This is a genomic window from Streptomyces sp. NPDC031274, from assembly GCF_055570235.1.
In genome coordinates, this window is sequence record NZ_JBVIHP010000028.1 from 1 (window position 1) to 42468 (window position 42468).

The 42468-nt window shown below is 69.2% G+C and carries 36 protein-coding genes and 2 pseudogenes; 18 read left to right on the plus strand and 20 right to left on the minus strand.

Translation table 11 applies throughout. The features are described from left to right. Nucleotides 1-92: 92 nt before the first annotated feature. The 5 genes from ACZ5CR_RS34690 to ACZ5CR_RS34710 are packed head-to-tail and all read right to left on the minus strand — an operon-like array spanning nt 93 to nt 6388. Nucleotides 93-1133: a right-handed parallel beta-helix repeat-containing protein gene (locus tag ACZ5CR_RS34690; protein WP_468864987.1), complete on the minus strand. Its 1041-nt coding sequence runs from the start codon at nt 1131-1133 to the stop codon at nt 93-95. A gap of 5 nt (nt 1134-1138) precedes the next feature. Next, nucleotides 1139-2101, minus strand: a complete 963-nt coding sequence (locus ACZ5CR_RS34695; protein ID WP_468864989.1) for a UDP-glucuronic acid decarboxylase family protein — start codon at nt 2099-2101, stop codon at nt 1139-1141. Next, nucleotides 2098-3462 carry a UDP-glucose dehydrogenase family protein gene (locus ACZ5CR_RS34700; RefSeq protein WP_468864992.1) on the minus strand — a complete coding sequence of 455 codons (1365 nt, stop codon included), beginning with the start codon at nt 3460-3462 and terminating at the stop codon, nt 2098-2100. Before ACZ5CR_RS34700 ends, ACZ5CR_RS34695 begins: the two co-directional genes overlap by 4 nt. A gap of 25 nt (nt 3463-3487) precedes the next feature. After that, on the minus strand, nt 3488-4552 hold the full coding sequence (gene galE, locus ACZ5CR_RS34705) for a UDP-glucose 4-epimerase GalE (protein WP_468864995.1): 1065 nt from the start codon (nt 4550-4552) through the stop codon (nt 3488-3490). A gap of 6 nt (nt 4553-4558) precedes the next feature. Then, nucleotides 4559-6388 (minus strand): glycosyltransferase family 2 protein, encoded by a 1830-nt coding sequence (locus ACZ5CR_RS34710; protein ID WP_468864997.1) that lies wholly within the window; start codon nt 6386-6388, stop codon nt 4559-4561. Between the two features lie 123 nt (nt 6389-6511). Between ACZ5CR_RS34710 and ACZ5CR_RS34715 the strand changes: the two genes are divergently transcribed. Both ACZ5CR_RS34715 and ACZ5CR_RS34720 read left to right on the plus strand, forming a co-directional pair. Continuing rightward, a complete protein-coding gene (locus ACZ5CR_RS34715) occupies nt 6512-7231 on the plus strand; it encodes a TetR/AcrR family transcriptional regulator (protein ID WP_468865230.1) in 720 nt (239 codons plus the stop codon). Between the two features lie 276 nt (nt 7232-7507). Next, nucleotides 7508-8164 (plus strand): hypothetical protein, encoded by a 657-nt coding sequence (locus ACZ5CR_RS34720; protein ID WP_468865001.1) that lies wholly within the window; start codon nt 7508-7510, stop codon nt 8162-8164. Here the strand turns inward: ACZ5CR_RS34720 and ACZ5CR_RS34725 are convergent. From ACZ5CR_RS34725 to ACZ5CR_RS34760, 8 genes and pseudogenes are all read right to left on the minus strand, one after another. Next, nucleotides 8161-8349, minus strand: a pseudogene (locus ACZ5CR_RS34725) (ATP-binding protein); the annotation flags it as partial. The gene ACZ5CR_RS34720 and the pseudogene ACZ5CR_RS34725 sit on opposite strands and share 4 nt — an antisense overlap. Before the next feature lie 105 nt (nt 8350-8454). Next, nucleotides 8455-9111: an acetoacetate decarboxylase family protein gene (locus ACZ5CR_RS34730; RefSeq protein WP_468865003.1), complete on the minus strand. Its 657-nt coding sequence runs from the start codon at nt 9109-9111 to the stop codon at nt 8455-8457. A gap of 1 nt (nt 9112) precedes the next feature. Next, the gene (locus tag ACZ5CR_RS34735) at nt 9113-9949 is read right to left on the minus strand and encodes an SDR family NAD(P)-dependent oxidoreductase (RefSeq protein WP_468865005.1); all 837 of its coding nucleotides are present in this window, start codon (nt 9947-9949) and stop codon (nt 9113-9115) included. Further along, a complete protein-coding gene (locus ACZ5CR_RS34740; RefSeq protein WP_468865008.1) occupies nt 9916-11541 on the minus strand; it encodes a prenyltransferase/squalene oxidase repeat-containing protein in 1626 nt (541 codons plus the stop codon). The genes ACZ5CR_RS34735 and ACZ5CR_RS34740 overlap by 34 nt, the downstream gene beginning before the upstream one ends. After that, entirely contained in the window at nt 11538-12920 is a 1383-nt protein-coding gene (locus tag ACZ5CR_RS34745; RefSeq protein ID WP_468865011.1) for a protoporphyrinogen/coproporphyrinogen oxidase, read from the minus strand. Before ACZ5CR_RS34745 ends, ACZ5CR_RS34740 begins: the two co-directional genes overlap by 4 nt. Beyond that, on the minus strand, nt 12917-13894 hold the full coding sequence (locus tag ACZ5CR_RS34750; protein ID WP_468865013.1) for a terpene synthase family protein: 978 nt from the start codon (nt 13892-13894) through the stop codon (nt 12917-12919). The genes ACZ5CR_RS34745 and ACZ5CR_RS34750 overlap by 4 nt, the downstream gene beginning before the upstream one ends. An 8-nt stretch (nt 13895-13902) precedes the next feature. Further along, nucleotides 13903-14087: pseudogene (locus ACZ5CR_RS34755) on the minus strand (flavodoxin-dependent (E)-4-hydroxy-3-methylbut-2-enyl-diphosphate synthase); the annotation flags it as partial. 224 nt (nt 14088-14311) lie between these two features. Beyond that, a complete protein-coding gene (locus ACZ5CR_RS34760) occupies nt 14312-15367 on the minus strand; it encodes a polyprenyl synthetase family protein (protein WP_468865016.1) in 1056 nt (351 codons plus the stop codon). A gap of 355 nt (nt 15368-15722) precedes the next feature. Between ACZ5CR_RS34760 and ACZ5CR_RS34765 the strand changes: the two genes are divergently transcribed. After that, complete coding sequence (locus tag ACZ5CR_RS34765) at nt 15723-15899, plus strand: hypothetical protein (protein WP_468865018.1); 177 nt, start codon at nt 15723-15725, stop codon at nt 15897-15899. A gap of 32 nt (nt 15900-15931) precedes the next feature. On the opposite strand, the gene ACZ5CR_RS34770 is transcribed toward ACZ5CR_RS34765, so the two are convergent. Then, on the minus strand, nt 15932-17167 hold the full coding sequence (locus ACZ5CR_RS34770; protein WP_468865021.1) for a hypothetical protein: 1236 nt from the start codon (nt 17165-17167) through the stop codon (nt 15932-15934). A gap of 812 nt (nt 17168-17979) precedes the next feature. Here ACZ5CR_RS34770 and ACZ5CR_RS34775 point away from each other — a divergent pair. From ACZ5CR_RS34775 to ACZ5CR_RS34815, 9 genes are all read left to right on the plus strand, one after another. Then, a complete protein-coding gene (locus ACZ5CR_RS34775) occupies nt 17980-18975 on the plus strand; it encodes a beta-ketoacyl-ACP synthase 3 (RefSeq protein WP_468865025.1) in 996 nt (331 codons plus the stop codon). Between the two features lie 49 nt (nt 18976-19024). Further along, complete coding sequence (locus ACZ5CR_RS34780) at nt 19025-19267, plus strand: acyl carrier protein (RefSeq protein WP_468865027.1); 243 nt, start codon at nt 19025-19027, stop codon at nt 19265-19267. A gap of 217 nt (nt 19268-19484) precedes the next feature. Continuing rightward, a complete protein-coding gene (mvk, locus tag ACZ5CR_RS34785) occupies nt 19485-20579 on the plus strand; it encodes a mevalonate kinase (protein ID WP_468865030.1) in 1095 nt (364 codons plus the stop codon). Next, complete coding sequence (gene mvaD / locus ACZ5CR_RS34790; protein ID WP_468865032.1) at nt 20566-21567, plus strand: diphosphomevalonate decarboxylase; 1002 nt, start codon at nt 20566-20568, stop codon at nt 21565-21567. Before mvk ends, mvaD begins: the two co-directional genes overlap by 14 nt. Next, a complete protein-coding gene (locus tag ACZ5CR_RS34795; RefSeq protein WP_468865035.1) occupies nt 21567-22742 on the plus strand; it encodes a phosphomevalonate kinase in 1176 nt (391 codons plus the stop codon). Before mvaD ends, ACZ5CR_RS34795 begins: the two co-directional genes overlap by 1 nt. Before the next feature lie 11 nt (nt 22743-22753). After that, nucleotides 22754-23833, plus strand: coding sequence for a type 2 isopentenyl-diphosphate Delta-isomerase (gene fni / locus ACZ5CR_RS34800; RefSeq protein WP_468865038.1), 1080 nt, complete (start codon nt 22754-22756; stop codon nt 23831-23833). Then, nucleotides 23830-24903 (plus strand): hydroxymethylglutaryl-CoA reductase, encoded by a 1074-nt coding sequence (locus ACZ5CR_RS34805; protein ID WP_468865041.1) that lies wholly within the window; start codon nt 23830-23832, stop codon nt 24901-24903. Before fni ends, ACZ5CR_RS34805 begins: the two co-directional genes overlap by 4 nt. Further along, nucleotides 24893-26089 (plus strand): hydroxymethylglutaryl-CoA synthase, encoded by a 1197-nt coding sequence (locus ACZ5CR_RS34810; protein ID WP_468865044.1) that lies wholly within the window; start codon nt 24893-24895, stop codon nt 26087-26089. The genes ACZ5CR_RS34805 and ACZ5CR_RS34810 overlap by 11 nt, the downstream gene beginning before the upstream one ends. A 208-nt stretch (nt 26090-26297) precedes the next feature. After that, nucleotides 26298-26759, plus strand: a complete 462-nt coding sequence (locus tag ACZ5CR_RS34815) for a nuclear transport factor 2 family protein (RefSeq protein ID WP_468865046.1) — start codon at nt 26298-26300, stop codon at nt 26757-26759. Between the two features lie 116 nt (nt 26760-26875). Here ACZ5CR_RS34815 and ACZ5CR_RS34820 read toward each other — a convergent pair whose 3' ends face one another. Then, the gene (locus tag ACZ5CR_RS34820) at nt 26876-28327 is read right to left on the minus strand and encodes an MFS transporter (protein WP_468865049.1); all 1452 of its coding nucleotides are present in this window, start codon (nt 28325-28327) and stop codon (nt 26876-26878) included. Nucleotides 28328-28539: 212 nt separating this feature from the next. On the opposite strand from ACZ5CR_RS34820, the gene ACZ5CR_RS34825 reads away from it, so the two are divergent. Then, the gene (locus ACZ5CR_RS34825) at nt 28540-28986 is read left to right on the plus strand and encodes a MarR family winged helix-turn-helix transcriptional regulator (protein WP_468865232.1); all 447 of its coding nucleotides are present in this window, start codon (nt 28540-28542) and stop codon (nt 28984-28986) included. Between the two features lie 32 nt (nt 28987-29018). Here the strand turns inward: ACZ5CR_RS34825 and ACZ5CR_RS34830 are convergent, their stop codons facing one another. The 5 genes from ACZ5CR_RS34830 to ACZ5CR_RS34850 form a co-directional block, all read right to left on the minus strand. Continuing rightward, nucleotides 29019-31055 (minus strand): RICIN domain-containing protein, encoded by a 2037-nt coding sequence (locus tag ACZ5CR_RS34830; RefSeq protein WP_468865051.1) that lies wholly within the window; start codon nt 31053-31055, stop codon nt 29019-29021. 115 nt (nt 31056-31170) lie between these two features. After that, nucleotides 31171-33228, minus strand: a complete 2058-nt coding sequence (locus ACZ5CR_RS34835; protein WP_468865054.1) for a beta-galactosidase — start codon at nt 33226-33228, stop codon at nt 31171-31173. A gap of 86 nt (nt 33229-33314) precedes the next feature. Further along, nucleotides 33315-34652 carry an ABC transporter substrate-binding protein gene (locus ACZ5CR_RS34840; RefSeq protein ID WP_468865056.1) on the minus strand — a complete coding sequence of 446 codons (1338 nt, stop codon included), beginning with the start codon at nt 34650-34652 and terminating at the stop codon, nt 33315-33317. Nucleotides 34653-34759: 107 nt separating this feature from the next. Next, nucleotides 34760-35728, minus strand: a complete 969-nt coding sequence (locus tag ACZ5CR_RS34845; protein WP_468865059.1) for a carbohydrate ABC transporter permease — start codon at nt 35726-35728, stop codon at nt 34760-34762. 4 nt (nt 35729-35732) lie between these two features. After that, the gene (locus tag ACZ5CR_RS34850) at nt 35733-36659 is read right to left on the minus strand and encodes a carbohydrate ABC transporter permease (protein ID WP_468865061.1); all 927 of its coding nucleotides are present in this window, start codon (nt 36657-36659) and stop codon (nt 35733-35735) included. Between the two features lie 296 nt (nt 36660-36955). Here ACZ5CR_RS34850 and ACZ5CR_RS34855 point away from each other — a divergent pair, with 296 nt between their 5' ends. The 5 genes from ACZ5CR_RS34855 (at nt 36956) to ACZ5CR_RS34875 (ending at nt 42443) form a co-directional block, all read left to right on the plus strand. Next, the gene (locus ACZ5CR_RS34855) at nt 36956-37945 is read left to right on the plus strand and encodes a LacI family DNA-binding transcriptional regulator (RefSeq protein ID WP_468865234.1); all 990 of its coding nucleotides are present in this window, start codon (nt 36956-36958) and stop codon (nt 37943-37945) included. A 90-nt stretch (nt 37946-38035) separates the two neighbouring features. After that, complete coding sequence (locus tag ACZ5CR_RS34860; protein WP_468865063.1) at nt 38036-39553, plus strand: SDR family oxidoreductase; 1518 nt, start codon at nt 38036-38038, stop codon at nt 39551-39553. Nucleotides 39554-39626: 73 nt separating this feature from the next. Continuing rightward, entirely contained in the window at nt 39627-40211 is a 585-nt protein-coding gene (locus tag ACZ5CR_RS34865) for a sigma-70 family RNA polymerase sigma factor (RefSeq protein ID WP_468865066.1), read from the plus strand. Beyond that, complete coding sequence (locus tag ACZ5CR_RS34870) at nt 40208-40963, plus strand: anti-sigma factor (RefSeq protein ID WP_468865068.1); 756 nt, start codon at nt 40208-40210, stop codon at nt 40961-40963. The genes ACZ5CR_RS34865 and ACZ5CR_RS34870 overlap by 4 nt, the downstream gene beginning before the upstream one ends. 67 nt (nt 40964-41030) lie before the next feature. Beyond that, on the plus strand, nt 41031-42443 hold the full coding sequence (locus ACZ5CR_RS34875; RefSeq protein WP_468865071.1) for a cryptochrome/photolyase family protein: 1413 nt from the start codon (nt 41031-41033) through the stop codon (nt 42441-42443). Nucleotides 42444-42468: the final 25 nt, after the last annotated feature.

The following is a 42468-nucleotide window of genomic DNA, read 5'->3' on the forward strand; positions in this document are numbered from 1 at the left end:
TGTGGGAGTGGGGACGAACTTCCGGCTACAAGTTCGGCATTGGAAACTCTCCTTTCCGTAATGCACTAAGAGAGAGCGACTTTCAGGTCGCACTAGGCGTAGAAGCCGGGGCCGTCGTTGTGGAACGCCAGGTTGTACTGGATCGTCGATCGCGAGACGTTCTCGTCGAAGCCGAACCCGGCACCGTCGACGTCGGAGCCTGTGTGGTTGCGGTAGGCGGTGTTGTGCTCCAGGAGGACGTCCGTGGCGTCGTAGGCCCAGATGCCCACCGGGCCCGACGGAGCCTCGGTGGCCGAAGCGGTTCCGTTGTCGTGGGCGCTGGAGTCGCGCACCGTGGCGTGGCGTACGGCGCCGAGGATGATGCCGTCACCGGTGTGGCGCTCGACCGCCTTGGGATCGCCGGTGTTCCGGTACGCGTCGACGTCCGAGATGTCGACGTCCTCGTGCGCGTAGGTGGGTTGGCCTGCGTCGTACTTGGGGCCGTACGTCAGGAGGCCGGCGTCCTTGTTGCCGTGCAGCTTTGTCTGACGGATCGTCACGTTCTTGAATCCGTTGCCCTTCTCGACGCCGCCGATCGCGATGCCCACCTGGAATCCGGAGACGGTGACGTCGGAGACGGAGACATGGTCCAGCCTCCCGCCGCCCGGACGGTCGGCGTAGAGATTGATGCCGCCGTCGCGGGTGTAGGCGGCGCGGTCCCCGGTGAAGGTGAGGTCGCGGATCTGCACGCCCGCCGTGTTGTGCACGGAGATGCCGGGGGAGTCCTTGGCCTCAACCGTTGCCCGCCCCTCGCCGTACGAGCCGACCACCACGGGCCGGTGCGCACTGCCCGCCTCGGTGTCGTTCAGGGTGATGGTGCCGGTGAACCGGGCGCCGCCCTCCAGGAGCAGCCGGTCGCCGGGTTCGAGCGCCACGCGCTCGGCACGGTGCAGGGTCCGCCAGGCCTGACCGGGCGAGGAACCGTCGTTCTGGTCGTCGCCCTCAGAGCTGACGTAGTACGTACCGGCCTTGGTCTCGGGCGCGTAGTGGGGCGTGGCCGCACAGCCGCTCGCACCGATCAGCACGATGGCGGCGGTGAGGACGCCAGGGGCGGTGCAGCGCCTGACGGCGGCTCCGGCGGCTTTCCTGCGCATGGGGATCAGGCCTCCACCGGTACCCGCGTGAGCGGCGGCCCGGAGCGCGTGGCGAACCATGCCACCGTGCGGTGCAGGCCTTCGTCGAGGGGGACATGCGGCATCCAGCCGAGCTGTTCCACGGCCCGGTTGATCACCGGGCGGCGGCGGGTCGGATCGTCGACGGGCAGCGGGCGGTACGCGATCCGCGAGGGCGATCCGGTGATGCGCAGGACGAGTTCCGCGAGTTCGCGGACGGTGCGCTCGCTGGGGTTGCCCAGGTTCACCGGTCCGCTGCGGTCGCTGTCGAGCATCGCGAGCAGGCCCCGGACGAGGTCGTCGACATAGCAGAAACTGCGGGTCTGGCTGCCGTCGCCGTAGAGAGTCAGCGGCCTGCCCGCCAGGGCCTGGCGGACGAAGGTGGAGACCACGCGTCCGTCGTGCGGCCGCATCCGCGGACCGTACGTATTGAAGATCCGTACGATGCCGACGTCGGCGCCGAGGCTGCGCCGGTAGGCCATGGCGAGCGCCTCCGCGAACCGCTTGGCCTCGTCGTAGACGCTGCGCGGGCCGACCGGATTGACGTGGCCCCAGTACTCCTCGGGCTGCGGGTGGACCTCTGGGTCGCCGTAGACCTCGCTGGTGGAGGTGAGCAGAAAGCGTGCGCTGTGCCGCTGGGCCAGGCGCAGGGCGTTCTCGGTGCCGCGGCTGCCGACGGCCAGGGTCTCCACCGCGAGGCGGTGGTAGTCCGGCGGGGACGCGGGGCTCGCGAGGTGGGCGACGGCGTCCACGGGGCCCGGTACGTCGAACGGCTCCGTCACATCGGCGCGGATCAGCCGGAAGCGGGGCGAGCCGCGCAGGTGCGAGACGTTCTCCGGCTCGCCGGTGCAGAAGTTGTCCAGGCAGCAGACCGTGTCTCCTCTGCGGAGCAGGGCCTCGCACAGATGGGAGCCGACGAATCCGCCGCCGCCCGTCACCACGACCCTCATGACGCACCTCCGGTGAGCGCGGCCACCTTGACCTTGGAAGGGATGTCCGGGGAGAGCCGCGGCCGGCCCGGGGCGTGCACGGCCCAGCCGGCCGCCGACCAGGACCGCGGGTCGAGGCTGTTGCGGGCGTCCAGGAGGACGGGGGAGCGCACCAGCGTGGCGAGCGCGGCGGGGTCGATGTCCTGGTACTCCGGCCAGTTGGTCAGATGCAGGACCAGGTCGGTGCCCTCGCACGCCGTGTCGACGTCCAGGGCGTAGGTCAGCTCGGGGTGGACGGCGCGCGCGTTGTCGACGGCCTCCGGGTCGTGTACGTGGACCTCCGCACCTTGCTGGTGCAGGGCCGCGGCCACGACGAGGGCGGGCGAGTCGCGGACGTCGTCGCTGCCGGGCTTGAACGCTGCTCCGAGTACGGCGATCCGGCGCCCGGTGAACGAGCCGCCGAGCAGACGGCGTGCCCGCTCGACGGTGCGCGAGCGCTGACGGGTGTTGATCCGGTCGACCTCGTGCAGGAACACCACGGCCTCACCGGCGCCGATCTCCTCGGCGCGGGCGGCGAAGGCCCGGATGTCCTTGGGGAAGCAGCTGCCGCCGAAGCCGAGCCCGGGTTCGAGGAAGCGGGGGCCGATCCGCGAGTCCGCGCCGATGGCCCCGGCCAGGACCGACGCGTCAGCGCCCGCGGCGTCGCACACCTCGGCCATGGCGTTGATGAAGGAGATCTTGGTGGCGAGGAAGGAGTTCGCCGCCACCTTGACCAGCTCCGCCGTCGCCGGGTCGGTGCAGAAGAACGGCACCCCGGCGACGATCATCGGCGCGTAGACGGCCCGCAGCACGGCCTCGGCGTGCCGCGACGTCACGCCCACGACGAGCCGCTCGGGCCGCATGGTGTCCTGCACGGCGGATCCCTCGCGCAGGAACTCGGGGTTCCAGGCGACTTCCGTGCCGGGCGTCAGGTCGGCGAGGCGCTCGGCGAGCCGTGCGGCCGTGCCCACCGGCACGGTCGACTTGCCCACGATCAGACTGCCGCACCGCAGATGCGGGGCCAGGCCGTCCACGACGGAGTCCACGTACCGCAGGTCGGCCGCCTTGCTGTCGGGGCGCTGCGGGGTGCCCACGCACATGAAGTGCGTCCTGGCGAACTCGGCGCCCTCGGCGAGCGAGGTGGAGAAGCGCAGCCTGCCCGACGTGACGGTCCTGGCGAGCAGTTCGTCGAGGCCGCTCTCGTGGATGGGCGCGCGGCCCGCCGACAGGGAGGCGATCCGTTCGGCGTCGATGTCGATGCCGAGGACCTGGTGGCCGATGTCGGCCATGCACGCGGCGTGCACCGTTCCCACGTAACCGGTGCCGATCACTGTCATCCGCATGACGTCGCTCCTTACGGGTCGTGCCTCACGGGCTGTGGGGCTTGCTGTTGATGTGCCGGCAGGGCCCGGCGTATCCATGGGGGTTGAGCTGCTGGAACCGCCATGCGTCCCGGCACATGTCGTGCAGGTTCCGGGTGGGGCGCCAGCCCCAGGCGCGGGCCACCGCGCTCGCGTCGGCGACGAGTTCGGTCACGTCGCCGGGGCGGCGCGGCATGATCTGGTACGGGACGGCCCTGCCGCAGGCCGTGCTGAACGCGGAGATCACGTCGAGCACCGAAAGGCCCGTGCCCACGCCGAGGTTGAACACCCGAAGGCCCGGTCCGTCGGCGAGGTGGTCCAGGGCGATGCGGTGGGCCTCGGCGGTGTCCATGACGTGGAGGTAGTCGCGGATCGCGGTGCCGTCGGGCGTGGGGTAGTCGTCGCCGAACACAGGGAGCCGCTCACGCCGTCCGACGGCGACCTGCGCCACGTACGGCATCAGATTGTCGGGGATGCCGCCCGGGTCCTCGCCGAGGAGCCCGCTGGGGTGGGCGCCGACCGGGTTGAAGTAGCGCAGGGCGAGCACGGTGAACTCCGGGCAGCGTGCGCACACATCGGCGAGCACCTGCTCGCACATCCACTTGGAGGCGGCGTACGGATTGGTGGGCCGGGCGGGGGTCGACTCGTCGAGCGGCCCGCGCCCGGCGTCGCCGTAGATGGAACAGGAGGAGGAGAACACCAGCTGGTGCACACCGTGTTCGCGCATGACCTCCAGCAGCGCGGTCGTGCCGCCGACGTTGGTGTCGTAGTACTCGATGGGCATCCGTGTCGACTCGCCCACGGCCTTGTGCGCGGCAAAGTGCACGACGGCGTCCACGGAGTGGCGGTCGAATACGGCCGACAGGGCGCGCCGATCACGGATGTCCAGCTCATAGACGGCGCCGACGAAGCGGTCGGCGATCCGTTCCACCCGCGTGAAGACCTGCGGGGTGCTGTGGGAGTAGTCGTCGATCACGATCAATTCGTAGCCGTGGTCGAGGAGTTCGACGCAGGTGTGGCTTCCGATGAAGCCGGCACCGCCGGTGACGAGGATCGTGGAGGGTGCGCTCATGGCCGTTCACCAGCTCAGGACGGCGGCGGCGTACGCCGGGTAGAAGACGAGGGCGGTGGCGACCGGCAGCGCGGCCAGGAGGCCGAGGGCCAGCGGCATCCGTGCGGTCGCCAGCGCGCGGCTGAAGCGGACGTCCGCGGCCCGTGCCGCCTCCCGCACATGGAGCAGCGGGACGGCGAGGGCGACGGCCGCGTAGGACGTGGCGGCGAGCAGGCAGAGGAAGACATAGCCGGCCGTGGGGCTCGTCAGTTCGCCCAGCACGGCGATCGAGGACAGGGAGACGGCCAGTACGACGAAGGGCAGCGTGAGCCGGGCGGACAGCGGCCGGGGTCCGCCGGTGTCCTTGGGCGTGACCTTGAAGGTCACGGGCCGCGGGCGCAGCTTCTGCCCGACGGCGCCGAACATGCCCAGGATGACGAACGGCCAGCGCGCGAGCGCGAACAGCCACGTCTCCCAGCTGATCAGCGGGGCGGTGCGCGGACGCAGCATCCCGCAGCGGCGCATCAGGTACAGGGTCAGGAGCAGCCACACGGGCATGGACCAGAAGTGGATCAGGAAGTCGAAGTAGTTGACGTTCATCCACGGCAGGCCGGTGAGAACGGCGATCGGCGGCAACGTGAGACCCGCGGTGATCATCAGGCCGAGGAGCGGGTAGTAGGCAAGGGCGTACGAGAAGCGAAGGCGCAGCACGAGGGGCAGCCGGCGCAGATGGCACGGCAGCAGACCCAGGAGCATCGTGGTCAGGCTCCGTGACCACTGGTACTCCTGCGTGATCATGTCGGCGAAGGTGAGCGGCCCGTCCCCGTGGGCCTCGGCGTCGATGGCGAACGCACCGTGCCAGCCCGCTGAGTTGAGCAGGTACGTGGTGGAGAAGTCCTCGGCGAGCTCGGGGCCGAGGCCGCCGATGTCGCGCAGCGCGCGGGTGCGCACGGCGTAGTGGGAGCCGATGCACATGGGCGCGAGCCCGTCGCTGTGGCCCAGCTGCACCGCGCCGTGCCAGACGGCCTCGCGGTGCAGCCGCCCCCGGGCCGCCCACGACACCGCGCCGTTGGCGTCGCACATGCTGGGCGCGGCCACGTAGCCGATGGCGGGGTCGTCGAAGGGGCGGACCATCTCGGAGAGGTAGGTCGGCGCGGGCACGTGGTCGCAATCGAGCTGTGCGACCACGTCGTAGCGGTGATAGCCCCAGTTGTCGTAGAAGTAGGCGAGATTGCCTTCCTTGCAGCGCGTGCGGCGCGGCCAGTCGCTGCGGTGGTACGGGTCCACGCCGCGGCGGCAGGACATCCGTACCCGGTGCGTGCGGCACCAGCCGGTGATCTCCTCGGTCGGGTCCTCGTCGCACAGCCACACGTCGTAGGGATGCGGAAAGTCCTGGGCCAGCATCGCCTCGAGCGTCTGCCGGGCGATGGGCCACGGCTCCGAGGGGGCGCGGGTCACGGCGAAGGCGACCGGAAGCGCCGGCACCGGAATATCCGGGTCGACGCGGCGCAGGCGCAGGGCGGTGACGAAGAAATAGCAGGGCAGGCCGGTGAGGTAGAGCAGCAGGACGCTGTTGACGATCAGGCCCGCCCAGCCGACGCGGTGCTCCGGCTGCAGCCACCAGGACCAGAACCACAGAAAGCTCAGCGCCCAGCCCGCGGCGATCACCATGAGGGCGGCCCGGTCGCGCAGGGGGAGCGCGGGCACGAAGGTTGTCGGCCGGACGGTGCGCACCGGGTACGGATGTCCGAAGACGGGGCCGCCGGCGGTGACGCGGACGACGTTGCCGTCCGACATCCGCGCGAGTTCGCGCTCCACCTGGACCAGATCCGCCGACATCGGCTCGCTGTGCGTCATGGCGCGACGCTCCTGAGAGGTCTAACGCTGTACGCTGACTGCGTACGTTTACGTCGTATATGTACGACTTTGCACCCGATGCTCCCTGAGGTCAAGGGGGCCAGAGAGGCGGAGGCGGCGGATATGCCGAAAGAGGCGGCGGGTAAGTCGAGAGGGAAAGAGGCGGCCGCGACCGAGGGGCGGCGCGCCAGCGACCGGGGGCGTTACGGCCGCCTCAGTCGGGAGCGCGTTCTGGCCACGGCCCTGGACGTCGTCGACCGCGACGGGCTCTCGGGCCTGAGCATGCGCAAGCTCGGCGCGGAGCTGGGCGTGGAGGCGATGGCCCTCTACCGGTACGCGGCCGGCAAGGGAGCCCTGCTCGACGGCCTGGTCGAGGCGTTCTGTCAGGAGCTGGAGGGTGATCTGGTCGCCAGTCCTCAAGCCGACGACTGGAAGGGCGAGCTGCGCCGCATCGCACTCGCCACCTACGGCGTCGCCCTGCGGCATCCGAACATGGTCCCGCTGCTCGCCACCCGCCTGCTGTCCACCCCGCTGGCCCGTCGCCCTGCGGCCGTGCTGCGCAGCGACGAACGCGTCCTTGCCCTGCTCCATGACGCCGGTCTGGGCGACCGCCGCACAGTTCAGGTCCACCGGGCTTTCACGGCGTGGCTGCTCGGATATCTCCTCGTCGAACTGCGAGCCATGGACGACGACCCCGGCGAGCCGGACCCGGCCTTCCGGCTGGGCCTGCACCGCATGCCCGCCCAGGAGTTCCCGCGACTGCGGGCCACCGCCATCTCCCTGGACGGGCAGGGCGGGCCCGACCAACTGGCCGCGGGGATCGACGCGCTGCTCGGGTCATGAGGGACGGATGGGTGACACAAGCTTGCAGCGAGAAGTGCCTTGCCGGATACATGCGGACACCCGTGACCGACAGTTCGTTATCGATACCCTTCTCATGTTCGCTGGGGGTGTGAGTCGAGGCGACAAGCTGGTTTTTTCGGAACTGGTACATGGCTGGCGCCAGGAAGGGTGAAAGTGATCGCTGAAGTGATCGTCGGTGTTGTAACGGCCGGCGCAGTGGGGGCAGCGACTTTCGGAATCCGGAGGCTGGCGATTCGCTGGGCCAGGAGGCGCCCTTTGGCGATCACTGCAGAGCTGGTCGTTCCCAAAGCATGGGAGCTGGCGCTCCCCGAGTCGCAGCCATTGACGGAACCTGTACTGGAAAGGGACGGATCCTATCGCCCTCTCTACTGGAGGCTCGTGGCCGGCGGAGGTGCCGACTATCGGGTGTCCGCCCTCAGTCTCGTCATTGTCAATCAGTCCAAAGAGCCGTTGACGATTACAGGTCTGGAAGTCGTCAAGGAAGAGACCGGTGCTCCGTACCGCGGAGCGTGGGTGCAGTACCCGCCTGCGGGATCTGTCGAGATTCTTTCGATCTGTCTGAACCTTGATGAACAGGAGCCGGAGGCGTGGGAAGCGCAGTTCGACAACGGCTCGATTGAGCGCAAAGGAGACAGGCCGTACTTCGATACGCACATGATTCGGCTGGAACCTGGAGAAGAGTTCAGTGCCCGAGTCATCGGGTTGGCGGAACATACACGGTGTCGTTGGGTCCTCCGCGCGCTAACGTTGCAGCAAGGTAAACGTGGGGTGGTGGAAGTTGCGCCGCCCACCGGGCCTGTCCATACGTCAGGAACTCCGGCGGGCGGGTTCCGGGGGCGTTGGCATTGGGAGTGGTGGGCGCCAGAAAGGGGGGAACTTCCCGCTTTTCGACCCGCGCCCATGGACGACTAGCTGGACATCCGAGCATCGGTGTCGAAAAGCTCGCGTTCGCGCGGATGGAGGAGGCGCTGTGTGATGAGACTCCGGCCTGCGACCTTCCAGAGCCCGCGTCCCCTGGTGAGGGCGGAGATTGCCTGCGTCTCGACTCCGGTCAGGCCCAACAGGGAGGCGGCAGCGCCCAGTTGGTGCGGACTCCTGGCTCCGGTGACGGCCCGGCTCGGCCAGGCTGAACTCAGGTCCGTGCCCGGGAGGACGGCCCCCTTTGGGATCGTAGAGGGGAGGCCGCCCCGCCATCGTGACGCCTACCTCGGCCTGTCGGCCTCGGCGGGCGTTGCCGGTGCGAGGACGAGCGGTGCGGGGATCGTCATGTGGAAGTGCTCCCCGGTGAATCCGAAACGGCTTGTGGTCTTGCGTAGCTGCGGCAGCCTGACCGGCCATTGGGCGGCGTGCAGTGTCGCGGAGGCCAGGCGTGCCGTGCAGGGTGCTGTGAAGACAGTGCGTGCTCCGTCGAGCGATCCGAAACCGGTCAAGGGCAGCGGCAGCCGAGGTGTATGTGGGGTGCGCGACCGGATGGCCAGAGTGGCGATGAGCCCTTCGCGGTCGGTGACGCGTGCCTGTGAGTCGCTCCAGTGGAACTCGGCGAGTTGCTTGGGAGCGCCCCAGATACGGCGTCCACCCCTAAGGGAGCGTTCGTCGTCGACCCAGATCCGGTGGACGTACAGACCGGCCTTGAGGCCTCGGCGTACGAGCGAGCCGATGATGAACTCGTCGTAGCTGAGGGTCCCTTCGCGGTAGCGGATGAGAAGGACGGCAAGTGAGCGGGGAGCCAGGTGGGACAGATCAGCGGGCAGTGCGGGTGCCGACGCCGCGGCGAAGAAGCCGCCCCACAGCTGCCCCCGCATGTGCCACGGAGCGGGGGGATACTGCACCGTGCTGCCGTCCGGCCTCGTCTCTGTCATGTCAGTTCAGTTCCTGTGTGTAGTCACCCTGGGCCTTGCCGCCCAGCGCCGTCAGTTTGCGGACCGATCCTGGGGCCAGCGCGTAGAGCCGGTACATGAGCGGCAGATAGCGGGGGACGTCCACCCGGGCCTGCCGGTCGGCAATGGCCCGTACCGTGGCGTCGGCCACTGCCTCGGGAGTGGTGGCGGGTAAGAGATCCGCGATGCGTGGCATCCGTGTGGAGGGGACGTGCCGGCGGAAGAAGTCCGTGCCACGGACGACGCCGGGGCGGACCAGGGTCACGTCGATGCCGCTGTCCGCCAGTTCCATGCGCAGGATCTCGGTGTAGGCCTCGATCGCGGCCTTCGTCGCGGCGTACGCGGCGGACGGGCCGGTGACGAACAGCCGGCCGACGGACGATCCGACGGCGACGACATGTCCGTGCCCCTGGGTGCGCATCAGCGGGAGCGCGGTGCTCACGAGGTGGACCAACGCGTCGTACCCGGTGCGCATGTGCAGCTCGGCTTCTTGTACGGGCATGCGCTCGACATCGGTCCAGCGCACGAACGCCGCGTTGTGCACCAGGACATCGATCTGCCCTTCGCTTTCGTGGACGTCCCTCACCCACGTCTCCAGACCGAGCCGGTCAGTGACGTCCAGCAGGCTGAACTGCACCGAACATGCGGCCAGTTGCGTGGCTATGTGGTGGTCGCGTACCGGTGAGAGGTCGCAGACATGCACCCGGGCTCCGGATTCGGCAAGGCCGCGTACGAGTCGCAGACCAATCCCGGAGGCTCCGCCCGTGACCAGGCAGACGCGTCCCCTCAGGGTGCCTGTAGTTGTGTGTCCGCCGCGCATGCGGCTGCTCCTCTCTGGTTGTGGGTTGCTCCGGGTGCGGGGGAGAGGCCGAGCCGATGCCGGAGGTGGCCCAGCGCGAGGAGCGCGAAGATGTCCGAGAGCACCGGGACGGTGAAGACGAACGGTCGCGGTCCGATCGAGTCGGGTACTGAACGGATTTCGCCTCTCGTCCGCTGCTGGGTGAGCAGATACGTCACACCGCGGACAGCGGGTGCCGGGTCTGGTTGCCGGCACAGCGAGATCAGGGCGTACGAGGTGCTGATCGCGTCGCTGGGCTCCCCGGGCTGCCGGCCCCAACCACCGTCGTCGTTCTGGGTGTCGTGGATGGAGCCCAGTGCACGGGCGGTCATGCGCCGTACAGGGTGAGGGGGGTCCTCGCCGAGGGAGCCGCCGGCAAGGACGGACCGGAAGAGCGTGTGATGGCGACTGGCACTCCAGTCAGGGGCGAAGCTTCCGTCTTCGTGCTGCTGTTCGGCGAGGAAGTCGAGCCCCTGGGCAATGGTGTCCCGGTGCCGTACGGCGTCGGTCGACAGGGCGTTGACGGCCGCCGCCGTCATACAGGGCTCAGGCGGAGCCCCTGCCAGGTAGGTGGGGAAGCCCCCGCCGGCGTCGCGGACGCCGAGGAGGGAGGCCGTGCCCTGGGCGATCTCGTCGGCGTACTTCCGCGGGTCGAGGGCATGCAGGAACTCCAGGGTGACGGCGATGTCATCAGCGTCCGTCTGCTGGGCCCGGTCGGTGAAGGCCCAACCGCCGTTGGGCCGCTGCTGGGCCGTGAGGTGGCGGGCCATCCGCTCCAGGTCGTTTCGGCGTGCCCCGGCGGCACAGAGCGCGACGCCCGCGGTGGCGGTGCACCAGGTGTCCGTATCGACGATGAACGGAAGGCTGCCGTCGGCGCGTTGGTGGTTGAGCGCCTTGCCGATTCCGTCGTGGACCGTGTCGTGCGACCCGGCGTACGGGAGCAGAGCATGCAGGACGAAGAGATGGATCAGGATGTTGCCCTCCCATACCCAGGAGGTGCGCTGGGTGGAGAGCAGTAGTTCGATGTCTCCCTCCCGTACGAGGTCCGGTCGTCCGGTCTCGGCAGCGAGGATCAGCTTGAGGGCGGTGACCTGAACCGCCGCCCAGGAGTGGAGGCCTACGGTGGTGAAGTCGCCGGGCCGCAGGGACCTGTTCGCGACAGCACGTGCGCCGAAGACGGTGAGCAGTGCGTCGATCAGCAGGCGCTTACGTGGTGCGGTGAACTCCGGTACCTGGGAGAGGAAATGACCGGTGAGCCTCGGATCCGCGGCCGCGTGGTGGTCGAGTGAGGTGTCGACCAGAAGCCGGTCCACAGGATCGGCCGCGTCGCGCCGGGACGCCAGGTACGTGGTGAGCGGGGCCTTGGCGGGGGAGGTGTACCCGGCACGTTCCATCAGCCTCAGGAGCAGCGCGGATTCGAGAACGCGTCCGTGACAGGGGTCGCGCAGCGCGCCTTGTGGATCGACCTGTTCCTGGACGTGGGCGCACAGGAGGTCGGTGGCTGCTGGTAGTTCCTCGGGGAACATGTCAGGGGACCAGGGCTCCCAGCCGGGGGGTAGTTCACGGACCCTCATCGGTGCGATGTCCTTCCTGTTTGAAGAAGTTCACTGAGCTGAGCCGCGATGTGCTCGCCGGAGCTGAGACTGCTGTTCGTCGTCGACTGGGCGAGGTAGTCGCCTCCGGCGAACCTCACGCGGGAGTCGGACCGCAAGCTGCGGGCGAATCGCGAGATCGCCCGGTACTCGCCGGGTCGCCGCATGACGGTGCATGGACTGACCCGGAAGACCTCGGCCATGGTGGCGTGCTGCTCCAGCTCGGGCAGGATGCCCAGCCGCCGGGCGCCTCCCAGCGCGCGGCGCACCACGGTCTCGTCGTCGAGTTCCCAGTGCGCCGCAGACCAACTTCCCCTGAAGTGCGCCATGACCAGGCCGGTGCCCGCCGGGACGCGGTCCGGGTGCTGGTTGTGTTCCAGCACGAATGCCGCCAGTTCCGGGTGTTCGATGCGGGGGACCTGGAGCAGTAGAGAGGCTTCGGCTGTGGGCCGGTCCATGCCGAACGCGATGTGGACGCTCCGGGAGTAGGTGATGTCGTGGAGGTACGCCCTTTGCGAGTCGTCGAGCTGGGGGAACAGGCCCGGCAGCCCGGGCGGTGGTACGGCGATCACGCAGGCTGCCGCCGTCTCGGTGTGCTCCGGCTCACCGGCCCTGTTCCAGGTGACCGTGACCTCGTCGGCATGCTCTTCCACCGAGGTGGCCTGCGCCAGGTACTCGATGGGCAGTGCGGCGGCCAGGCCGCGTGGCAGGAAGCCGACGCCCTGGGGTGAGGTGAAGGTGCCGCCACTGGCGATCAGGGTGTTGAAGAAGAAGAACGCGCTGATGACGGCGGCCTGTTCGGGCTCCGCGAGGGCCGGGCCCGCGACGAACGGAGCCAGCAGGTACTCGAAGGTGGCGGGATGCAGCCCGCGCCGCACGGTGTAGTCACGCACGGATTCGAAGTCCGCGGGCGCGGCCCGGGACATGTCGTGCCAGTCGAAGAGTCCCCTGGCCCGGGCGAAGTCGGCTGCCACCTTCAGCAGGTCGCGGGCGGGAAGTCCGCGTAGGAGCGGGCTGAGCGGCATGCGCAGGCGGTCTCCGCTGCTGATCCGCTGAATGGCACCGTCTCTGACGATCCCGAAGACGTCTCCGGCAGGGCGGATGCGCGGGGCGAGGCCGGCGTCGGAGGCCAGCTTGATCATCTCATGGTAGGAGGACAGCAGGAGGGTCGAGCCCACGTCGATGTGGAAGCCTTTGCGTGCGACGGTGCTCATCCGGCCGCCGATCAGTTCGGGCTCCGAGCGCTCCAGTACGCGGACCTCGAACCCGGCTTCCTGGAGGCGGAAGGCGGCCGTCAGACCGGCGATACCTCCGCCGATGACGATGACCTTCTGCCGCTGTCCGTTCGTACCGTTGGTCATGCCCCCTCCGCTGGAACGGTGTTGTCGGCGTGCCCGTAGCGCCCGGTTTCCAGGCTCCAGCTGAGGCTTCCGGTCATCAGCGCTTCTATTCCGGACGCGTAGCGGGCCAGGGCGCCGGGGGCGGTGAAGCCGCCGAACTGGGACAGGAGGTCCGCACGTGCTCGGAGATAGTCGTCCACGCGCGTCTCGAGCCAGCGGTGGGCGATCCCGACGGCGGCGGGCAGGTCGCACTTATCCCGGTGGCCGATGGCCAGGACGAGATTGTGCCGTTCACCCGCGGCGGCTTCCTTGCGCAGGGAGAGCAGGTCGTTGATGGTGCAGGCCACATCTCCCGCGGCGGCGACCAAAGCACGGTGTGTCGTGCTGGAGCGGAGCGAGCCGGGGAACATCGCACCGGCGTGCAGTTCCGCGAAGGCGGTGAGGATGTGCCAGCCGGACGTGCGATGGCGGGCGGCCAGGTACTCTTCCGGTTCCGGGGTCCGGCCCTGCGACCGTATGGCCACCTCGTGCCGCATGGCATCGGCGAAGCCGTCCAATTCGCGGGCCACGTACGCCCAGCGGTCTGTCCCGACCAGCGGCAGCAGTCGGTGGCGCAGCCGCCAGACGCAGGCGGTCAGGGGGTCATCGGGCGGGGTCTCGCAGCGACCGTCGAGTACGCGCCGCACCTGCAGCAGGGCCTGCTCGGCGTAGCGAGTGTCGTCGCCGGGACAGCCGGGGTCCAGGTGGTCGTCGTACAAGAAGAGCCACAGCACCGCCTCGCCGGTCAGGCCCAGCAACGGCGGCCGCGCTGTGGGATACATCCGGCCCACCAGCCGCTCGAATCGGGCGGCACGCCAGGCGGGCAGGACGGACGGGGGGATCGCGGCCCACTCGGTCGCCCACTGTTCCAAGTAACTGGCGAGGCCTCCCGTATGCGGATTGATGTGGGAGGGGAACGGCAGGTTGAGAGGCGGTATGACGGGATCGGAACCCATGCTGTCCCTTTCTCTTGGGTGGGGGCGAGCTTGAGGGCCTCGTCGATGAGAGTCTCGATGATCTTGTTTTCGGGAACGGAGGCGATGACTTCACCGCGTACGAGGATCTGTCCGTTGCCGATGCCGTTGCCGCTGAGATGCCGAGGTCGGCTTCACGGGCGTGGCCAGGGCCGTTGACGACGCATTCCATGACGGGGCTGAAGGATGTGACAGCAGTCGGCCTCTACTTGTTCGGGGGCGACGCTGAGAGGGAGGCGCGGATGGTGTCGCCGGTGCCCTCGCCGAGCAGCACCCCGACGACGGCCGCGGACTTGTTCGCCCCCTGGGAGGCGGGACCGCCCCCGGGCAGCGGCCTCGGCCCTCCAGCCGACGGCAGTGGTGGGAGCACTCTGGCCGTGAGACACAGGAGATGACCCCTCAACGGTCGCGTCGGGTGAGGACATGAGCCAGCGCTGTCAGGTCGCGTCGCCCCGCCGGAGTGGCGGCGACCTGGCTCAACGCCCCGAAAGCCAGGTCCAGTTCCCGCCGAACCGTCCTGCGGGCCGCCTGTACACCGCCCGCTTCGGTCACCAGGTCGGCGGCGTGTCGCAGCTCGGCCCCGGTCAGGTGGGTATCGCTTGCGTAGACCCGCGCCAGTGCGCGGGCCTGAGGCGTTGAGGAGGTCAGGGCCGCCAGGACGGGCAGGGTCTTCTTCCGCGCGGCGATGTCGCTGCCCACCGGCTTGCCCGTGGCGTCGGCATCGCCCAGGATGCCGAGCAGGTCGTCGACGATCTGGAAGGCCACTCCCAGGTGCCGGCCGAAAGCCTGCAGCAGCTCCGCCTGTTCCGTGTCCGCGCCACCGGCCAGCGCGCCCAGAGCGCACGCACATCCCATCAGCGCGCCGGTTTTGGCCGCTGCCATGGCCGTGTACTCGGCCACGGTGACATCGGTGCGCTGCTCGAAGGAGACATCCATGGCCTCGCCCTCGACCAGTTCGAGCACTGCGTCGGAGAGCACCGACACCGCGCGTCCGGGCGGATCGCCTTCGGGTTTAGTGAGCACCTGAAGCGAAAGGGCCAGCAGGGCATCGCCGCTCAGCAGGGCTGAAGGAAGGCCGAAGACCGCCCATAGGGCGCGGCGGTGGCGGCGTAGCTCGTCGCGGTCGATGACGTCGTCGTGCACCAAGGAGAAGTTGTGCACCAACTCCACTGCCACGGCCGGCCCCAGCCCGTCGGAGGCAGAGCCGCCCGCTGCCCTGGTACAGGCGAGGGCCAGGGCAGGCCGTGCCGCCTTGCCCATCGAGCCCTGCGCCGGGCCCCCTTGCTCGTCCAGCCAACCGAGATGGTAGCCCGCTAGGCCGGCCATCCGGGACGGCATGCGCTCGCACTGTGCCCGCATCTCCGGCCCGGTCGCTGCCTGTGCGCTTTCGAGCAGGTACAGTCCGAGGCTTTCTCCGGAAGGGGTGAGGGACACGGGTGCGACGGGTGTGGGCATGGTCGATCCTCAGAGCAGGTGACAGGATTCGGGTGTTCCCCGTTCGGTCACGCCGGCTGCGGGGAGCCGGCGCTTCCTTCACGGGCTCCTGTTCATCGAATGCCCTGCAATCGGTCCCTAGGAAGCTCGCCGCCGTGTTCGTGGTGTGAACGCGTTGAACGCTCGTGCCTTTGTGAAATCCGGGCTCGGGCCTGCGGGGCGGGCTATGGCAGACGGCCTGCCGAGGCGCCTTGGACGCGGGCACGGTCCGGCTGTCGGGCACGCGGGTCCAGATGGCGGAAGCTGAATCCTTTCTGCGGTGGCAAGGGCGTCGGGAGTGCTGCGTCCTGCGAGGCCGACGGTAAAGGTAGGGGTTATGGACGATCCCTTTGCCTTTGAGTCGCTGGACGTGAATGCCGTCGAGGGGGACGAGGCGGCCGAGGAGTTGTGCCACGCGACCGCTGACGAGGGTCAGGCCGTGGATCTGACGGCAGGTCGCTGCCGCACATCGGCGCGATCCGAGCCGGGCGAACCAGCCGCAGGCCAGGAGTAGTCGGGCGGAGTCGCCGGTTTCCGTCTCCGGGGTCAGCCGCAGTGCCGGACCGGGCGTTCCAGGGTGCGGGCCCGGTGGAGCAGGCTGACGGCCCGGGCTTGTCGGGGGAAAGCCCCGGCGTTCTGGCGCAGTCGCGTCAGGGCCTCGTCGACCTGGGTGGAGCGCAGGGAGGGGTAGTGGTCGAGGAAGGTGTGCCAGTGGTCGCAGGCGGCTTCCAGTTGCCCCAGGTTCACCCGGGCCTCGGCGAGGCGGGCATGGGTGAGGGCCCATGCTTTGCCCTGGGCCGGGGCGCGATGGCGTGCGGCCTGGGACAGAGAGGCCAGCGCTTGGCCGGGCTCGCCGAGTGCGTTGAGGGTGCGGGCGGTGTGGTATTCGAGCCCGGCCCGGGGGTAGGAGGTGAAGGGCCCGGGGGGACTGGAGGCCCGCTCGTGCTGTTGGTCGGCGGCTCGCAGGTCCTCGCGGGCACGGCGCGGCTGACGCACCGCGGCGAAGGTGAGGGCGCGCTGGGCCAGAAGGAAGGAACGGGCTGCCCCGTCAGCGGTGGGGCTGGCAGTGTCCAGGGCGGTCTGGGCCAGCGTGTGCGCCTGAGGCGGGTGCCCCAGGCGCAGGGCTTGCAGGCTCATGGTCCGCAGAGTGACGGCGTAGGTGGCGCGGTCATCGGCCTGATGGGCCAAGTCCAGGGCCGTGCGGTAGTAGCGCTGAGCGAGGCCCGCGTATCCCGTGTCCTCGGTCATCGCTCCCAGTAGATGGGTCAACTGGGCTGCTGCAGTGCACAGTTGGCGGTGCACTGCGGAGGTGGCCGGAGCGACCAGCATGCGCTCGGCGTCGTCCGTGAGGTAGGCGGCCAGCGCGGAACGGGCATGCCCTCCGCCATAGGCGGAGCCAAGAGAGGCGAACACCTCTGTCATCCCCTGCAGGATGCGCACATCCGACGACGAGCTGGAGGCCGCACGCTGCCCTGAGCCCGGGGAGGTGGATTTCGGCCGGTGGGCCCAGTCGGGCAGGGCGAGAGCTGTCAGCGTGTAGGCGCCGGCGGTCAGTGAGGACCGGCGGGCAGGGTCCGTGTCCTGTCGGCACAGGGAGGTGAGCCTGCGCAGCGGGTCGCTCTCATCGAGTGGATCGGGTCGGCGGGCCGCGTGGCCGTGCGGTGGCTGGGGCAGTCCGGTGTCCTCGGGAGTGACGACGCGCCCGCTGCGGCGGCTCAGTGCCCTGGCGGCGAGATCGGGAATGGGGGCCTGGGGGCGCGAACCGGAGAGCCAATGTGCCACTGACGTACGGTCGTAGCTCAACGTCAACCCCGCAGCTGTGCCTAAGGAGTTGACCGCTCTGGCCAAGTCCCCGGCGCTCCAGCCGACCTCGGCGAGCAATGCGGACAATTGGCGGTTGGGGGCACGGCGTGACACGGGAAATCTCCTGTCAGTCGAATGATCTCGCCTCCCGGAGATCGTGCGTGAAGGGCGAAGGCGGTGCTGCTCTGCGCACATCACCGACCGTGCCGCTCGCGTCTTCCCGCGGGGACAGTGCGTACGGATCCCAGTACCCGCACCTCGAACAGTCATGGGGGCGCGCTGGCGCACGCGAGGAATCCCGCGCGCCCCCTGGACGCTGGGCCGCCCCCTGGACGCTGGGCCGCGGCGTGGAATCCCTGCGCGGCGGGGAGTTCGTCTCACTGCCCTGCCCCTTGGGCCAGAAAAGGGCCACCGGCGTTGTCCCGCTCAGCGGGCCGGGGCTTCGGGCGTTCAACGCGTTCACGCCTGGATCACCGTGCCAGCGGGATACGACTGCACGTGAGGGTACTTGATGGATGCGTACCTTCTGGCGGATTGGCCGGCCAGGCGTGGCGTTCGACGTATCCCCGCCCCTCTTGTGTTTTCGGCCAGAGGCTTCCGTGGTGTCGGCAGCGCCGTTCACGACGGACATCTCTGGTCGGGGGCGCCTGGGTTGGGGCAGATACCCGGACGGTCATATGGCATCGAACGCGCCAGGTGCCGCTCTCATGCGGCGCTGTTGACCACGGCGGCCGACCTTACGCCTCTCGCATGTCATGGGTGCCTCACGCCGCAACGTATCGGAGTGTCAAGTGGACGAGAAGCGGGATTTTCAGGGGGCAACGGTCGCGGCTTCGGGCCGGTCACCGAGCGCCGGTTCCCGGATCGACGGACTTGGCGCGTACCGGCCCGTGACCGTGGTGAACAACGAGGAGTCAGCCACGACGGCGGGCGTCAGCGCCGAGTGGATCTCGAAACGGATCGGAGTTGAGGAACGACGTCGTGCCACGGTGACGGAGACGGTCGTGACGATGGCCGTCGCAGCGGGCAGGGAGGCGCTGGCTGACTGCGGTGCCACCGCTGATGACGTCGACGTCGTGCTCCTTGCCACCTGTTCCATGCCGTCTCCCATGCCCAACGGGGCTGCGTCAGTCGCTGCCGCTATCGGCTGTACGGCATCGGCCGGGTTCGATCTCAATGCCGCGTGTTCGGGGTTCTGCCATGGCTTGGCGGTCGCTGATGCTCTGGTGCGGGCCGGAACCGCCCGGAGCGTGCTGGTGATCGGTTCGGAGCGGATGACGGACTGGGTGGCGCCCGAGGACCGCAATACTGGTCCGATCTTCGCAGACGGGGCGGCCGCGGCTTTCGTGGTTCCGTCCTCTGTGCCCACCATCTTTCCTGTCGCGTGGGGCAGTGACGGTGCGCAGTCGGACCTGATCAAGATCCCTGGCGAGACGGGCCGGATGGAGATGGCGGGTCGCAAGGTCTTTCGCTGGACCACCTCCGAGCTGGCCGCTGTCATGCAAGTTGCCTGCGAGCGGGCGGGCTTGGAACGTTCCGACCTGCGGGCGTTCGTGCCGCATCAGGCGAATTTGCGCATCGTCGATGCCCTGAGGCAGAGCATGGATACGCCTGATCTGGTGACCGCCACTGACGTAATCAAAGCGGGCAACACCTCGGCCGCGTCCGTCCCGCTCGCTCTGCACGCGCTGCGCCAGAGGGGCGATGTCAGTCGAGGAGATCCCGTTCTCCTCTTCGGGTTCGGTGCGGGACTGTCCTATGCGGCGCAAGTCGTTCTGTGCCCGTGACGACCCAGTCCATTTCAACGATCCGACCTTCTCAATCAAGGAGAAAACCGTGTCCATCGATCAAGGCACTCTGGTTCAGGTGCGGAACATCGTTGCTTTCCTCAGCGAGCGGCCCGCAGATGACGTCAGGCCGGGCCACAGGCTGCTGGAGGACCTCGGTCTTGACTCCCTCAAGATCACGGAGCTGGCGCAGAAGCTCGAGAACGCGTTGGGCAAGCCCATCGACGACGACTTGCTCAACGCGGACGGCACCACCGTCGCCCACTGCGCCGAGATCGCCCAGAACGCCTGAGGTGCCGCCTCGGCAGGTAATGGCGAAAGGACGATGAGTATGAGCGCGGCACCAACCGCCCGGGCAGATGTCAGCGGTATCGACAGCATTCTCACCTGCTCCGAGATCGCTCTGAAGATTCTCTTGGCCACCAGGCCCGTTCGCCGTCGTGATGCGGCACTGACACAGCAGTTGCCGCCCAGCGGGCCGATGCACGGATGGGAGGCAGTGAGCGGTCATGGCGCGGAACGTGAGTAATGCCGAACAGAAGAACGTGAGTAATGCCGTAAAGAAGAAGGACTCGCCAGCACCGGTTCAGGCCGGCTGGGGCGCCGGGCTGCCCCGCACGGGCACCGGTGCAGCACACGGGAAAGTCATCCTGTTGGGGGAGCACGCCGCGGTCTATGGGGCCCCCACCGTGGCGCTGCCGGTGCCGGGCCTGGGATGCCGAGCCCGCGTGGTGCGCAGTGACCGGGGCGGGGGTCGGCCGTCGGCGTTCCAGCTGGTTCAGACGCCACCAGGCGTGCCGCGCGGACCCATACCAGCGGCGCTCCACACCACGGAGAGTCTCGTGCCGGAAGGGTTGCGGAAACTCACCGAGGCCATGCTGCGCCAGGTGCGCCGGCGGGGGACATCGGGCGTGGATGTGCTGGTGGAGAGCGGGGTGCCGCCTGCACGTGGCCTCGGCGCCAGTGCGGCGTGCGCCCGCGCTGTGGCCCAGGCACTGAACGGCCTTCTTGGGCTGCGTCTGAGCGCCGACGCTGTCTTTCACTATGTGCAGGTGTCCGAGAAGGCGGCGCATGGCAGGGCCAGCGGCATCGATGCCCTGGCCACTGGCAGCCACAGGCCGGTGCTGCTGGCCGACGGGCGGATCAGTAACCCGCCGGTGGGAGCCGACGGTTGGATCGTGGTGGCGGACAGCGGTAGCAGCGCCTCCACGAAGGAGGCCGTCACGATGCTGCGGGAGAGCTTCGACAAGCATCCCGGCAGCCGTGAGGCGTTCCTCAGCCACTCGGTGACACTGACCCGTGCCGGGCTGCGCGACCTGGAACAGGGTCATCTGGTGGCGCTGGGGCGGCGGCTCACGGACTGCCACGGCCTGCTCGCCGGACTCGAGCTGACCACCGACCGGACCAACCGCCTGGTGGAAGCCGCGCTCCAGGCCGGCGCACTGGGCGCGAAGATGAGTGGCGGGGGACTCGGCGGCTGCGTGATAGCCCTGACGGCCACCGAGCGCACGGCCGACGCGCTGGCATCCGCGCTCGCGCGCGAGCCGGGCGTGCGCTGTTGGACGGCTCCGCTGACGAGGGGTGAGGGCCATGCCGGGATCTGACGGCTCCGTCGCGGTGGCCCATCCCAACATCGCGCTGGTCAAGTACTGGGGAAAGCGTGATGAAGACCTTGTCCTGCCGTACGCCGACAGTCTCTCGATGACACTGGACGTCTTTCCCACCACTACCCAGGTCCGACTCGCCGACTGCGCCGCACAAGATGTCGTGATCGTGGACGGTGCCGTGGACCGGGGCGAGACGGCCCGGCGCGTCACCGGATTTCTGGATCTCGTCCGTGAGCGGGCCGGAAGGACCGAACGCGCCATGGTGGCAACCCGTAACACCGTTCCGGTCGGCGCCGGTCTGGCCTCATCGGCCAGCGGGTTCGCCGCCCTCGCCCTCGCTGCAGCCTCCGCCTACGGCCTGTCCGTTGAACCGGTGGAGCTGTCCCGACTGGCCCGCCGCGGCTCCGGGTCCGCCGCACGGTCCGTCTTCGGCGGCTTCGCCATCTGGCACGCCGGCGCGCCTGACCACCCGGATCCCGACCTTGCCTCCTACGCCGAGCCGCTCGTGAACGCACGTCTGGACCTCGCCCTGGTCGCCGTCCTGCTGGAGAGCGGACCCAAGCCGGTCTCCAGCCGTGAGGCCATGCGGCGCACGGTAAGGACCTCGCCACTCTTCCCCGGCTGGCTCGCCGCGGCCCGTAGCGATCTGACGGCTATGCGCGAGGCACTGACCCAGGGCGATATCGCCACCGTGGGCGAGATCGCCGAGCGCAACGCCCTCGGCATGCACCAGACCATGGAGAGTGCGGTGCCGCCCGTGCACTACCGCACGCCCGCCTCGTACCGGGTACTTGAGGAGGTGCGCCGCATGCGCGCATGCGGCGCGCAGGCCTGGGCGACGATGGATGCCGGGCCCAACGTCAAAGTGCTGTGCGCCCACGACAACGCGGAGCGTGTGGCCCGCGAACTGCGTCAGCTGTCCGGCTGCGTGGCGGTGGTGGCCCGCAGCGGGCCCGGCGCGACACTCGACAGGGCGGTGCGCTGATGCCGTCGACCGTCACGCGCAGCGCGCCGGGCAAGCTTCTTGTCGCAGGGGAGTACGCCGTCCTGGAGCCCGGGCAGCCGTCGATTGTTGCGGCTGTGGACCGTTTCATCACCGTCGAGGCCTCGCCGCCTCACAGCGGCGAGGTGGTGCTTGCCACCGATCTGCTGCCGCACGAAGTGAAGATGGTCCGCGCACGGGCAGGACTGTGGCCCACCGACCCGGCGGAAGCCCGTCATCTCGGCGGGTCCCTCGCCCATCTGGTCTCCGTCGTCGAGGTCGTCGACCAACTGCGATCCGAGCTCGGGTTGAGGCCGGTCCCGGTGCGACTGTCGGTCCGCAGCGCACTGCACGAGCATGGCACCAAAATCGGATTGGGGTCGAGCGGCGCGGTGACGGTCTCGGCTGTCACCGCCCTGACGGCCTTCTGCGGTATGCCGATGTCACCGGAACTGCGCTTCCGCCTGGCGCTGCTGGCAAGCATCCGCGTGGATCCCGGCCCTTCCGGCGCGGATCTGGCCGCCAGCACGTGGGGCGGCTGGATCCACTATCGCGCACCGGACCGCGCCCGTCTGCTGCACCTTCTGAAGCGGGCCGGTGTCGCAAAGACGCTGCAGGCCACGTGGCCCGGCCTGACAGCACACGTCCTGCCATCGCCGGCCACACTGCACCTGTACGTCGGCTGGAGCGGCAGCCCGGCCTCCACCACCACGCATGTGAGCCATCTGTCCCGCACTTCGTGGTGGCACAGCACGGGCCGCAGCCGGTTTCTGGCGCGCAGCGCGAACTGTGCGACGACAGCGGCGCACGCGCTCGAGCAGCAGGATTCAGCGACGTTTCTCGCCGCCATCCGCACCGCGCGCCGCCTCCTGGCCGGCCTCGACCATGCGACGGCACTCGGCATCTTCACACCCAAGCTCACTGAGCTGTGCGCCATCGCCGAGGCGTGCGGCGGCGCGGGTAAGCCGTCCGGAGCCGGCGGTGGCGACTGCGGCATCGCCCTGCTACCGAAGACGGCCGACGCCCACGCTCTACGAACGCGCTGGGCAGCAGCAGGGATCACTGCGCTGCCGCTGCGGGTCACCGACGCACTGGCCGCCGCCGATGGCGGATCCCGCGCGATGGGCCCGGACGTCATGCAGGGGCCGATCCCGCAACCTCCCGTCATCTTCGACTGAGGACCATCTCCATGAGCGGATCACGCAAAGACGACCATGTGCGGCTCGCGGTCGCCCAGCACGAAACAGTCGGCGAGACCCCAGCCGACCCGACGGCACACCCACCCAGCCAGTTCGACGAAGTGCACTTCGTCCACCACGCTCTGGCCGGCACCGACCGGGACCGCGTCTCACTGCGCACCCGGTTCGGCGGACTGGACTGGCCCGTGCCCCTCTACATCAACGCCATGACCGGTGGCAGCACGAAAACCGGCGAGATCAACCGCGACTTGGCGATCGCCGCCCACGAGACCGGGGTGCCCATCGCCACCGGCTCCATGAGCCCCTATCTCAAAGATGCCTCCACAGCCGGCACCTTCACCCCACTGCGCGAACACAACCCGCAAGGCTTCGTGATGGCAAACGTCAACGCCACCACCACCCCGGAACAGGCGCGCCGAGCCGTCGCCCTGTTGGACGCCGATGCCTTGCAGATCCACCTCAACACCGTCCAGGAAACCGTCATGCCCGAAGGAGACCGCTCCTTTGGCCACTGGCCCGCGGGCATCGAGAGCATCACCACGGCCGTCGACGTTCCGGTCGTGGTCAAGGAGGTCGGCTTCGGCCTCAGCGGCCAGACCGTCTCCCAACTGGTCGACCTGGGCGTCCACATCGCCGACGTGGCCGGACGCGGCGGCACCAACTTTGCCCAGATAGAGAACGGGCGCCGCCCGCAGGCCGACTACACCTACTTGGAATCCTGGGGACTGAGTACGCCGGCCGCCCTGCTCGACGCACGCGGCCACGGCCTGCCGCTGCTCGCTTCCGGAGGAATCCGCCACCCCCTCGACGTCGCCCGGGCCCTAGCCCTGGGAGCCCACGCCGTGGGCGCCTCCGGAGGCTTCCTCGCCACCCTCCTCTCCGGCGGGGTCAGCGCCCTCATCCAGCAGATCACCAACTGGCTGGAACAGCTCACGGCCCTCATGACGCTCCTGGGAGCCCACAGCCCGGCCGCTCTCACCGACTGCGACGTCCTCGTGACCGGATCCCTGCGCCAATTCTGCGACCAACGCCATATCGACAGCCCCAGCCCCCACGGAGAGCGCCGATGAATGACCAACCCACCCTGACCAAGTCGACCGCAGCGCACATCCCCACGCGCTGGATCGGCCCGCTGCGCGTGTCCGGAAACGTGGCCACCACTGAAATCGAGGTGCCCCTGGCCACGTACGAGTCGCCGCTGTGGCCGGCCGTCGGCCGCGGCGCGCAAGTGTCCAGGATGGTCGAGAGCGGCATCACCGCCACCCTCGTGGACGAGCGCATGACCCGCTCCGTCCTCGTCGAAGCGGACACCGCCGCAATCGCCCACGCCGCTGCCCGTGCCGTACACGGCCGCCTCGATGAACTGCGCGCCATCACCCGCGCCACCAGCCGGTTCGCCGAACTGCTGAGCGTGCGCGAAGAGATCGCCGGCTCTCTGCTCTTCTTACGCTTCGAGTTCAGCACGGGAGACGCCTCCGGTCACAACATGACCACCCTCGCCGCGGACGCCCTGCTCGGCCACCTCCTCGAGCATGTGCCCGGCATTCGCTACGGATCGATCTCCGCCAACTACTGCACCGACAAGAAGGCCACCGCCATCAACGGCATCCTGGGCCGCGGCAAAAACGTGATCACGGAAATCCTCATCCCCGAGCGGATCGTGACAGGGCGTCTGCACACCACGGCTGCGCAGATCGCCAAACTCAATACCGACAAAAACCTGGTGGGCACGCTGCTGGCCGGCGGCATCCGCTCCGCCAACGCCCACTACGCGAACATGCTCCTGGCCTTCTACCTCGCCACTGGCCAAGACGCCGCCAACATCGTGGAAGGCTCCCAGGGCGTCACCCTCGCCGAAGACCGCGACGGCGACCTCTACTTCTCCTGCACCCTGCCCAACCTGATCGTCGGCACCGTCGGCAACGGCAAAGGCCTCGACTTCATCGAGGAAACACTCACCACCCTCGGTTGCCGCGAGGAGCGCACCGCAGGCGACAACGCACGCCGCCTCGCCGTCCTGGCCGCGGCCACCGTGCTCTGCGGTGAACTGTCACTGCTCGCCGCCCAGACCAATCCGGGCGAACTCATGAAGGCCCATACCCGTCTCGAACGCCTCGCTGGAGGGCACCATGCCCACTGACCGCGCCGTAGGCATCCACGACCTCTCCTTTCGCACAGGCAGCCTCGTCCTCACCCACGCCGAACTCAGCAAGCACACCGGCGCCAGCGTGGCCAAGTACCACCAGGGCATAGGCCAGCAGGCCATGAGCCTGCCCGCCGCCGACGAGGACATCGTCACCATGGCTGCCGACGCGGCGGCGCCGATCATCGAACGCCACGGCACCGACCGCATCCGCACGCTCCTCTTCGCCACCGAGACATCCATCGACCAGTCCAAAGCAGCCGGCGTGTACGTCCACTCGCTACTCGGCCTCCCCTCACACATCAGGGTCGTCGAGCTCAAGCAAGCTTGCTATGGAGCAACCGCGGCCCTCCAGTTCGCGGCCGCCCTGGTCCAACGCGAGCCCGAGCAGCAGGTCCTGGTTCTTGCCAGTGACGTCGCCCGCTACGACCTCGACAGCCCGGGAGAGGCCACCCAAGGGGCCGCCGCAGCAGCCATGCTGGTCTCAGCCGACCCTTCCCTCGTCGAGATCAACACCCCATCCGGCCTCTACACACACGACGTCATGGACTTCTGGCGCCCCAACTACCGCGCCAACGCTCTCGTCGACGGGAAGAAGTCCATGACCGCCTACCTGTCGGCAGTCGATGGCGCACGGCGCGACTACCAGGCACGCGAGGGCCTTCCGATCGAGAAGATCCGCACCGTCTGCTACCACCAGCCCTTCACCCGCATGGCGTTCAAAGCCCATCGGCACCTCCTCGACGGAGCGGGCGTCGAAACCGACACCGCAGCAATCGATGACGCCATCGCACCCACCACCCGCTACAACGAAATCATCGGCAACAGCTACACCGCATCCCTCTACCTCGCCCTCGCGGCCCTGCTGGACGGAGACGACGAACTCGACGCGGCAACACTCGGCTTCTTCAGCTACGGCTCCGGAAGCGTCGCCGAATTCTTCACCGGCCGAGTCGTTCCGGGCTACCGCGCCCGGCTCCGCACCAGCGCGCACCTGGAGGCGATTTCACGACGCCGCCCCATCGACTACAACGCCTACCGCCACTTGCGCACACAGCCCCTGCCCAACGACGGAGCCCAGCATCGTCTGCCCCACCAGACCTCGGGATCATTCCGTCTCAACGGAATCGAGGACCACCAGCGCATCTACGAGACAGTCCACGCATCCGCCGACATCGCGTAGCCCAAGGGCACGCCGCCACCCGGCTCCCACCGCCCGACAAGAACCCGCAGCCCCACCCCGGATGCAAGCCCGGCCGCGCGGGACAGCATCACGAGAAGCTCACGTGCCAACGCGGCAATCCGGCCGAGAGGAAACCATCGAAGCCAGCACAACCGGGATTCACCCAACCGGGTTGCGCCCACAAACGACAAACGAGGAGGAGTCTGCCATGCGCTCGAGCCAAACGGTCCCAGGAGCCGGCACGATCCAGCCGCCGGAGGGGGATCCGACCAAGACCGGCATGACATCCCAACACCCCAATGCCACCACCCTGCGCGCCGTCTACACCGATCTGCGCACCATCGGACGCTACTGTGCCCCGACCATCGCTCTCCATCCGGCACATCACACCCGATGCGACACCGGAACCCTCCTGGGGCTCGACGCCGCGATCGCACACGAGCAAGCCCTGTTCAGCCTGACCCACGACACCGTGGTGATGGAACTGGAGTACGTCGCCGCCAACGACCACTACGGCGTGGCCATCGGCCTGATGCACGCGGAAGAACCCACCCCCGTCCAGGTGCCGTTCTGTGGGGTATGGCAGTTCGACGACCAAGGACGACTGGTCGAGCACTGGGAACATGACACCGAACCCACCGCGTTCACAGCCCTCACACCCGACATCTGACCATGACGCCGCGTCCGTCGCGCCGGGGCGTGGAGGCGACCATCACGGCGACGCTCGCCGGCGGCCGGGGCCCCGCGTGTCGCGGAACCCCGGCCGGTCTGACGGGAACGCCAGGCTCAGGCGCGGGCGGGTGCCTGCTCGGTCGGCGCCGCTTTCTCGGACGTGGCGTCGTCGCTGCCGCGCAGAGCGGGGATGAGGCTCGCGACGGCGGCCGATACGAGTGCCACACCGCAGCCGATCATGAGGCCCGTGCGGAAACCGTCCTCGGAAGCGAGTGTGTGGCCGCCCAGGGTCATCGTCATCTGCGCGAGGACGACACCGATCACTGCCGACCCGATGGTGGTGCCGAGCGAGCGCATCAGGGTGTTGAAGCCGTTGGCCGCGGCCGTCTCGGAGACGGGGACCGCGCTCATGATCAGAGCGGGCATGGAGCCGTAGGCGAGGGCGACGCCGCTGTTGATGACGATGCCGACGATCATCAGGCCCCAGGCGGTGCCCATGAGCGGCAGTGCGATGCCGTACCCGACCGCCATCACGAGGGCGCCGCAGATCAGGGCGAACTTGGGGCCGCGTGCGTTGATGAGCTTGCCGCCGAGCGGGGAGATGAGCATCATCATCACGCCGCCGGGCGCCATCCACAGGCCCGCCGCCAGCATCGACTGGCCCAGGCCGTAGCCGGTGGCCTCGGGGAACTGGAGCAGCTGCGGCGCGATCAGCATGAAGGCGTACATGCCGACACCGATGAGGATCGAGGCGGCGTTGGTGAACAGCACGCGGGGGCGGGCGGTGGTCCGTAGGTCGACCAGGGGGTCACGGGTACGCAGTTCGTAGAATCCCCACGCGGCGAGCGAGACGACCGCGAGGGCGAGCAGGCCGAGGGTGCTGCCCGAGGCCCAGCCCCAGTCGCCGCCCTTGCTGATGCCGAGGAGCAGCGAGACCAGGCCGATGGCGAGGCCGATGGCGCCCGGCGCGTCGAAACGCTGGCCCTTGGCACCGGCGGGGACGTCCGGGACGACGAAGAAGATCAGGGTGCCGATCATCAGGGCGAGAGCGGCGGCACCCCAGAACAGCACCCTCCAGTCCGCGTACTGGGCCACGGCCGCGGCCAGGGGCAGGCCGATGGCGCCGCCGATGCCCATGGACGCGCTGACCAGGGCGATGGAGCCGCTCAGCTTCTCCGCAGGGACGACGTCGCGTAGCAACGCGATGCCGAGGGGCACCATGCCCATGCCCATGCCTTGCAGACCGCGCCCGACGATCATCGGCACGACGGACGAGGCGAGCGCACAGACGACCGAGCCGATGACGAGGGGCACGGCGCAGACGAGCAGCATGCGCCGCTTGCCGAACAGGTCGCCGAGGCGCCCGGAGACCGGCACGCACACGCCGGCGACGAGCAGGGTGACGGTGACCACCCAGGCCGCGTTCGACGCGCTGGTGTCCAGGATCTGCGGCATCTCCGCGATCAACGGGGTCACCAGCGTCTGCATGACCGCGGCGACAGTGCCCGCCAAGGCGAGCGTGGCGACGACTGCGCCTGATCGAGCGGTCGGCTGGGGACCGTCCATGGTGGAGCTCCTCTAGGAAACGTCTCTACGAAACATCGGCAAGGTCCATATGCGCCGGGAAGCGCCATGTGCATAGTACACACTACGTGGCCCAGCCATATTGAGTGGTTGATGCATATAGTGGGGCTCGGGGAATGTGCGGGAGCCACGACGCGGAGGGATGTCACGTGAGCAGGGCGGAGCAGGCGGCGGACCGGGTGGAGTTCGAGCAGATGCTGATGGGCCGCTACATGCATCTGCACAAGAGCAAAGGGCGCCGGGCCGGCGGTGTCCTCGACCGCAGCGCCTACATCCTCCTCAGCCGCATCCGCACGCAGGGCCCGATGTCGATCAGCCAGCTCGGCGACGCCTTCGGCCTCGACGTCTCCACGCTCAACCGGCAGACCGCGTCCGCCATGCGCGCGGGCCTCGTCGAGCGCATCCCCGACCCCGAGGGCGGCATGGCCCGCAAGTTCCGCATCACCGAGGAGGGCGAACACCGCCTCGACGAGGAACGTGCGTACATCGTCGCGAGCCTGGGCCGCATCATGACCGACTGGCCCGAGGAGGACATCGCGGCGTTCGCCGACTACCTCCAGCGCTTCAACGCGGGCATCGAGCGGCTTTACGGCATGCCCTGGCCGCGTCCACAGAAGGAGCCCTCGTCAGTGGTGAACTGACGAGGGCTCCGGGCTCCTCGGACGCCTCTGCCTCAGCGAGCCGTCACATCGGACGCCTTCCAGCGCTGGTTGGCGCCGGAGTTCGGTGTCCACGTCGTGACGGCGGCTCCGTCGTGCGTGGCCTGGCCGCCGACCTCCAGGAGCCGGCCGGTGGCCGCGTTGACGAGGGTCCAGGTGCCGTCACCGGTCGTGGACATGATCCACTGGGCGGCCTTGCCGCGCGGCCCGGTATCGGGCTCGACCACCGGGGCGCCGTCACGGACGGCAAGGCGCTTTCCCTCCGCCCGGTCGGTGAACACGTACCGGCGCTTGTTGCCGGTGTCACCGCTGATCTCCCGCAGCCGCCACTGCTGTCCCGCCGTGTCCGCGGCGGTCTTGACGACCAGGCCGGTGCCGTTGTCGGCGACGGTGAGCTCCTTGCCGCTCTGGGCTCCGGTCAGCTCGTACGTGTGGTCCTTCTTCAGCAGGGCGGCGTCCTTCGCGACCCCCGAGACACCTTTGACGAGGAACGAGGTCACCGACTGGGCGGGCACCTCGAAGGTGGCCTTCTTGCCGCTGACGGCGAGGGGAGCGTGCCGTTCGAGCTTGCCCTCGGCGCTGGTCACGACGGGTGTGACGGTGGCCGAGCCGCGCACGCGGTCGAACTTGGACAGGTCGACCGTGACCGTACGCGCGGCGGTCGTGCTGTTGACGTGGACGACCGTCGCCGCGTCACCCTTCCGGGACACGGCGGCGGCGCTGGAGGTGTCGTCGACCTTGACGAGCCGGTCGCCGGGCTTGATGAAGTGGGTGAAGTTGCGGGCCGTGTCGAACTTGGTGTTCGTCCGGATCGGGCAGGTCTCCAGCGTGTCCTTGGAGGTGCAGCTGAACGGCAGCTGGATGCTGCCCCAGTTGCCGCCCTTGGCGGACTCGCCGCCCGGCTTCATGTTGTCGTAGTCCTCCACCGGCTGCCAGAACACCCAGGCCTTCGGCTCCAGTTCACGCAGGTCGTCGACCATCCGCTGGGCCATGCCGAGCCCCGGCCGCATGTCGTCGAAGTCCTGCCCGTCGCCCCAGTCGCCCTCGACCTCGCTCATCCACAGCGGCTTGTCCGCCGCCTTGGCCAGGTCGCGCACGCTGGTGCGGCCGTCGGTGCCGTAGGTGTGGACGTTCATCTGGCCGACGGCGTCCCTCACCTCCTGCGGGTAGGTGTTCCAGTTCCGCGTGAAGGTGGTGGGGTTGGTCTCGTCCATCGCGGAGATCTCCGCACCGGTCCTGGATTTCGCGAGTGCCGGGTCGAGCGCCTTGATCACCTTCTGCTGGAGCTCGGGGCCGATGTGCGCCCCTTCCTGGCGGCCGCCGACCGGCTCGCCGTCCTCGCCCAGGCGAGTGCCCCAGTAGTCGGTGTTCGGTTCGTTGAACGGATCGAGGGTGTCGACCTTGATGCCGTGGGCCTTTTCGAGCCGCTCGGTCGCGCCCACCAGGTAGGAGGCGAAATCGTCGACGGAACCGGTCTTGAGCTGGTCGGTGCCCGCGTCGAAGTTGCCCGAGACGTAACCGCTCTCGGTCATGAACCAGGGCGGCGAGTTGCTGAACGTCTCCCAGTGGTCGACGTCCTTCTTGATCCGGTCGACCCACCAGCGCTGGGTGGCGTCGGCCTTCGGGTTCCAGTCGGCCTTGTCCGCGGCGCTCCACCAGTCGGTGTCCTCGCGGGTGGTGCCCGCGGGGGCCTTCCACCAGCCCTCCACCGCGCCGCCTGGGCGCAGATAGTCCTTGACGTCGGGGGCGTTGCCGCCACCGATGTTGTAGCGGGCGATGTTCAGGGCGAGGCCGTCGTCGCCGAAGAGGAGCCGGGCCAGCTTCTCGCGTATCTCCTTGGGGTAGTCGCCGGTGGCGTTGGCGAACCAGACCAGGCTCGTGCCCCAGCCCTCGAACTTCTCGTGCTGGTAGGAGGGGTCGGGCCGGACGGTGACGGCGGCGGAGGCCGCGGCGGCCGGCTGCGGCGGTGCGGTGAGCAGCGCCGCCCCGGTGGCCAGGGCGGTGATGCCGACGATGCCCATGAGTCGTCTGTTGCGGGTGCGAGGTGCCAACGTGTGCTCCCAACGTAGGTGCGCTTCGAGGCCGTGCCGTCCCGCACGCGAGCAGGACGGCACGGCCCTCCGACGGGGTGGCGCTGTACAGGAGGGGGTGGTCTCGGGGTTGGTGTCAGAGGCTGGTGTTCGTCTGTCGCAGGACGGCGACTTCCCTTGGCGGCAGGACGAGAGCGCCGTCGGCGGCGTCCCGGGCGCCGCCGACCAGGACGTCTCCGGCCAGCCCTGGCAGCGGCACGGTGTCGTCCGTCCGGTTGACCAGGAACAGGTAGCGGCTCTCGGCGTCGCGGCGTACGGCGAGCTCGACGTGTCCGCGTGCGGGGGCGGGCAGTTCGCTGTCGACACCGGCCGGGGCGAGGAGCCGCGGCAGCAGAGTGGTCAGGCCGTCCCTGCCGAGCCGGGTGGAGACGTACGCCGCCGAACCCCGCCCTGCCGTACGGCGGGTGACGGCGGGCCGCTCGGCGTAGGCACCGGTGCTGTACCGGGCGAGCACCTCCACCTCCGCTCCTGTGACGTCGATCCGGTCGGTCCACACCGTGCCCGTGGTGGCGTTGTCCAGCGCGACCGTGTCGTCGTCGAGCAGCGGCCCGAACTCCTCCACACGGATGCCGAGCAGGTCGCGCAGCGCTCCGGGATAACCGCCGAGCCAGATGTGGTCGTTCTCGTCGACGATGCCCGAGAAGTAGGTGGTGACCAGATGGCCGCCGCCCTCGACGTAACGCGTGAGGTCCTTCGCGAGAGCCTCGGGGACCACGTGCAGCACGGGCGCGATCAGGACGTCGTACGGGGCCAGGTCGTTCCGCGTGGTCACCACGTCGGCGCGGATGCCGAGGGCCAGGAGCGCGGAGTACCAGTCGAGGGCCTCTTGGTGGTAGTCGAGGCGGGAGGTGGGATGCGAATCCTGCTCGCTGGCCCACCACGAGTCCCAGTCGAACAGGACGGCCACCCGCGCCGCCTCGCGTCCGGCCCCCGCGACGGGCGAGAGCTCCCTCAAGGTCTGCCCCAGACCGGTCACCGCACGGAACAAGTCGCTGTCGGCTCCGGCGTGCGGCACCATCGCCGAGTGGTACTTCTCGGCACCGGCCGCCGACTGGCGCCACTGGAAGAAGCACACGGCGTCGGCGCCGTGCGCGACGTGCAGCAAGGAGTCGCGGGCGAGGTCGCCCTCGCGCTTGGCCAGGTTGACCGGCTGCCAGTTGACGGCGCTGGTGGAGTGCTCCATGAGGAACCACGGGCGGTGGCCCGCGAGGGAGCTGGTGAGGTTGGCGGAGAAGGACAGCTCGTCACGGGCCTGCGGCCCAGGCACGACGTAGTGGTCGTTCGAGACGAAGTCGACCTCGCCCGCCCAGTCCGCGTAGTCCATGCCCTTGGTACCGCCCATCACCATGAAGTTCGTGGTGACGGGCACCTGGGGGGTGAGTTCGCGCAGCACGTCACGCTCCGCCCGCAGATACTCCTTCAGCGCGTCCGACGAGAACCGCTTGAAGTCCAGCTGCTGGGTGGGGTTGGGGTGCGAAGCGGCGAGCCGCGGCGGCAGGATCTGCTCCCAGTCGCTGTAGCGCTGCGCCCAGAATGCCGTGCCCCAGGCGTGGTTGAGGCCGTCGAGCGTGGTGTAGCGGGTGCGCAGCCAGCCGCGGAAGGCACGGGCCGCGTCGTCGGAGTAGTCGTAGATGTTGTGGCAGCCGAGCTCGTTCGAGACGTGCCAGGCCACGAGCGCGGGGTGGTCGGCGTAGCGCAGGGCCATCTCGCGCACCAGGCGCAGCGCGTGGTCCCTGAAGACGGGGGAGGTGGGCCGCCAGTGCTGCCGCGCCCCCGGCCACACCGTCTCACCGGACGCGGTCACCGGAAGGATCTCCGGGTGCGCGGCGGTGAGCCAGGGCGGCGGGGACGCGGTGGCGGTGGCCAGGTCGACGCCGATGCCGCCCGCGTGCAGGAGGTCCATGACCTCGTCGAGCCACGCGAAGTCCCAGGTGTCCGCGGCAGGTTGGATGCGGGCCCAGGAGAAGATCCCCACGGAGACGATGTTGACGCCGGCCTCGCGCATCAGCCGGACGTCCTCCTCCCAGACCGCGCGCGGCCACTGCTCGGGGTTGTAGTCGGCGCCGTACGCCAGCCTGGGCGTGACGTCACCGTCCGGTCCGCGCAGCAGCCGGGACGGGAGGGTGGGGGGCATGGTGGTCCTTCCGGTGTGTTGCTCGGATTGCTTCGGATCGCTTCGGATCACTGGGGATGCACAGAGGCGCGGCCGGGAAGGCCACGTCACTTCTGGACGCTGAAGCCCTGCTCGTTGCCGTACTTGACGGAGGCGTCCTGCCAGGACTTCAGGCCCTTCGACAGGGGAGTTCCGGAGACGTAGGCCTTGCCCGCGGTGTCGTTGAAGACCGAGTTGGCGTACACCTGGTAGGGCAGGTACTTCCAGTCGTCGGCGACGTTCGCCGCGGACTGTGCGAAGACCTTGTTGGCCTTCTGGCCGCCGAAGTACGGGAACTCGGTGTTCTGGAACGCCTTGGACTGAAGGTCCTTGGTGGTCGCCGGGAAGGCGCCCTCCGAGATGCGGGTCTGCACGCCCTTGCCGGAGTTGGCGTACTCGACGAACGCGTAGGCGAGTTCTTTGTTCTTGCCGAGCTCGGGCAGGGCGAGCGAACTGCCGCCGTTCTCGGCGCTCGCCTTGTCGCCCGCTGTCCACTGCGGCAGCGGCGCGGCGCGCCAGTCGCCGGAGGCCTCCTTCACGCCGGAGGCGAAGTTGGCGGGCATCCAGGCGCCGGAGGGCAGGGTCGCGATGGTGCCGTCACCGAAGGCCTTGTACCACTCGTCGGTCCACGGGTTGATCGGAGCGATCAGCTTCTCGTCGATGAGCTTCTGCCAGGTCTCGGTGTAGGCGCGGGCGCCCTTGTCGGAGAAGTCGATGCCCACCTTGGTGCCGTCGACCTTGTACGGGCGCGCACCGGCCTGCCACAGCAGGCTGGTCGTGAGGCCCGCCTCGCCCGTGTCGCTGGTGATGTACGCCTTCGGGTCGGCCTTGTGCAGCTTGCGGGCGGCCTGGAGGTACTCGTCCCAGGTCGTCGGCACCTCGATCTTGTGCTTGTCGAAGACCTTCTTGTTGTAGAAGAGGGCCATGGGGCCGGAGTCCATCGGCAGGGCGTAGACGCCCTCACCGGACTTCACCGCGTTCCACGGACCCGGAGAGTACGAGTCCTTCAGCTTGTCCGCGCCGAAGGGGGCCAGGTCGGTGATGGACTTGGTCAGGGCGTACTGGCTCAGGGCGTAGTACTCGACCTGCGCGACGTCGGGGACGCCCTTCTTCGCCGAGATGGCGTTCTGCAGGGCCGTGTACTGGTCCTTGTTGGTACCGGCGTTCACCAACTCGACGTCGACGGCGGGGTGCTCCTCCTCGAAGTCGGCGACGACCTTCTTGAGGGTGGGCTCCCACGCCCACACCTTGACCTTGCCGCCCTTCTTCAGGGCCGCCTCGATGTCCGCGGCCGAGACCTGCTTCTGGCCGGAGCTGTCGTCGGAGCCGCCGCAGGCGGTCGCCCCCAGGGCGATGGCGCAGACGAGACCTATGCCGCGCAGCAGGCGGCGGGTGTTCTGGGGCATGGGGATGCTTCCACTTCTTCGTGGGCTACGAGGGGATCTGCGAGAGGGAATCCGCAAAAGGGAATCCGCAAGGGGCGGGGCCAACCGGCAGGCGGGCGCCAAGGGCGCTACTCCTTGACGCTTCCGGCGGCCAGTCCGGACTGCCAGTACTTCTGGAGCAGCAGGAACGCGGCGATGAGCGGCAGGACGGTGATCAGCGAACCCGTGATCACCAGGTGGAAGACGGGATCGCCGCCCGCTGTCGCTGCTTGGGCGTTCCAGCTGTTCAGGCCCAGGGTCAGCGGATACCAGTCCGGGTCCTTGAGCATGATCAGCGGCAGGAAGTAGTTGTTCCAGGTCGCGACCATCGTGAACAGCAGGACGGTCACGGTGCCGGGCGCGAGCAAGGGCAGAGCGACCTGGAAGAAGGTGCGCAGCTCGCTCGCCCCGTCGATGCGGGCGGCCTCCATCAGCTCGGTGGGGATGGCCTCGGTGGCGAAGACCCACATCAGATAGAGGCCGAAGGGCGAGATGAGCGAGGGGATGATGACCGCCCAGGGAGTGTCCGTCAGGCCCATCTTGCTGAACATCAGGAAGGTGGGCACCGCCAGAGCCGTACCGGGCACGGCGACGGCACCGATGACGACGGCGAACACGGCGCGCTTGCCGAGGAAGTCGAACTTCGCGAGGGCGTAGCCGCCCAGAACCGCGAGGAAGGTGGCGCCCCCGGCCCCGACGACCACGTACAGAAGGGTGTTGAGGAGCCAGCGGGTGAAGACGCCGTCGTTGTACGTGAAGGTCGTGCTGATGTTGTCCCACAGGGCGAAGTCCCCGCCGAACCAGAGGCCGAACGAACCGGCGAGCCCCTCCTGGGTCTTGGTCGCGCTGATGACCAGCCACAGCAGCGGTACCAGGCTGTAGAGCAGGACGAGGCCGGTGAGCACGGTCAGCAGCACGCTGCGCCGGGGGCGGCCCGCGCTGTGCGGGCGGGACGCGCGGACGCGGGGTGTGCGCAGGCGGGGTGCGGCGCCCGGAGCGCGGGCGGGCGCGGGAACGGTTCGGGAAGCGGTGGTGACGGGGCTGCTCGGTCCGGTCATCGGGTCACGCTCCCTTGCGCATGCCGCGCAGCTGGACGGCGTAGGCGATGACCATGGTGATCAGGCCCATGACGATGGCGACCGTCGCGGAGTAGTTCTGCTGCTGGCCCGCGAAGGACAGCGAGTACGTGTAGAGGTTCGGGGTGTAGTCGGTGGTGATGGAGTTGCGCGCCAGGTTCTGCAGGATGCTCGGCTCGTTGAAGAGCTGGAAGCTGCCGATGATCGAGAAGATCGTCGCGATGACCAGGGCGCCGCGGATCGCGGGGAGTTTGATGGCCGTGATGACGCGGACCTGACCGGCGCCGTCGATTTCTGCGGCCTCGTACAGGGAGTGCGGGATGACGCGCAGCGCGGAGTAGAAGATCAGCATGTTGTAGCCCACGAACTCCCAGGTGACGATGTTGCCGATCGACGCGAGGACCAGTGAGGGCGAGAGCGGATCGGGCAGCGAGACGCCCAGGGCGTCGTTGATGTCGCCCACGAGCCCGAAGCGTGTGCCGTACATGAAGCCCCACATCAGCGAGGCCACCACGGCGGGCACGGCATAGGGCAGGAAGACCGAGATCCGGAAGAAGTCCTTGCCGTACAGACGGCCGCTGTCCAGGGCGAGCGCCACGAGCAGGGCGATGCCCAGCATGATCGGGACCTGGACCGCGAGGAACAGCGAGACCCGCCCGAGCGACGCCCAGAACTGGCCGTCGCCCAATGCCTGTTGGTAATTGTCGAGGCCCACGAACGTGGTGCCGCCGATGAGTTGGTCACGGAAGAGGCTGAGGTAGACCGAGTAGGCGAGGGGAGCCAGGAAGACCAGGGCGAAGACCGCCACGAAGGGGCCGATGAACCCCCAGCCCGTCCAGGAGCGACGGTTCCGTGGTGCCGGTGGTCGGGAGGCACGCCGCTCCGCGGCTCCCTGCGGGTGAAGCGTCGTCATGTCGTTCCTCGCTCGTCCATCTCGGAACCGGCGTCACGTGTCCTGATGTTTGCGTAAACATGTGTCAACACGGCGGTGTGACAGGCGCGTATGCCGAGCGCCGCAGGGTGTTATGTTTACGTAAACATTCGGTGGCGGAATGTCTACACTGCCTCGATGGCGACGGTCAAGGGTCGGCCGAGAAGCCGAGACGGCTCCCTACACACCCGGCGAGGGAAACAGTGCAAGCAGCAGACAGCACCCCGGTGAACGGCGCCCCCGGGGAACGGGCCGCGCGCCGCGGGCAGAGCGCGTCCATGGCCGACGTCGCCGCTCTCGCGGGCGTCTCCTCGCAGACCGTCTCCCGTGTCTCCAACGGGTATTCGGGCGTCACCGAGGAGACCCGGCAGCAGGTGCTCGCCGCGATGAAGGAACTCGGCTACCGGCCCAACAGCGCGGCCCGTGCCCTCAAGCGCGGCGAGTTCCGCACGATCGGCCTGATCACCTTCACCCTCTCCACCACGGGCAACGTACGCACCATCGACGCCATCGCCACCTCCGCGGCACAGGAGGGGTACGCCGTCACGCTGCTCCCCGTCGCCGTCCCCACGCAGGACGAGGTGCGGGGCGCCTTCTCCCGCCTCGGGGAGCTCGCCGTCGACGCCGTCATCGTCATCATGGAAGTGCACCTGCTCGACGCGGCCGCCCTCTCCCTGCCCCCTCATGTCCAGGTCGTCGTGGCCGACTCGGACGCGGGGGACCGCTACACCGTGGTCGACACCGATCAGGCGGGCGGCACCCGCGACGCCGTACGGCACCTGCTCGACCTCGGACACCGGACCGTATGGCACCTCGCGGGGCCCGAGGACTCCTATGCCGCGCAACGCCGCGCCGACGCCTGGCGGGCGACGCTCGTGGATGCCGGGTGCGACCCGCCGCCGCTCGTACGCGGCGACTGGTCGGCGGAGTCCGGATACCGGGCCGGGCTCGGCATCGCGGACCAGGAGGAGTGCACGGCGGTGTTCGCCGCCAACGACCAGATGGCCCTCGGCCTGCTGCGCGCCCTGCACGAGCGCGGCCGCAAGGTGCCGGACGACGTCAGCGTCATCGGCTTCGACGACATCCCCGAGTCCGGCTCCTTCCTGCCGCCCCTGACGACCGTCCACCAGGACTTCGCCGAAGTGGGGCGCCGCTGCGTCGAGGGGGTCCTGCGGCAGATGCGGCAGAGCGCGCCGGAGCGCGGCACCACGCTGGTGCCCACCCGGCTCGTACAGCGGCAGAGCACCGCACCGCCACCTTCGCGCTGACCCTCTTCTCGTCCGCTGATCGCGCGCTACCGACCCCAACCGGGGGAAGGTGGGAAGGCGAGAACATCGTTCGAGGCCGGAGAGGTGCTCATGGACAGCGGCGAAGACGCGCAGGGGCTGCGCTGCCTGGTGACCGGGGCGACCGGTTACATCGGAGGGCGCCTCGTTCCCGAGCTGCTCGACGCGGGGCACCGGGTGCGCTGCCTCGCCCGCACGCCGAGCAAGCTGCGCGACTACCCGTGGGCCGGGCGGGCCGAGGTGGTGCGGGGCGACGCGTCCGACGCCGATTCGGTCGGCGCCGCCCTGCGGGACATCGACGTGGCGTACTACCTCATCCACGCGCTCGGCACCGGATCCGGCTTCGAGGAGACGGACCGCGAGACGGCCCGGATCTTCGCCGAGCAGGCCCGAGCCGCGGGCGTCCGGCGCATCGTGTACCTGGGCGGCCTCACCCCCGAGGGCGTCCCGGAACAGGAGCTTTCGCCGCATCTGCGCTCACGGGCCGAAGTGGGCCGGATCCTCCAGGAGTCCGGCGTACCGACCACCGTGCTCCGCGCCGCCGTGATCATCGGCTCCGGCTCCGCGTCCTTCGAGATGCTGCGCTACCTCACCGAGCGCCTGCCGGTCATGGTCACGCCGAGCTGGGTGCGCACCCGGATCCAGCCGATCGCCGTGCGCGACGTCCTGCGCTACCTCGTGGGCAGCGCCACCATGCCCGACGAGGTCAACCGGGCCTTCGACATCGGCGGCCCCGACGTCGTCACGTACCGCGACATGATGACCCGGTACGCGACCGTGGCGAAGCTGCCCCACCGCCTCATCCTGCCGGTTCCCATGCTGAGCCCCGGCCTCTCCAGCCACTGGGTCGGCCTGATCACCCCCGTACCGGCCTCGATCGCCCGGCCGCTGGCGGAATCACTGCGGTACGAGGTCGTCTGCCACGAGCGCGACATCGCGCGGTACGTTCCCGACGCACCCGGCGTCCCGATCAGCTTCGACAAGGCGCTCGCACTGGCCCTCGAACGCGTGAAGGACGCCCAGGTCAGCACCCGGTGGTCGTCCGCCTCGCTGCCCGGCGCCCCCAGCGACCCGCTGCCCACCGACCCGGACTGGGCCGGTGGCAGCCTCTACACCGACCGGCGGGAAGAGATCGTGGACGCCTCGCCCCAGGACCTGTGGCGCGTGGTGGAAGGCGTGGGAGGCGACAACGGCTGGTACTCCTTCCCGCTCGCCTGGGCCGTGCGCGGCTGGCTGGACCGGCTCGTCGGCGGAGTCGGGCTCAGACGGGGCCGCCGGGACGCCCAGCGGCTGCGGGTGGGGGACTCGCTGGACTTCTGGCGGGTCGAGGAGATCGAACCGGGACGGCTGCTGCGGCTGCGCGCCGAGATGCGGCTGCCGGGCCTCGCCTGGCTTGAGATGTACGCGGATCAGGACGAGAAGGGCCGCACCCGCTACCGGCAGCGGGCGCTCTTCCACCCGCGCGGCCTCCTCGGGCACGCGTACTGGTGGAGCGTCTCGCCGTTCCACGCGCTCGTCTTCGGCGGCATGGCGCGCAACATCACACGTACGGCCGAACAGCGCTCCGCCAAAACCGCACAGAAAACGTGACCCACCGGCAATCCGACGACGCACCGGCTCCGAATCACCTCTGAAGGCGACCAGCGTCCAGGAGGATCACCGGGTGAACGAAGTAGCGCACATCAGCGGGGCCCCCTCGGCGGGCCCCGATCTGGCCGAGCTGTTGGGCCGGGTGGCCCGCGGCGACCAGGAGGCTTTCGCCTCGCTGTACGACGGGGTGTGCTCTCCGGTCCTGGGTGTCGTGCGCACGGTGCTGCGCGATCCCGCCCAGTCCGAAGAGGTCGCCCAGGAGGTGCTGGTGGAGGTGTGGCGCTCCGCCGCGCGCTACCGGCCGGACCGGGGGAGCGTCATGAACTGGGTGCTGACGATGGCGCACCGCAGAGCGGTGGACCGCGTGCGTTCCGTCCAGGCGTCGGCCGAGCGCGACCACAAGGCGGCGCTGCTCGAACGCACACCGGCCTTCGACGAGGTGAGCGAGCAGGTCGAGTCCCGCCTGGAGCGTGAACAGGTGCGCCGCTGTCTGCGCAATCTGACCGAACTGCAACGGCAGTCGGTGACCCTCGCCTACTACCGGGGGCTGACCTATCGGGAGGTCGGCGAGCTTCTCTCCGTACCCCTGGGGACGGTCAAGACCCGGCTGCGCGACGGCCTGATCCGCCTACGCGACTGCCTGGGGGTGAACGCGTGAGCGCCGCCGATCTGCACACGATGACGGGCGCGTACGTCCTGCACGCGCTCTCGGACGAGGAGCGCACGGAGTTCGAGCGGCATCTGGAGGCCTGCGAGGCCTGCGCCCAGGAGGTACGTGAATTGGCAGCGACAGCCGGGCGCCTCGCCCGTGCCGTGTCGGTCGCCCCTCCGGCCCACATGAAGGCCGAGGTGCTGCGGCGGGTCGCCACGGTACGCCAACTGCCGCCGCACACGCCCGCGCCGGGGAAGAGCGCCGGTGGCAACGGCCGCGGACGGCAGTTGTCCCGCTTCGCCCTCGCCGCGTGCCTGGCCGTCGCGGCGGGTTTCGGCGGGATCGCCGTGTGGCAGCACCAGCGGGCCGACGAGGCGGGCACCCGGGCGCAGGAGGCTCAGGAGCAGTCCGAGAAGCTGGCCCAGGTGCTCGCGGCACCGGACGCCAAGGCCTCCACCGGGCGGCTCTCCGACGGGGCGACCGGCACGGTCGTGGTGGCCAAGAGCCTCAACCAAGCCGCCTTCGTGGCGGCCAAGATGCCCGAGCCGCCCTCGGGCAAGGTCTACCAACTGTGGTTCAACGACGAAGGGACGATGCGGTCGGCCGGTCTCATGAATCCGGCCCGCGGCACCGAAGCCGTGCTGCTGGAAGGGCCGGTGGACAAGGCCTCCGGCATGGGCATCACCGTGGAACCGGCGGGCGGCTCCGACAAGCCGACGTCCGACCCCCTGGCCCTGATGAATTTCCCCTCGGCGTGAGCAGCCGCAGCCGCAACATCAGCAGCAGCTTGAACAGTCGCAGCAACAGCATGAGGAGCCGCAGAAAGTGACCGTATCGATCGTCCTGTTCACCTCCGATCTGCGCCTGCACGACAATCCGGTGCTGCGTGCCGCGATGCGCGACGCGGAGCGGATCGTCCCGCTGTTCGTGTACGACGACGGGGTGCGGGCCGCGGGGTTCGACGTGCCCAACCGGCGTGCCTTTCTCGCCGACTGCCTTCAGGACCTGGACTCGGGGTTGCGGGGGCGCGGCGGTCGGCTCGTGATCCGCAGCGGTGACGTCGTCGACCAGGTCTGCCGGGTGGTGAAGGAGACCGGGGCACAGGGGGTGCACGTCGCGGGCGGGGTGAGCCGGTATTCGACGCGGCGCGAGGAGCGGCTGCGGACCGCACTGGAGGACACCGACTGCCGCCTTGTCGTGCACGACGCGGTCATCACCGCTGTCGCTCCGGGGGAGTTGCTCCCGGCGGGCAAGGATCATTACGCCGTGTTCACCCCGTACCACCGGCGCTGGACGGCAGCGGGCGTACGGGACGTCGTGGCCCCTCCGCGCAAGGTGCGGGTCCCCGACGTGGCATCGGAGAGCGTGCTGCCGCGTGCGGAGATCACCGGCGTCTCGCCGGGACTCGACGCGGGCGGCGAGAGCGCCGGACGCCGGCGGCTGCGGGCCTGGCTCGCCGGTGACGTCACGGAGTACGAGGACGGTCAGGACGACGTCGCGGGCGATGCCACCTCACGGCTCTCGCCCCACCTGCACTTCGGCACCCTGTCGGCGGCCGAAGTCATCCACGGGGCGTCCCGCGAGGGCTCGTCCGGGGCGCAGGCGTTCGTACGGCAGCTGGCCTGGCGGGACTTCCACCACCAGGTCCTCGCCGCCCGCCCGGACGCCGCCGCGCAGAACTACCGCCCGCGCGGCGACCGATGGCGTACGAACAAGAAGGAGATCGCCGCCTGGGTCGAGGGGCGCACGGGCTACCCCTTCGTGGACGCGGCGATGCGACAGCTGAGCCATGAGGGCTGGATGCACAACAGGGCGCGGTTGGTGGTGGCGAGCTTCCTCACCAAGACGCTCTACGTCGACTGGCGGGTGGGCGCCCAGCACTTCCTGAGCCTCCTGGTGGACGGCGATGTCGCCAACAACCAGATGAACTGGCAGTGGGCGGCGGGCACCGGGACCGACACCAGACCCAACCGGGTCCTCAACCCCGTGATCCAGGGCAAGCGTTTCGACCCGCGCGGCAGCTACGTACGCCGCTGGCTGCCCGAACTCGCCGATGTCCCGAACCGGTACATCCACGAGCCGTGGAAGCTCCAGGGCCAAGGCCGGGCGGACGCTGACATCGACTATCCCGACCCGATCGTCGACCTGGCCGAGGGCCGGGGGCGCTTCGAGCGGGGCCGCGACGCCCGAGAGGCGTGGGGCGGGGGTCAGCAAGACGCGGGGGGGGGGCGTCCATAATCAGGTCAGCAGGGGTCGGCCAAAG

Coding starts and splice junctions, on each gene's coding strand:
- ACZ5CR_RS34710 (WP_468864997.1), bottom strand. CDS start 6,388: ATGACGCACAGCGAGCCGATGTCGGCGGATCTGGTCCAGGTGGAGCGC.
- ACZ5CR_RS34690 (WP_468864987.1), bottom strand. CDS start 1,133: ATGCGCAGGAAAGCCGCCGGAGCCGCCGTCAGGCGCTGCACCGCCCCT.
- ACZ5CR_RS34700 (WP_468864992.1), bottom strand. CDS start 3,462: ATGCGGATGACAGTGATCGGCACCGGTTACGTGGGAACGGTGCACGCC.
- ACZ5CR_RS34730 (WP_468865003.1), bottom strand. CDS start 9,111: ATGACAGAGACGAGGCCGGACGGCAGCACGGTGCAGTATCCCCCCGCT.
- mvk (WP_468865030.1), top strand. CDS start 19,485: ATGGCGCGGAACGTGAGTAATGCCGAACAGAAGAACGTGAGTAATGCC.
- ACZ5CR_RS34715 (WP_468865230.1), top strand. CDS start 6,512: ATGCCGAAAGAGGCGGCGGGTAAGTCGAGAGGGAAAGAGGCGGCCGCG.
- ACZ5CR_RS34795 (WP_468865035.1), top strand. CDS start 21,567: ATGCCGTCGACCGTCACGCGCAGCGCGCCGGGCAAGCTTCTTGTCGCA.
- ACZ5CR_RS34850 (WP_468865061.1), bottom strand. CDS start 36,659: ATGACGACGCTTCACCCGCAGGGAGCCGCGGAGCGGCGTGCCTCCCGA.
- ACZ5CR_RS34815 (WP_468865046.1), top strand. CDS start 26,298: ATGCGCTCGAGCCAAACGGTCCCAGGAGCCGGCACGATCCAGCCGCCG.
- ACZ5CR_RS34825 (WP_468865232.1), top strand. CDS start 28,540: ATGCTGATGGGCCGCTACATGCATCTGCACAAGAGCAAAGGGCGCCGG.
- ACZ5CR_RS34760 (WP_468865016.1), bottom strand. CDS start 15,367: ATGCCCACACCCGTCGCACCCGTGTCCCTCACCCCTTCCGGAGAAAGC.
- mvaD (WP_468865032.1), top strand. CDS start 20,566: ATGCCGGGATCTGACGGCTCCGTCGCGGTGGCCCATCCCAACATCGCG.
- ACZ5CR_RS34740 (WP_468865008.1), bottom strand. CDS start 11,541: ATGAGGGTCCGTGAACTACCCCCCGGCTGGGAGCCCTGGTCCCCTGAC.
- ACZ5CR_RS34855 (WP_468865234.1), top strand. CDS start 36,956: ATGGCCGACGTCGCCGCTCTCGCGGGCGTCTCCTCGCAGACCGTCTCC.
- ACZ5CR_RS34845 (WP_468865059.1), bottom strand. CDS start 35,728: ATGACCGGACCGAGCAGCCCCGTCACCACCGCTTCCCGAACCGTTCCC.
- ACZ5CR_RS34805 (WP_468865041.1), top strand. CDS start 23,830: ATGAATGACCAACCCACCCTGACCAAGTCGACCGCAGCGCACATCCCC.
- ACZ5CR_RS34745 (WP_468865011.1), bottom strand. CDS start 12,920: ATGACCAACGGTACGAACGGACAGCGGCAGAAGGTCATCGTCATCGGC.
- ACZ5CR_RS34820 (WP_468865049.1), bottom strand. CDS start 28,327: ATGGACGGTCCCCAGCCGACCGCTCGATCAGGCGCAGTCGTCGCCACG.
- fni (WP_468865038.1), top strand. CDS start 22,754: ATGAGCGGATCACGCAAAGACGACCATGTGCGGCTCGCGGTCGCCCAG.
- ACZ5CR_RS34840 (WP_468865056.1), bottom strand. CDS start 34,652: ATGCCCCAGAACACCCGCCGCCTGCTGCGCGGCATAGGTCTCGTCTGC.
- ACZ5CR_RS34860 (WP_468865063.1), top strand. CDS start 38,036: ATGGACAGCGGCGAAGACGCGCAGGGGCTGCGCTGCCTGGTGACCGGG.
- ACZ5CR_RS34695 (WP_468864989.1), bottom strand. CDS start 2,101: ATGAGGGTCGTGGTGACGGGCGGCGGCGGATTCGTCGGCTCCCATCTG.
- ACZ5CR_RS34835 (WP_468865054.1), bottom strand. CDS start 33,228: ATGCCCCCCACCCTCCCGTCCCGGCTGCTGCGCGGACCGGACGGTGAC.
- ACZ5CR_RS34765 (WP_468865018.1), top strand. CDS start 15,723: ATGGACGATCCCTTTGCCTTTGAGTCGCTGGACGTGAATGCCGTCGAG.
- ACZ5CR_RS34810 (WP_468865044.1), top strand. CDS start 24,893: ATGCCCACTGACCGCGCCGTAGGCATCCACGACCTCTCCTTTCGCACA.
- ACZ5CR_RS34735 (WP_468865005.1), bottom strand. CDS start 9,949: ATGCGCGGCGGACACACAACTACAGGCACCCTGAGGGGACGCGTCTGC.
- ACZ5CR_RS34750 (WP_468865013.1), bottom strand. CDS start 13,894: ATGGGTTCCGATCCCGTCATACCGCCTCTCAACCTGCCGTTCCCCTCC.
- galE (WP_468864995.1), bottom strand. CDS start 4,552: ATGAGCGCACCCTCCACGATCCTCGTCACCGGCGGTGCCGGCTTCATC.